We start from the raw sequence: 57,671 nt of genomic DNA, 5'->3' as shown, positions 1-57,671 counted from the left end.
TTGCGCTCGGTTACCGATATGGCTGCGCGTTATGGCGGTGAGGAGTTTTGCTGCGTGCTTGAGAATGCCGATCAGGAGCTGGCCTTGCAAATCGCCGAGCGGATTCGCGCGAGTCTTGAAGCGCTACAAATTCCGCATCTGCACAGCATGGTGGTGCCGTACGTAACGGTGAGTATTGGGGTCGCCACTTCCAGCCCAGATCATCGCAGCGCTCAGATGAATTTACTGATTGCTGCGGATAAAGCGCTCTATTTGGCGAAAGACCAGGGGCGTAATCGGGTGGTTTGCTAGGCAGTTGACGTTGGCTTGGCTGCTGCAAGCCAAACGCCGATAGCTAATGGGTATTGCCACCTAGGCTTTTTACTTGTTATCTTGCGTTAATATACCCTTGCTACTGAGTTTTTCTAGCGTGAGGTACAGCACAGGCGTGATGTATAAAGTGATTAGCTGTGAAAAGAGTAAACCGCCAACGATACTCACGCCGAGTGGTTGGCGCAATTCAGCACCCGCGCCCAAACCCAGCGCTAACGGTAGTGCGCCCATTAAGGCTGCGAGTGTGGTCATCATAATCGGCCGAAAACGCTTGGCACTGGATTCTCGAATCGCATCGAGTGGCGATAATTGCTGATTGCGCTGCGCCTCCAGTGCGAAGTCGATCATCATAATCGCGTTTTTCTTTACGATACCGACCAGCAGCAAAATCCCGATCATCGCAATAAACGTTAGCTCCAGCCCCGTAATTTGCAGCGCGATGAGCGCGCCAATTGCCGCAGATGGAATCCCCGCCAGAATCGTGATCGGATGAATCCAGCTTTCATATAACACGCCCAGCACCACATAAATTACTGCAACAGCGATCAAAATCAGCCACAGTTGGCTGGTTTGCGTTTGTTGATACAGCGCCGCATCGCCAGCAAACGCGCCAAAAATCGAGCCTGGCAAATTGATCGAATTTTCTGCCGCTTTGATTTCACGCGCCGCATCCGATAGTGATGCACCCTCGGCCAAGTTGAACGAGATCGTAATCGCTGGCAATTGGCCTTGGTGGTTGATCGCCGTCGTGACAGCGGTGCGCTCGATGCTGGCAAAACTGATCAGCGGCACGAGGATGCCGGACTTGCTACGCACCTTGAGTAAAGTCAGCGCATTTTCATCGCTGCGCGCACTGTCATTGAGCTGCATCAGCACCGAATAGCTGTCTTGCGGCGCGTAAATCGTCGCCACTTCGCGCTCGCCATACGCGGCATACAGCGTATCGCGCAGATTTTGCATATCAATACCTAATTCGCTGGCGCGGTCGCGATTGATATTGATTTTGGCTTGCAGCGTTTTCTGCTCAGAATCGGACGTCACATCGCGGAAAATCGGCTGCGCGGCCAGCGCGGCTTTGAGCTTGTCGGCCCACGCTTCCAAATCGTTGGAATTGACCGCTTGCAGCGTGTATTGGTAGCTACTTTTACCGCTACGCCCGCCAATTTGCAGATTTTGTGTTGGGCGATAAAACACACTCACGCCAGTAATTTTGCCGGTGGCTTTACGCAGGCTATCTAGCGTTTTCGCCATATTGGCGCGATCTCTGCGGGGTTTGAGCGTAATAAATAGTCGTCCGGCACTGCCGCTACTGCCTAAGCTCGATGCCACGGTCGCCACATTGGGGTCGTCTTGAACGGCTTGAGCGACTTTTTGCTGCAAGAGTAAAAGCGCGGGATAACTAATATCGGGTGCCGCCTCCACTGTGGCCTGAATTTGGCCAATATCCTCTTGCGGGAAAAAGCCTTTTGGCGCGTTGATATACAGCAGGGCCGTTGCGATAAAAGTCGCTAAAGTGAGCCCTAGCATCCAGCGTTGATGCCTCAGTGCCACGGCCAAACTGCGTTGATAGGCGCTGAGCAGGCGGTTAAAGCTACGTTCAAACCAGCGACTCCATGCTGGCTGATGTTCGTGTTCATTTTCCGATTCGGCCTTTAAAAAGCGCGATGCAAACAGCGGAATTAAGGTCAGTGACACGGCCATCGATACTAAAACGGCCAAAGACACGACGACGGCAAATTCGTGGAATAACAAGCCGATGGTGCCAGGCATAAAGAAAATCGGGATAAACACGGCGATCAGCGAAATTGAAATTGAAACGACAGTAAACGCCACTTCGCCCGAGCCTTTAATAGCGGCTTCCATCGGCGACATGCCTTCTTCGATATGCCGAACGATGTTTTCTAGCACCACAATCGCATCGTCAACGACCAAACCTAGCGCCACGGTTAGGCCCATCAATGAGATATTGTCGAGGCTATACCCCAGCCAGTACATCAATGCAAACGTTGCCAGCATTGAGATAGGGAGCGATACCGAGGGGATGAGCGTCGCGGCGGCGCGGCGTAAGAACAGCAGCACTGATAGAACGACCAAACCCATCGTCAAGATCAGTGTGAGCGTGACGTCGTGAATTGATTCGCGGATTGACGTTGACCGGTCGTTCAGTTTTTTAACTTCAACCGAGTCGGGCATTTGTGCAATCAAGCGTGGCAGCATTGCATTCACTGCATCCACAGTGGCAACGGTATTCGCACCCGGCTGGCGCAAAATCGCCAAAATAATCGAGCGCTGGCCATCAATCCAACTGCCTGATTTGATGTTCTCAACGCTGTCTTCTACGGTCGCCACATCAGACAGGCGCACGGGCAGGCCATTGCGAGTGGCGACAATTAGTTGGCTAAATTCAGCGGCGTTTCTAAGCTGCTCATTGGCTTGTAGCATTAATGTTTGGCGTTCGCCTTCGAGCTGGCCAACCGGCGAATTGGCATTCGCTGTTTTGAGCGCGGCGGCCAATTCAGGCAGTGATAAATCTCGTGCAGCGAGTAAATTAGGATCGACTGCAACACGGACAGCAAATCGTTTTTGTCCGTAAATGGTTACTTGTGCCACACCATCAATTGTCGAAAGCGCAGGGCCGATGAGATTGTCGGAATAATCATTCAGCTCGGACAGTGACAGCGAGGGCGAATTGATGCTGAGCATCAAAATTGGTGCGTCCGATGGGTTCACTTTGCGATAGCTGGGCGGGCTTTTCATGTCTGATGGCAGGCTACGATTGGCTCGGTATAGCGCCGCTTGCACATCCACTGCGGCCGATTCAATATCGCGGCTGGGCGAAAATTCCAGTGTGATATTGGTGCTGCCCAATTTGCTGGTCGACGTCATCGTCGCCAAGCCTGGGATCGTCGAAAATTGCTTTTCGAGTGGCGTCGCGACGGCATTGGCCATCGTTTCTGGCGACGCGCCGCTCAAATTAGCTGAAACGCTAATCGTGGGGGTATCGTAAGTGGGCAGTGCGGCAATGGGTAAATTAAACCAAGCCACGGTACCGGCGACCATGACGGCGATCCATAGCAATAGGGTTGCCACGGGGCGATGAATCGCCCACCAAGAAATTCCGTGGCCCATTATTTTGATCCTTGCGCGGCGCTAGCGTTCTCGCTGGCTTTCATATTGCTACGGCTTGCTTCGCTCACTTTATCGCCGGGACGCAGATTTTGCCCGCCTTCTTTAACGATTTTGCTGCCGATTGCAACGCCTTCAATCAATGCCAAATCATTTTGGCTACGAATCACGGTAACGGGGTGGACTTTGGCTTGTTTATTTTCATCGATGACATACACAAAGCGCTGTTCAGGCCCCGTTTGAATCGCTTGCAGCGGCACGACTAAGCCTTTTTGTTCGGCTAATTGAATGTGCACGGTGCTGCTCAGACCTGGCCAAAGTTGTTGATCTTGATTCGAAAATTGGGCTTTAGCAAGCAGAGTACCGCTGGCTTTATCGACGGCATTGTCCAGAAAAACCAATTCCCCAGTGCGAGTTTCGCCATTCGGCAATTGTGTTTTGACTGGAACCTTGTTTTGGTTTTTTGCCGCGAGCAGGGCGGGTAAATCGGCTTGATTCACATTGAACGTAATGTGAATTGGATCGGTTTGGGTGATGGTTACCAGCGGAGTGGTGGCATTGGCTTGGGCTAAACTGCCTTGTTTTAAGCTGACTGTGCCAGTGCGACCGCTAATTGGAGCGGTGATGCGGGTGTAGGCCAACTCCACTGCATTGGCACTTTCATCGGCTTGGGCTGCGGCCACTTGTGCCTGCAAGCTACCCATTTTGGCGCGAGCCGTGTCGACAGCGGAAGGGGAAAGAAAACCAGCTTGTGCGAGTTCTTCGCTGCGTTTCAGATTGCGAACGGCCTCGGCTAATTCTGCTTTGCTTTTTTCGGTGAGTGCTTTGCTACGGCTGGCTTGGGTTTTGGCTTTATCAGCATCTAGCGTAAACAGTAATTGTCCTGCCTTGACTTGATCGCCTTCCTTGAAATGAATTTGCGAAATCTGTGCATTGACTTGTGGACGCACTTCAACAGTCTGGATGGCTTCAGCATGCCCGACAGCACTGATTTCATGTGGCAAAGCACCAGCTTTGACTTGGGTGCTAATCACATTGATTGGGCGTTTTTCTGCGCTGGGCTTTTTGCTCTCTGCGGTTTTTTCACAGCCTGAGAAAGCGACTAGACAGGCGACCGTGAGGCTGGCAAGGGCTAATTTATTCATTCATTCACTCAGTAGAGGTGCTAATTGAGAGTGTCGTCAGGCGGCACTTTAAATTTTAAATTGCAATGGTAGCGCAACATAATGCTAGCCATGCTCAGAAGGACCAAGAGGCCAAATCCGATAATAATCGCGTGCATCGGCGGTATGCCATACGCAGCATATTGTGCTTGTAATAAGGCGCTACTGTTGGCTGGTAACGGTGTACTAAGGTATCTCACCATTAAAGCATGAATCCCGACCATGACGAGAATACCCAGATTTTCATTGAAGTTCTGCACTGCAATCGAATGGCCTGCGCCCATCAACTGATGGCCGCGATGCTGCAAAATGGCATTCAGTGGCACCACAAAAAATCCAGATAACACACCAATCATTAGCATGAGTAACGCAGCGAGCGAGATTTGGTTGACCCACAGCATACAAATGACTAAAACGCCCATGCCGATTCCGGCGGGCATCACGATGAAGGCACGCTTGAGTGGAATCCAGCGCCCGGCCATGATTGCGCCAATCGCAATCCCTAAGGCGACAATCGCAATGAGGCGGGTGGCGGTTTCTAAATCAATCGCCAGCCATAAAATGGCCCAGTTCAGCACGACCAAGCGCATCGTTGCGCCAGCGCCCCAAAATAAAGTCGTGATGGCCAGCGAAGTCTGTCCTTGCGGATCACGCCACAAGCGTTTGAGGCACCAAGCAAATTCTTTGGCTTGATGTGCGGGGCTTAGATGTAAAGGTTTCAGACGGATATTTAATTGTGGAATTTGGTGATTGATCCACGCAGCTACCAGATACAGCAGTGTAATCGCAGCAATCGCAAACTGGGCTGGGCTTAATTGATTGAGCCACGTATTTGATTGTAGCCATTGATTAATGGTGCTTCCAGACAAATACCCGCCAATAATTGTGCCAAATATAATGGCAAAAACAGTCGCGCCTTCGAGCCAGCCATTGGCTTCAACCAGCTTACTGTGGGGTAGATACTCGGTAATAATGCCGTATTTGGCAGGGGAATAAGCGGCAGCGCCAAAACCCACAATCGCGTATGCCAAAATGGGCGGTAGTCCAAATAACATGCCCAGACAGCCGATGAGTTTGATGCCATTACACAGCATCATCGCGCGGCCTTTGTGCATGGAGTCGGCAAACGAGCCAGCATAAGGCGCAATCACGACATACGAGACGGTAAAGCACCACAGCAGCATCGACAAATGCCATTCGGGGGCTTGATGCTCTTTGAGTAGGGCTAAAGCGGCGAAGAATAAGGCGTTGTCGGCTAGCGCTGAAAAAAACTGCGCCCCCAAGATTTTAAAGAAACCACGATCCATTGCGCCTGCCTTCGAGTCTGTATTACCGTTATTTTGAATATATATCACCAAAATATGACAAAACTACAGGCTTGAGCGTGATTGCTGCGCTTAAGCAAAATGTTTTGCGTGGTATTATTCTCGCGTCAAAATTTAAAAGCCCGAGTGCTGCAATGGATATTCTGCAGTTTCTGATTCCGATTTTTACCGATTATGGTTATGTTGCCGTTTTCTTGGTGCTATTGATCTGTGGTTTTGGCGTCCCGATTCCTGAGGATGTTTCTTTGGTCGCCGGTGGCGTGATTTCCGGTTTGGGCTATGCAAATGTCCATAATATGGTCGCTGTCGGCATGCTTGGGGTGCTGGTTGGCGATAGCTGTATGTTTCTGGCGGGGCGCTATTACGGCCAGCGCTTATTAGAACATCGCTACTTTGCCCGAATGATGACCCCGGAACGCTATGCTGCCGTGCAGGATAAATTCGAGCGTTATGGCAATCGAGTGCTTTTTGTCGCGCGATTTTTACCCGGTTTGCGCGCCCCGATTTATTTGAGCGCCGGCATGTCCCGCCGCGTAACGTATATGCGCTTCTTATTGCTGGATGGCACAGCGGCGTTGATTAGTGTGCCAGTGTGGGTTTATTTGGGTTATTACGGCGCGTCGAACCACGAATGGATGCTCAAGTGGTTGGGTCGCGGTCAATCGCTGATTTTGCTATTCAGCGCCATCGTGATTGTCTGCGTCGGGATTTGGTATTTCCGCCATTGCCGTAAACCGAAGAAACAAGACTGATTCCCTTCAGTGCTCATGCAAAGAATTTTTGCCTAACTTAAGTACTTGCGCAAAAGTTTTATGACAAGGCGTCGAAGCCGCAGGCAGTACATCTACTGCTAGTACGACAAGGCGAGACAACGATGCAAGACTGGGTGGCCTTAGGCCAAAACTTTTGCTTTACTACTTACTAATCAGAAGCTGCAATGTCTCGTCCGATTGAAGCCTTATTTAATGCCGCTGCCTTAGCGCATAATTATCAATTGATTCAGCAACGCGCCCCAAGAGCGCGTGCTTTGGCGGTGATTAAAGCCAATGGCTACGGCCATGGCGTTGAGCGCGTCGTGGCGGCTTTGCCCGATGCTGACGGCTTTGCGATTCTGGAAATTGAAACTGCCATTCAATTACGCCGTAATGGCATCACTCAGCCAATTTTATTACTCGAAGGCGTATTTAGCGCTGCTGAGTTAAGCGATTGCGCAACTTATAATTTATCGATTGCAGTGCATTCTGTGCTGCATATTGAATGGCTAGAGCAGGCGCAGCTGGTTCGGCCGATTTCTATTTTCCTAAAACTCAATACCGGTATGAATCGCTTGGGCTTTCCGGCGGAAAGCGCCGCGCAATCGGTCACCCGTTTGCAGCAATGTCAGAATGTCGCCGATATCACATTAATGATGCATTTTGCGACTGCGGATGAGCCTGAGTTGGGTATCTCCGCGCAGTGGCAACGGTTTCAAGCTGCGACAGCGGGTTTGAATCTCCCTATTAGTACCGCCAATTCAGCCGCTATTTTTGCTTTCCCAGAAGTGCAGGGCGATTGGGTTCGCCCCGGCGTTGCCTTGTACGGCTCATCGCCTTTTGCCGCTAAAACGGCTCAGAGTTTGGGTTTACAAGCGGTAATGAGCTTGCGCTCGCAAGTGATTGGTGTTCAAACGCTGAGCGCTGGTGATACGGTCGGCTACGGTGCGACGTTTACTGCTGATCAAGATATGCGGATCGGCATTGTGGCTTGCGGCTATGCCGATGGTTATCCGCGCCACGCACCAACCGGAACGCCAGTTTGGATTGCAGGGCAGCGCACGCGTTTGCTGGGGCGAGTATCGATGGATATGCTGTGCATTGATTTAACGCCGTGGCCTCATTTGGACATCGGTAGCCGTGTTGAACTGTGGGGCGAGCATTTGCCAATTGATGAAGTTGCGGCTGCAGCGGGTACGATTAGCTATGAACTCATGTGCGCGCTGACCGCCCGAGTGCCGGTGCATAACGTTTAAGTATCTCTTCGTGAGGTTTTTCACACTAATTCGCGGTGATTCGAATTAATTGTTAGCAAACTGTTGTAATTCATGTGTTTTTACGCCCATTGTGCGGCCTTCTTCCTGCTACTAAATAAAATCTTCATAAATCAATTCAATTGGCACTCCCCAAGCGGGGGGGCTTCCTTTACAATTACTCCGTTTATTTTAATCCCGCCCGCAGGTTGAATCATGGCATTGATCGTCCAGAAATACGGTGGCACATCGGTGGGTAGTACCGACCGAATTAAAAATGTAGCTCGCCGCGTCGCCAAGCATAAAGCGCAAGGACATGACCTCGTGGTTGTGTTGTCGGCTATGTCGGGTGAAACCAATCGTTTGATTGGCCTCGCTAAAGAAATCCAAGCTAATCCAGATCCGCGTGAACTCGACGTGATCGTCTCTACCGGCGAACAAGTTACGATTGGTTTGTTGGTGATGGCGCTGAAAGAAATCGGCATTGAAGCCGTTTCTTATACGGGTGCCCAAGTCAAAATCCTTACCGATAGTGCGCACACCAAAGCACGTATTCAGCATATCGATGACGCAAGTATGCGTGCCGATTTGAGTGCTGGCAAAGTCGTTGTCGTCGCGGGTTTCCAAGGTGTGGATGCCAACGGCAATATCACGACCTTGGGCCGTGGTGGCTCGGATACGTCTGGCGTGGCATTGGCTGCCGCTTTAAAAGCGGATGAGTGCCAAATTTATACCGACGTGGATGGTGTTTATACGACCGATCCGCGTGTGGTGCCTGAAGCGCGCAAGCTGAAAACGATTACGTTTGAAGAAATGCTAGAAATGGCCAGCTTGGGCTCGAAAATTTTGCAAATTCGCTCCGTCGAGTTTGCAGGTAAATACAATGTGAAATTACGCGTGCTGTCTTCCTTCCAAGAAGAAGGCGAGGGCACGTTGATTACTTTTGAGGAAGACTCTACCGTGGAAAAACCTGTCATCTCCGGCATCGCATTTAATCGCGACGAAGCCCGTGTTAATGTGATTGGTGTACCTGATAAGCCAGGTATTGCTTACCAAATCCTCGGCCCAATTGCAGACGCTAATATCGACGTGGATATGATTATCCAAAACGTCGGTCAAGACGGTACCACTGATTTCTCGTTCACCGTACCAAAAGGCGAGTTGGCTCGCACTGTGAAGGTGCTAGAAGGCGTTCAAGCGCAAATCGGCGGTAAATCGGTCTCTGGCGACGACAAGATCTGTAAAGTGTCTATCGTTGGCGTGGGCATGCGCTCGCACGTGGGCGTGGCATCGACGATGTTCCGCACTTTGGCCGAAGAAGGTATCAATATCCAAATGATCTCAACTTCTGAAATCAAGATTTCGGTGGTATTGGATGAGAAGTATCTAGAGCTTGCTGTTCGTGTGTTGCATAAAGCATTTGGCCTTGACCGCGTAGCCTAAGTAAATCAACACTTTGTCTGAAATATTTCAGTCAAAGTGTTGACGGAGCTGAATAGTGTGTATATTATTCGGTCTCCCTGAACGGAGATGTGGATGAGTGGCTGAAATCACCGCCCTGCTAAGGCGACATACGGAGTAATCTGTATCGAGGGTTCGAATCCCTCCGTCTCCGCCAGGAACTTTTTTGTAAGATGCGCCCGTAGCTCAGTTGGATAGAGTATCTGGCTACGAACCAGAGGGTCGGGCGTTCGAATCGCTCCGGGCGCACCATACAAATAAAGCGTTTTACAGAGTCTCCATCGTCTAGAGGCCTAGGACACTGCCCTTTCACGGCGGCGACCGGGGTTCGAATCCCCGTGGAGACGCCAACTGTCGAGTTGGTAAGTTTTAAAGTTTGCAAGTACAGTGCGCCCGTAGCTCAGTTGGATAGAGTATCTGGCTACGAACCAGAGGGTCGGGCGTTCGAATCGCTCCGGGCGCACCACTTCTTACTTAAGTAGTACATCTCTTTAGATTTTTGATTTTATCAGTCATCTTCAGTAGACCAAAGTTCCCATAGTTTAGCGGTTAGAACACTGCCCTTTCACGGCGGCGGCCGGGGTTCGATTCCCCGTGGGAACGCCAAATTCGAATAAATAACGACTTAAGCGCGAGCTAAGTCGTTTTTTATTGTCTGCAATAAATCCATCTCCTACGCTATCTACTTCATTCAGTCTTTGATGCTAGTCGTTGCCAGCTTTTGAATTGATTCAAATCAAGTCCAAATTCAGGTACATTAACGCTTCAAATTAAATATAAAAAAAGGATGAGGCGATGAATATGGCATTCCGAGGTTTGGTCTTGGCTTTGAGTTTGGTTTTAGTGGCCTGTGGCGAGAAAACCCCATCTCAAGCGAATTCGCCACAGATTGAATCTGCATCAAGCGATCCAAAATATCAAAATCCACTTTTGAATATTCCGCCCGCGCAGTTTGCTGAGCTGCTGGCTGACTGTGGCAAGGTTCTATACGGGGTAGCGGCGCCAAGCGATGCCAAGTGCCGCGATGAAGTTAAAGCGCGCGCCAGCAAGCAAGGCCTCACGCTCACCGATGCCAATCTGGATGAGCCATTGGTGCACGACCGCTATCAATTTAGTACCAGCGCTAATAAATAAGCTAGCGTATTACAGAAAGCCACCGTGCTAGCCTGAACTAGATATAACGATCAGGGCCTAAATCAGGCCCTGATCGTTATCCACCAAGATATTGAGTGAGTTTTTCAGCGAGCTACGTACTTTCTTGCGCGAAAGTAGTTTTTCTTGTGCTGGCAGCGGTAAATCGGTCAGACGCAAAACATTTTTATCGATGAGTACATCGACCAAATCTTCGATCACGCGAATCAAACTCGTATCTAAATCATTAAATACTTCATCCGATTGCGATAAAAATTTTAGCACTTCGGGGTGATTGGCATCGAGTTGCTCGGAATATCCGCTGGTCATTTCTTTAGACAGCGCCATAATTTCACCACTGGCATTGCGACGAACGAAGAACATAATTTTGGCTCAAATAGACGATGAGATTTGATGTTAGCAGTTTCGGCGTAGGCTGTAGACGAATCTAGGAGATGCAAATGGATAAAGTGATTAAAACCGATGAAGAGTGGCGCGCGATGCTCACGCCAGAGTCTTACTATGTCGCGCGGCAGCACGGCACTGAGCGGCCGTTTAGTGGCCAATATTATCGAAACCACGCCGCAGGGCAGTATCACTGCATCTGCTGTGGCGCTTTGTTATTTGAAACAGCCACGCAATTTGACGCTGGCTGCGGCTGGCCGAGCTTTTTCCTCGCAGCGGATGAATCAGGAATCACCCGCATCGTCGACCGTAGCCACGGCATGGAGCGCATCGAAGTGCGCTGCACGCAATGCGACGCGCACTTAGGCCACGTCTTCCCTGACGGCCCAGAACCAACCGGCGAGCGCTATTGCATTAATTCGGTGGCGTTGGATTTTGAGGCGAAGTAGGGTGTGTGTGTAAATCCCGCTGGGATTTACGCACCAGAATGCGGTTCAGATCACCTGCCTGATGAATTAACGTACAGTTCTCATACGAAAATCAAGTTTTGCATACCCTACAGGACTCATCGAAAACCGTTCCAGCGTGGGATAAATAAGAATTCTAAACCTGGTCTTTTCTCTAACGCTCGCACAGCGTCGCGAATCTTGGTTTTAATAATATCTGGATTCGATTGGTAGCTTTCATTCGGCTTAAGAACAACTACATAATCAGGCTTCGGTTCATCTTGGAGTAGAAAATCTTCTATATGCCTTTGTCCACAATATCGGATGCTCAGCATTTCAAAGCTCCAGTGCTCTTTCTGATTTCTGGTTAGTAGCGCAAAGTAACTGGGAACACTCGGATCGAGATAATCACGACCGATGAAAATTAAGCAATCGGATGACTCGGGATCAATTGCCCAGGTTTGTCTATACGAAGAAATATGTAAGCTTGAGATTTCTTTTACCATCGGTAGATAGTCATCACTGATGGGTAATAGTTTGAATGCCATAAATCTGTTAATCCCAAAAATTATTTTCTTTGCTTTTTGGCTAATCCGCTCTACGGATTGATGTATTTGGTCACGGGCTTTTAAGATCAATGCTTGTAGGGCAATACCTTAATGTACTCATCAAAAAAAGCCGCACCAATAGTGCGGCTTTTGCATTTCTGATTTAGGCGTTTAAACCGCAATCCGTGACAATTCTTCAAAGTAAGTTGGAAAAGTTTTGGCGGTGCATTTTGGATCGTTGATGCGTACTGGCACGCCTTTGATCGCGACGAGTGAGAAGCACATCGCCATGCGGTGATCGTCGTAGGTGTCGATTTCGGCGTTGGCGGTGAGTGTTGCTGGCGGCGTGACTGAAATCCAATCTTGCCCTTCTTCAACCGTTGCGCCGACTTTGCGTAGCTCGGTCGCCATCGCGCTGAGGCGGTCGGTTTCTTTGACGCGCCAGCTTTCGATATTGCGAATCGTCGTAGTGCCTTTGGCATACAGCGCGGCAATCGCAATCGTCATCGCGGCATCAGGGATGTGGTTCAGATCGACGTCAATCGCGGTGAGTTGGCCGCTGGCGGGTGGTGCTGCTTCAATCCAGTTGTCGCCCCACGTGATTTGCGCGCCCATTTCTGCCAGTGTATCGGCAAAGCGTTTGTCGCCCTGAATACTGGCTGAGCCGACGCCTTCTACGCGCACTACGCCACCACCGATTGCGCCCGCAGCGAGGAAGTACGATGCGCTCGATGCGTCGCCTTCAACGTGGATTTCGGCTGGGCTGGTGTAGCTTTGGCCGCCGGGAATGAAAAATTCGTTCCAGCTTTTACGCTCCACTTTCAGGCCAAATTTCGCCATTAAATTCAGCGTGATTTCGATGTAGGGTTTCGAAATTAATTCGCCAACGACATCAATCGTCATATCGCGTTTAGTCAGGGGTATTGCCATCAATAGCCCAGTGAGAAACTGGCTGGAGACATTACCCTTTACAGAAATGCGGTCGCTCTTGATGCTGCCCGGGCGAATGCGTAGCGGCGGAAAGCCATCATTGCCCAAATATTCAATTTCGCAACCCGCTTGTTGCAAGCCGGTCACCAAGTCGCCAATCGGGCGCTCGTGCATGCGCGCAACGCCTGTCAACGTGTAATCGCCGCCTGCGAAGGCCAGTGCGGCGGTCAATGGGCGGAAGGCTGTGCCTGCATTGCCCAAAAAGAGTTCAGCTTGTTTCACTGGAAATTCGCCGCCACAACCGTGCACGATAAAATCGCGACTGTCGCCGATTTGTTCAACTTTAACGCCGAGTGAAGCGAGGGCTTCGAGCATGCGCTGTGTGTCGTCCGATGCGAGTAGACCAAGGACTTTGGTGCTGCCGCTGCACAAGGCCGCGAGCAATAGCGTGCGATTTGAAATGCTTTTTGAGCCGGGCAACGCAACGCGGCCATTAACGCCAGCAATCGGGGCAAGATCAAGAAATTCCATGGTGCTTTCCTTATTTAGTATTTGGCAGACGCCTCAAAGTTCAAAGTCATCGGTCCACGAAAGTCACGAAAAACACGAACATAACAGTTTATATTTTCGAGTTATTAGTGAAAGCCACTTATTGGTTTTTTTCGTGGCTTTCGTGCTTTTCGTGGACTCGGTTTTGAATTGAGTGGATCACTATTTCAATTTATTCAGTGCGGTATACACGCGCTCTGGGTCGAGTTTATTCAGGCAGTCCATATGCCCCAGCGGGCACACGCGCTCAAAACAGGGGCTGCATTCTAAATCCAGCGTAACAATTTTGGCCTTGATCGCCAGCGGCGGTGTAAACGTTGGCGAGCTAGAGCCAAATACGGCCACCAGCGGACGTTGCAGCGCCGCTGCGACGTGCATCAAGCCCGAATCATTACAGACCACGCTGCTGGCGAGCGACATTAAATCAATCGCTTCGGCGAGGCTGGTTTTGCTCGCCAAATTGAGCACCTGCGGCGCGAGGACTTGGATTTCAGCACAAATTTCAACGTCTTTGATCGAGCCAAATAGCCAAACTTGCTTGCCTTCGTCGATCAATTCATTCGCCAGCGCAGCAACGTGTTTGGCCGGCCAGCGCTTGGCGGGGCCGTATTCTGCGCCGGGGCAAATGGCGACAATCGGCGTGTCGATTGATAAACCGAGTTTATGAACCGTCGTAGCGCGCTCGTTTGGATTGATCGTCAAAACTGGAAACGGCATCGCTTCTGTTAGCGGTACGCCAGCATCCGCGCCCAGCGCATAAAAGCGTTGCGCCATTTGCGGCAGTGCAATTGGGTCGAGAATGCGCGCGTCGTTCAGCAGACCGTAGCGCATTTCGCCGAGCCAACCGGTGCGTTTGGGAATGCCGGCAAACAGCGGCACCAACGCGGATTTGAGCGAATTGGGTAGTACGATCACTTGATCGTAGCCGCGTGCTTTGATCTCGCGCGCCAGCTTCCAGCGTTCGCGTAGTTTCAATTCACCGTGCGTAAACGGCGCGTCGATCAGCTCGTTGATTTCGGCCATGCGCGCATGCAGCGGACGCGTCCACGCAGGCGCGAGCACATCAATCATCGCATCGGGGCGTCTGGCTTTGATGCGCGCGTACAAAGGCTGCGCCATGATGGCATCACCCACCCAAGCGGGCGCGACGATCAGAATTCGTTTCACTGGATCAACCTTTTACTTAAAAAGCTTTGAGTCCACGAAATACACGAAAGGCACGAAATTTGCGCTGCTTTTAATTGCGGTGATGTAAAAGACAGTTTGAATTTACTTTCGTGTTTTTCGCACCCCAAGGGTATTTCCTGCGGGGCATGTTTTTCGTGGATAAATCGTCTTTCGCTTTAAACGACAAAAGCGGCACTCAGTGCCGCTTTATACTACAGGGGTATATATCAATGACCCTTAACGACTTCGCCGGCTTTGAGCGTATACGTCGTACCACAGTATGGACAGAGCACTGAACCGGTTTTTGCCACATCCAAGAAAACGCGCGGATGTGAATTCCAGCTTGTCATATCTGGCATTGGACAGTGCAGTGGTAGGTCTTTAGCGACTACTTCAATGGCTTTTTGTGCTTCTTTGGTGCTCATGATTCAACTCCGAATAATGATGTTGGCGCTGATGCTACGCAGAAAGTTCGAATTTGAGTCCACGAAACACACGAAAGCCACGAAAAATACTAACACTTCAACTTATTTCGCATCGAGTTAACGATAAACAAGCTTGTTCGTGTTTTTTCGTGTCTTTCGTGGACTCCGTTTTTGACTTTTAAATAATTGCGCAGCAGCCGTGACTTAGCAGGCGGTTAACCAAGCTGCGTGGTTAGCGTCGCGGCCTTGAACGATATCGAAATAACGTTTTTGGATTTCAGTGGTAATCGGGCCACGGCTACCGCAACCGATGGTGCGGTTGTCGAGTTCGCGGATCGGTGTCACTTCAGCGGCGGTGCCGGTAAAGAAGGCTTCATCACAGATATACACTTCGTCGCGCGTGATGCGTTTTTCGATGACTTGGATGCCCATTTCAGTGGCGATTTGGAAAATCGTGTTGCGGGTAATCCCGTCCAAGCACGACGTCAAATCCGGTGTGTAGAGTTTGCCAGCGCGAATGACGAAAATGTTTTCGCCCGAACCTTCAGCGACAAAACCATCCACATCCAAGAGCAGCGCTTCGTCGTAACCATCGGCCGCCGCTTCGTCGTGCGCCATGATCGAATTCATGTAATTGCCGTTGGCTTTGGCTTTGCACATCGTCACATTGACGTGATGACGCGAGAAGCTCGAAGTTTTAACGCGAATGCCTTTGGCCAAACCGTCTTCACCCAAGTACGCGCCCCAAGGCCAAGCTGCGACGATGATGTGCACGTCTTTTTTCGGTGGCGCGATGCCGAGTTTTTCTGAGCCGTAAAACGCCATTGGGCGCATATAACCTGATTTAAGACCGTTTTCTTTGATCACTGCGATGTGCGCAGCGTTAATTTCTTCGCGCGTAAACGGCAGCGTCATATTCAGAATTTTCGCTGAATTAAACAGGCGGTTGGTGTGGTCTTGCAGGCGGAAAATAGCTGGACCGGTGCTGGTTTCATAAGCGCGAACGCCTTCAAAAACGCCCATACCGTAATGCAAGGTGTGGGTGAGCACGTGGGTCGTGGCTTCGCGCCAAGGTACCATTTTGCCGTCATACCAAATAACGCCGTCGCGATCTGCCATTGACATCGATGTTCTCCTGCCTGAATTCTGGGGTTCAATAAAGACGGTGATTGTAACCGAAAACGTGCACTTTCAGCGCTGCCGCGTGCAGTGTTTGCACACGGCAACGACAGTCATCCATGCAGGGGCAGGCGGCGCTGCGTTCAGGTGGCGGAGCAGATGACGCGTTTATTTCAGCGTGAGGCGCGCTTGTTCAAGTTTTTCGCCTTTCATCGTGTATTTCACAATCACGATCGCGCCAGAGAGTTGCGAAAAATCGCCCTTGGCAGTCAGCGCATTGCCTTTGCTCGGCTTGAGTTGGACGGGTGTGTTGGTATTATTTTGCTGTACGATGATTTCGGCGCTGGCGCCTTCACTACTAAGTTTTTTGCCGTCGTGATCTTTGATATATAGCGATAACGCCGTGGCGCTGTAAGTGACTTCAAGCTGATGGCCAGCGGCAGCTTCTTTGATCGTGCCGCCGTATTCAGCTTTGAGCGGTACATCACTGTGCGCGTGAGCGAGCGAAGTGAGCCATAGAGAAGACAGCAGGAGCGCGGCGATGCCGATGATTTTTTTCATATGCAAAAACTCAAAGTGAGGGGTTAAGTGATGCTAATTATTCTTTGTGTTGAGTTTGACAAAATTCGTGAAAATTTTCAGCTGTTAACTCTAAATTATTTTCAATTAAGATTTTGCTTGGTCGCACACATTGTTTGAGTTTAACGCACCAAGAATAGCCCTGCTCGCCCACGCAGCCGTAAGCATCTTTAGCCGATACGGTCGTGGCATCATGGGGGTCGGCCACGCTGGCGTTGGCAATCTGAGCGAATAGCGTTAGGCCGCAGAGAAGGGTAAGCGCGATTTTCATGGGTATATCTCTCTATGCTTTGTTTGTCGGTTTCTAGGCTGATATACCTAGTGCTTAATTTTGATGTTTTGTGGGTTGTACTGCTTGTTATTTTTGTACCTTTATACAAAGGGTAGTCGATCAATCTTTGGCTTGGCAAATACGATTGCGAGATTGGATGTAAATATTGGCTTGCTCACATTCATGCATTTGGCAAGTGAATTAGTTACGAGGAATTCACTGCTGGATTTGCGAGAATCAGTGAACTGGGTACGATGTGCCGAGTTTTTGTCATTTACTTAATAAGGGAGGTCAGCCGTGGCACATTTACCGTCTATTACTGTATCTAGTCTGGATTTAGTACGATTAGAGCAAATGATCGCCGAACCAAAACATCAGAAATTACCCGGCTTGGCTGATTTGAAACGTGAACTGGATCGTGCCACCGTGCTGGAGCCAACGCAAATTCCACCGGGTTTGGTGACGATGAATTCGACAGTGCGCTTTGTGGAGGACTCCACGCTAAGTGAATATGAGCTGACTCTGGTGTATCCAGAAGATGGCGGTGCTGCGGGTGCGATTTCAATTTTGGTGCCGGTTGGCAGTGCTTTGCTGGGCCTATCGGTAGGCCAGACGATAGACTGGCAAGTGCCAGGCGGGCGTGAGATTTCGCTACGGATTCTGGATGTGCTCAAGCAGCCTGAAGCAATGGGTAAATACCATCGCTAGGCTTGAATGGGTTCAGGTGGGGATTCAGATTTAAAAAAAGGACGGATTAAAATCCGTCCTTTTTTATTGGGCTTATTTTTTTGTGCACGGTTTGGGCTGTGCCCACCAATCGGCGCGGGTTTCGCTTTCATTGGCGATGCCTTCCTGATCGGCTTGCGCGGGGCGCAGATCACGAACTAAAACACACCAGCCTTGAATCGTACGAGCTTGACCTGGTTTGAGTTTGATCCGTTTTTGCTGATGGACTAAAGACAAATCTTGATCCCAGCGCCAGCCGGGAATCACTTCGCCCACTATCGCCATATTCTGCCCCAGTATTAAATACGGGGTACTTTCTGCACCGGTAGACCAAGTTAATTTACGCATCATCCCAGCAGGATGATGGCGTATTTCCAGATTAAGCCAATCCCCTGTTTTAACGGTACGAAACGGTGCTGGTGCAGCCGTCACGCTGAGTATTTCTTCGCCATGACGGATGCTCCAGTCGCCGGAAACGTCGGTATTGATCGCCTCAATCACTTGCTGCTGTTGCCATGTACCACTGATTTTTACTGGCGTTGCAGCAAATGCGCTGCCGATAGAGAGGCCGATTGCGGCGATCAATGTGTATTTCATTGTGTTTTCCTGGTTGGGAATTCTTGAGCTACAGTTTGGCGATCATTGAGCAAATGAATATCCGACTGCACTGTGCTGTGATTAACGCGCAGACTACGTGCACCGTTGACTTGGCGTGAGAAGGCCAAGTTTATATTTTGCCAGTCATTGTAATCTTTGAGCACGGTTTTGCTAAAATTATCCGGTGCATCAATATTGACTGAAACTGACATGCCAGTTAAAAGCCTATCGCCATTCCAGTCGATATATGCGCCCGTACTACTGCCTCGGCCGAGCAAGTTGCTTTCTAATAGGCTCGTTTCATCCAAGTCACTCGAGCTGCCATCAGAGAAATCAATGATGAAGCTATCGCTACACATATTGGCTTCTACGGCCGCTGAGCAGGTGTATAAATTTTTCATTCCATTGTTTATATACCAGCGCTGTCCGGCATTCATCCCAGTCACATTCGGTGGAATTCCCGTGTTATAGAGATAATTCATAATGCTAATGTAATTTGGTTTGTAGTTATTCGCTTCAAATCCGCCATGGTGCAGACCAAGGTTGTGGCCTAGCTCATGCATGAGAGTGGAGGCTTGCTGGTTAATTAGGAAATTTTTGTCGGCTGTGTTGGCCGCAGTGAGTTTCGAATTACCTAAGGTGATATTAAAGTCATTACCGGCAATTTCACCACGCCCTGCAATCCCTGCACCGCCCGAACCTGCTTCATAACCGGCAACAGCATAATGAAAAATAGGCTGACGGCGTAGATCAAAGTATTTCGCTTTGAGCACATAAACGTCAGCACAACCGGCCTTAGGAGTCCCTAAATCAAGGCAAGCATTGAAAGGTAGAACGGATTGGGTATTGCCTAGATTGTAACCAGCGATATTGCTACCAGTGTCAAAATGGACGGCAATGTTTTTGCGGGCAAATGCATCCACCACTTTTTTCAATGCCTCGGGGCGGGGTTTAACCCCTTCATCGACGCTACTCATGTAATCAAGCTCGATAAAAATATCTTTTATCCCTGCTCTAGCACCCATCGCGTATAAATCCAGCCCAGCAAATCGGCCGCCGAGAACTTCTGCAGAGTCTGGAATGCCATCATTGTCTGCATCAACTGCGTTTGCGGCGATGTCGTTAGGGCCTGCGGGCGTGATAAAGCTGACCACTTGAAAATCAATCGCCGAGTTGCTGTCATTGCTGATGTTGGCTACAGGGCGGACCAAGCTGCTGCCATAAGTCGCTGGTAGTGCAGGAGCGTTGCTGCCTGACCATGCGGCTAGGGTTTTGGGTTGGGTGCTATCACTACCAAAACGTACGAAGTCGACGGTGACATTGCCGACTGGGTTAAATAGCTCAACAAAACCACTGGTGCCCCAGTAAGGTAGTTGAGTGCCATTTTCCACAAAGGCGATTTGTTGGGTAGAAATTAAGTTAGTCGCTGATTTGGCGGCAACTACGACATAGCCATTGGCGGCGATGACGGTACTGGGTAGGGTGAATTCGCTTGTGCCAGAATTGCTAGATGAGCGCAATTTAACGCCACTTATATCTACTGCAACGGAGTTTGGATTATAGATTTCTATCCAGTGGTCACCCGCATAGGTGCCACTTGAGATTTCGCTAATGATGAGGGAGCCAGCGACCATCGGGATGGCGACGGCAGTTAAGAGTGGCGCATCGGCAGAAACGGCATCTGCCGCTGGTGGAATATACGGGGCTGGCGTAGGTGTAGCTGCTGCTGTGGTACCCGTACCTGTTGGTGCGGAATCTCCACCGCCTCCGCCACCCCCTCCGCAGGCACTTAATACAATCGAAGTAGCAAGAACAAGTAGAGGGCGTGCTGCATGCATGATAGATTTAAGCCAGAAATAAGATAGGCGCACATCATAATACAGTTCAACTTAACTTGTCTTTGCTTTCGATTAGATTACTTAAGCCTTCTCAAACCACGCAATACTTTCCACATGGGCGGTATGTGGAAACATATTAATCACGCCGGCACTTTTGAGCGTATACCCCTTGGTATTAACTAAGATGTCCGCATCGCGTGCCAAGGTGGCGGGGCTACAGGACACGTAAACGATGCGTTTTGGGCCGTGTTCAATACTGATTGAATTGCACAGCGCCATCGCGCCATCGCGGGGTGGATCGATCAGCATTTTGTCGAATCGCCCGAGTTTATCCAGCCATGCTTCGGTCATTTCAAATAGATTAGCGATTTCATAGCTGGTGAGATGGTCCAGATGATTGTGCTTTGCACCTTCGAGCGCGCGCTCAACCAGTTGTTGGCTGCCTTCCATACCCAGCACCTTCGCGCCGCTGCGCGCAATCGGCAGCGTGAAATTACCCAGACCACAGAACATATCGGCGATGAGTTCACCTTCTTGTGGATCAAGCAATTTCATCGCCCGCTCTACCATCACGCGATTAATGGCGTAATTGACCTGGGTGAATTCGGTCGGTTTGAATGGCATTTCAATGCCGAATTCAGGCATTGAATACGTGAGTGCAGGTGCATCCAGCGGGTAGAGCGGATAGGCGCTATCGGGGCCTTGCGGTTGTAGCCAAATTTGTACTTTCCACTGGTCGGCATAGGCTTTAAATAGTGCGAAATCGGCGTCGTTAATTGCCACCATAATGCGGAACACCAGTACGGTGACATTCTCGCCGACAGCCAATTCGATTTGTGGCATGTCATTCACAATCGACAGCGCGCTAATCAGCTCACGCAGCGGCAGCAATTGATCCGACATTGATTTGGGTAGTACATGGCATTCGCTCATATCGGCAATAAAGCCAGAGCGGCGTTCGTGAAAGCCGACTAATACTTGCTCTTTTTTAGCGACATAGCGCGCTGACAAACGACCGCGTGAGCGATAGCCCCAGGCTTGGCCATAAATCGCTGGCATCATCGTGTCGGGCGTAACCTTGCCGATACGCTTGAGATTGTCTTCTAAAATGCGTTGTTTAGACGCGACCTGAGCACCAAATTCCATGTGTTGCATCGAGCACCCACCACAGACGCCAAAGTGCGGACATTTAGGTTTAACCCGCATAAAGCTTTCATTATGGATTATGATAGCTTGCGCGTTTTCAAAGGTCGGCTTTTTGCGGTAGCTGCTAAATGAAATCGTTTCATAAGGCAAAGCACCGTCGATAAAAATGGTTTTGCCTTCATGGCGCGCTACGCCGTGACCTTCGTGGTCAAGTGATTCAACGGTGGCAATCGGATTGCTTCGGGGTGCAGGTAGAGTCATGGCGCACTTACGTCAGAAAAATAGTGCTGCATTATAACGCAGCCGATGCTTGTGTTTATGGCTGAGTGAATACTCCGCGTGATGATGAAAAAGGTTTGCTATGCAATTAGAGTCCGTATTGTGTTTACCCGCCTTGCTTGAGGCCGATACTTGGGATGAATTTGCCGCGACATTGGTGGCTGCGGTACGCGATGCGCTGGGCGCAAAACGTGCCTATTTGGTGCTGCCTAGCGAGAGTGCGGCATCGGTGGCGATTTATGCCGAAGCCGTGGTTGGACAACGCGCACTGGCATTTGCTGAAGCGCAGCATCCCTCGGGTTTCTTTGGCGTGCCAGTGGAAGAGCTGGCTTGGCAAATGCGCGAACCTGCGGTTTCAGTGCGGCCAGTTAGCTATCAAATGCAAGAAATCTGGGACGTACCTGATGAAGAGGTCGTCCCTCTATTTCGATTAATTCTGCCCTTGCTCGATCAGGACTGTACGCAAGCTTTGCTGTATGTGGAGCTAAGCGATGTGGCGCGCTTACAAGCGTATCTCGATACGGCTTCATTTCGGATTGAGTGCGAAGCCCTAGCCGGCATGCTGCAAGAGCGGATTGCGGCTTTATTGTATGGGCATGATTTAGAGCGCGATGAAATGACGCGGCGTTTGCAGCAAAGCCTGCAACGCGCTGAAGAATACCGCGAGCTGCTACAAAAATTACATCAAGTCACGCTGCGCTTAACCCAGACGACTTCTTTAGATGCGCTGTATCACGATGCGGTACAGGCCGCGATTACTGATTTAGGCATTGATCGGATGGGTTTATTTACTGCCGATTTAAGCAGCAATGAAATGTGCGGTACTTACGGTACCGACAATAACGGCGATTTAACCAATGAATCGTGGTACCGCACTGTCACGCCACCGCATCAGATTTTTCGCGATGCGCTGGCCAAGCCCGGCGAGGTGATGGTCAAAGAAGACGCCGCGATTTATTACAATAAAGTCGTCGTCGGACGCGGTTGGAATTCTTTGGTCGCGCTGTACGCGGATAACACTTTGCTAGGTTGGATGGCGGCGGATAATTTCTTGCACCGTCGCAGCTTAATGCCGTATCAACGCGAAGTAATGAAGTTATTTGCCGCAATTGTGTCGCAGCTGATTCGTGCTAAGCAAGTGCAAGAAGAGTTGCGCCAAGCGAATGAAAGACTTTTATTGCAAAGCGATTCTCTGTCGATTGCGCGCGATGCCGCTGAAGCTGCGAGCTACGCCAAGTCGAGTTTTTTGGCGACGATGAGCCACGAAATCCGTACGCCATTGAATGGTATTTTGGGGTTTGTGCAATTGCTCGGCAATACGCCGCTCAATCTTGAACAAAGCGAATACGTCAGCAACGTACGTAAATCAGGTGATTCGCTGGTGCTGCTGGTGAATGATTTACTCGACTTTTCGAAAATTGAAGCGGGTAAGTTGGAGCTAACGAAGGCGCCGTTTGAATTAACGCATGTGATCGAAGAGGCCGCATCGGCATTGGCATCGCGTGCTGTGGAAGCGCGTTTAGATTTGGTCTTGGACATTGCTGCTGACTTGCCCGCTTGGTATATCGGAGATGCACTGCGTTTGAAGCAAGTGCTGATTAATTTAATTTCCAATGCGATTAAATTTACCGAAGTGGGCGGGGTGCGGGTGATTGCGCTTTGCGATGCCCAACAGATTCGGATTTCAGTCGAAGATACCGGGATTGGGATTGATCAGGGCAGCTCGGCGCAATTATTCCAGCGCTTTTACCAAGCTGAATCGGGCTCAACGCGGCGTTATAGCGGTACGGGTCTTGGCTTGGCGATTTCCAAATCCTTGCTTGAATTGATGCAAGGCGATATCCAAGTCCGCTCTGAGCTAGGGAAGGGCTCGAAATTTGTTGTGACTTTACCGCGTCAGCATTTTACTAAACCGCGCGTTTTGCCCTTGTATGGATTAAGTGGCAAAAAAGTTTTGTGGTTGGGGCAAAGCGACGGGGTGGCCAGAATGGTCTTACCGTGTTTGATTGCCGCTGGCGTGACCGTATTGGCTGAATGGCCAGAAGATCGCGCCAGTATCGATGCATTGATTTGCGAAGATCGATGCTCTAGCGAGGCGGAGGATAGCCGTATTCCGATTTTATTGCTGGGCTGGCAAATGCCGGACGAGCTGCAATTAGATTCAGAGCATACCTTTGTGTGTAAAGTAGCACTGGCCGAGCGGGTTTTGCTGCACACTTTGGCTGAGCTATTGGGCTGCGCCGAAGTGCGATCTGCATTTGTGCAACAAGAAGCGGGAACACGCTACGCAGGCAAGGTTTTGGTCGCCGAAGATAATCTGATTAATCAGCGCGTGGTATCGGCTTTTCTTGCCAAATTGGGCTGCGAAGTAGTGCTCACTGCGAATGGTCATGAGGCGATTGCGGCGGCCAACGCGCAACGTTTTGATTTGGTGCTGATGGATTGGCAAATGCCGCAAATGGATGGTTTGGCCGCAACGCGGATTTTGCGTAGCCAAGAGCATACACGGGCTTTACCGATTATTGCGCTGACTGCGAACGCGTTTGAGCACAGTGAGAATGAATGCTTGGCTGCTGGCATGGATGGCTTTTTGGCCAAGCCTTTGGATTTAATCAAACTGAAAAGCATAGTCGCGCAGTATTTGCCAGAGCAGACTGTTGATCTAGTGGGTATGTGAATATAGCCATTTATAAATAAGGACTAGATGGCTATACCTATTTACATTTAATTTTTTAGCTACAAAAAACGCCGTTCCTTTTTTAGAAGGGACGGCGTTTTTTTATAGCTTGGGATTACTTGGCGTTGTCGATTACGACCTGACCATTGAATTTCACTTGGCCACGGAAGAAATAATCCACGCAGGCTTTGTAATCGCCCGGGTTGGCAAGGCTAAATGGCGTTTGATACGTCGCCAATTGGCAAGACCACGATACGCCGCCTGGATTGTTGGCGTTGTAAGTCCAGCCTTTATCCAAGTAGGTTTTCGTTGCCGCTGCCGAGCCATCGGTAAAGCCTTTTGAGCTGCCGCACGTGAGTTGCTCGCCCGTGATATCGATGCCGAGCTCTTTGGTGAACTCTTTGTAGGCCGCGATACGGTTCAGCGATTGCGAAGCTTCTGAACCTTTACCGCATTCGATACCGCCGTTAATGATGTAAGTTGTCGCGCCAAAGCCTGGTTTCATGCCATTAGCAGTATCCACTTGATTCGGAATCCAAGTGCCATCTACTACCCAAGTCATCGGTGGTTTTGGCGATTGTGGATACACGGCAAACCAAATCGCTGAAGCAAAATTAAGCGATGTATCCGCCACCAATTCAGGCTTGTCGAGCAAGACATTCACGTCACCATACAGCGATTTGCTAAATGGGCCGTAATTGTAGTTCCACGACAATTGTTTTGAGCCGCGACCAAAATAGCTGAGGTACTGGCCTTGGGCATTTTTGCCGCAAGGATAGAAGATCGAGAAAATCGAGCTGCCAGCACCGCTAAAGCAATCTTGGTAGCCACCGACACCATTACCTTCTTGCATGCCTTGCTCACGCAAGAACCACAGACCTTGACGGAAAGTTGGGATCGCTGTGGATTGATCGAGTGTGGCCAACACGGCATTGTTTTGCTCGGCATAGCCACGCGCTACGGCGGGTGTCAGTGACGGCCAGTTCGCGCCAGTTTCTTGTGCAAAGTGCGCAAACGAGGTGGCGAGCAATTTTTTACAAATCAAATCTGAATCACGGCCATCAGTGTAGGTCGCGCAATACGCTGGGAATTTCGCCACGCCTTTGAGTAAATTGTCGTAGGTGTATTTCACATTGCGCACAGGGAAGAAGTAATCAAACTTCGTTTGGCTGAGTACACGTTCAACGCGTTTCACGTTGTCTGGATTGCCTGCTGCGCCTGGCGCAACGGCATTAACGATTGAATCGGCACGCACTTGCAAAGCATCACGAATTCGGTCGATGGTTTTGGCGTCAGATCCGGCTTGGCTATACAGCGCTTGCTCGGCAGCCGTGAATTGCGCATCGCTTGGGTAACCAGCAGGCGCGGCGACATAAGTGATTTGCGGTTTGTAGGCCGCTGTGATTGGCGTTGCCGTAGCAGCTGGTGTGGCCGTTGGGATTGCGCTTGGGGTGGCTGTTGGCGCTGTAGTCGGTGCAACTGTTGGTGTTGCTGTCGGTTTTGCCGTTGCTGTTGGTGCGACGGTAACGACTGGACTGGCTGTTGGTTTTGGTGTTGCAGTTGGCGCGGTGCTTGGTACTGCGGTGGGCTGAGCACCGCCGCTGCTGCAAACGCCAACATCTTTCCACGGACCCCAAAGATCACTGGCTGAAGGTGCAGTGCCTTGCACCCACCATTTGGCTTCATAAGTATTGTTGTTGTAAACCACACGTTGGCCGCCTTGATATGCGGTAGCGCTATTCCATGTGCTTACGCAACTACCTGCGGCGGGTGGTGTTGTGGTCGCTGGCGTTGCCATTGGTGTCGCTGTTACGACAGGTTTAGCCGTTGGCGCTGTAGTCGGCGCCGCTGTCGGTGCAACTGTTGGTATTACTGTTGGGGCTGGCGTTGCAACGCCGCTGCTTTGTAGCTCCCACGGGCCCCATTGCTCTGCACCCGGAATATTGTTTTGCGTCCACCATTTGGCTTTGTAATTTTTGCCAGCATAGGTGACGATTTCGCCGCCATTGTAAACAGTTACGCTATTCCAAGCAGTTGCAGCCATGACCTGTATTGAGCAGATCGCAGCAGGAATAGCCGCCAGCATCCAACGATTCATCTGTGACATCAAAGTCTCCATCCTATTTATTGCACCTAGATCGGTTTGGCCGGCTGGTGCTGTTATGAGTTTGCTCTACGACGAATTCCGCATGTAAGCAAAGAGCATACTAATAGTGAGGGGGAGAATTGACTAGCAGCTAGATCACATTTTTAATAATTAATTGACTAAAAACATTATTCTTTCAATGCTGAAAAGTTAGGTGTTTGTTCTGCAAAAGTTAGTTGCTGATTTCGCTGCTAAATACTTGGTTTATATCGGTTTATTCTAATACGTTGATGCGTTTTTATTAGGGTTTACCCGTAGTCCAGTCGTTGCCAAAGTTCACTAAGAGCACACCGATAATCACCAAAGCAGCACCCAATAATCGCGGCCAGCTGATGTCTTTCAGTGGCATCGCAAACCAGCCAAATCGATCAAACAGCATCGACGCAATAATTTGCCCTGTAATAATCAAGGACAGCATCGTCGCCGCGCCGAGTTTAGGGGCGACTAAGGTCGTGCCGAAGACAAACACCGCGCCGAGCAAGCCGCCTATCAGCATCCACGCTTCGGCCTTGGGCAGGTTGCCGAGCGCGCTGAGCTTTTGCCCCGTTGCAATACTGATGCACAGCAGCGCAATCGTGCCGACAGAGAATGACACCAGCGCCGCCAGCAAAGTGCTTTGCCCGATCACGGTTTTGAGTTGATTATTAATCGCCGCTTGCAGTGGCACGATCAGGCCGATAAATAAGGCTAAAGCGCTATAAAAGTAAGTCATGAGACATTGCCTTGGGTGTTAAGTATGAGCAATCTTACTTGAATTCAGTCATTTTTGCGGCCTTGGGATTGTGCCTTGCTGAGCAACAGTGTGTTGCGGTGAATAGGGATTGCGTTGGCATGCAAACTGCATTAAGTTGAACGCCCGCGAGGCATAGTCGGGCTATGTATTTCGCAGGTCAATTATTTTAAAAGGGAAGCGCATGCAGCACATTAGTCCAAGCGATTTGAATACTTGGCTGCAAGACAGCAGCCGCGCCGCGCCGCTTTTACTCGACGTGCGTGAGCCGTGGGAAGTCGCGTTGTGCCAGATTGCGGGTAGCCAAAACATTCCGATGAATCATATTCCGAGCGAACAAACGCGTTTAGACCCAGATGCGACCTACGTGGTGATTTGCCATCACGGCGTGCGCAGCTATCAAGTGGCGGGATTTTTGGAACGGCAAGGCTTTGAACATCTGATTAACCTAGACGGCGGCGTTGCGGCGTGGGCGGATCAGGTTGAGCCCAGTATGGCGAGATATTAGGCAGGTATTTTAATGTACGCCTTTAAGTTTAAAGGCTATATCTCTATACCTAATGGAATAAATAATGGATTTGACGCGAGTAAAACAGTTTTTAGATTTGCTGGAGCGCGAACTTGCCAGCCAACCTGATTTGCTGGCTGATTTAATGGCGGTGGTGCAATTTGAGCCGCAAGTGTTGTTGCCGTGGCTGAGCGTATTGGATATGGCCGAGCAAAAGTTGGGTGATTTGCCCACGGTCGTTCAATGGTTGACGTGCCCGCACATCGCACTAAATGGTGTTTCGCCAGCTTCTTTGGTTGGTGAGTCGGACGCGATTGAAATCGTACGCTGCTTGCTGCAGGAATATCCGCTACCACCATGGCGCGAAACGCAGCTATCGATGAATTAATTAAGCCGGGTCAAAACCGTCGTCCACGAAAGGCACGAAAAACACGAACAAAAGCAAAAAATTGAATTGTCGTTTAGTTTTTCTTTCGTGCCTTTCGTGTTTTTCGTGGACTATTTTCTTTTAGTTTTTAATGGCTATAGCCTTCCGGCTCAGGTTTGGCTTTGTGGAAGGTAATCGTTTGCAGCGGAATGATCGATGGCGGGGCGGATTTTAAAATGTGCGGTTTCATTTTGCCCATCACGTGCATTTCGCACGGTTTGCAATCGAATTTGAGCGTGTAGCTTTCTTTATCGTTCGATAAAGTCATCGGTTCGGCCTTGATTTGGCCTTTCACGCCGATCACACCTTTGGCCTGTTTCGGGCAGAGTTCAAACGAAAAACGCAGGCAATGCTTGGTAATCATCAGCGGCACTTCGCCCGCTTCTTCATGTGCTTCGTACGCCGCAGCAATCAATTTCACGCCGTGCTGCGTATAAAATTCACGGGCTTTTTTGTTGTAGACGTTACCTAAGAAAGACAGCGTTTCATCGGGATAGATTGCTGGCGGTTCAACCGGCGTTTTGCGTTCTTGTTTTGGCCATGCGGCAACGCGCGCGATTTCGAGCTGCTCAATCGCTTCGCGGCGCAGTGCGTTAATCGTAGAGGCGGCAACATGCCATGGCTGGCTGAGATTGAGCGAAACGTCTTCGGCGTAAAACATCGTATTGCCGAGTTTGCCCAAACCACCAATCAGGCCGCTCCATGCTTTGTCCGCATTCTGAGAGATTTCTAGCGCCATAGTCGCGTCCACCGTCACCGTACAGCCGTCGGCATCGGTGATGGTCAAAGCTAAACCATTGCTCGTTTCTGCCAGATTCAACCAAACGCCAATTTTGCGTTCAGCTGATTTTTTATTAAGTATCTGCTCCCAAGCATGATCCCGATTACGGTTCATGCCAATACCGGCCTTAAGTCCAGCCAGCTCGCTCATCGCCTCATTCGGGAAAACGCGGAATACGCCAGCCGCTTTATCTATGGTTTCGACCGTATTGGCTTGTACGCCGACGACTTCGCGTTTTTTCATGTAGTTCAGACCATCACCGTTTGAGAGCGGTTCGGCTGGATCGATGATTTGAATTTCAAAGAATTTGTCTGTGACGCGGGTAATCGTACCCACTGGCAGGCCGACGTATTTCGGCGAATCAAACGCGCCGATGTCGGTTTTGCGTTCCGTCGCGAAATAATCGGTGTGGCCGCGATGGAAGGTTTTATCGACATTCGGCGTAAAGAAAATCTCGCTACGGCCACTCGATGCGGGTGCGAGGTCGGGGCGTTGTTCGAGAATTTCATCCAGATGGCGGCGGTAATGCGCGGTGATATTTTTGACGTATTGCGCGTCTTTATAGCGACCTTCAATTTTGAAGGAGCGCACGCCGGCATCGACCAGCAGCGCCAGATTATCGGTTTGATCGTTGTCTTTCATCGATAGCAAATGCTTGTCGAACGCAACGACTTGGCCTTTATGATCGGTCAGCGTGTACGGCAAACGGCAAGCTTGCGAGCAATCGCCGCGATTGGCGCTGCGATTGGTTGCCGCGTGGCTGATATTGCATTGGCCTGAAAACGCCACGCACAGCGCGCCGTGGATAAAATATTCAATCGTCGCCGTGTCATCGACTGCGGCGCTGATTTCACGAATTTGCTTCAAGCCCAATTCACGTGCCAGCACGATTTGCGAGAAACCGGCGTCGGATAAAAATTTGGCTTTTTCGGGGTTGCGAATATCGCATTGCGTGCTGGCATGCAGCTGAATCGGCGGAATATCGAGTTTCAATACGCCCATGTCTTGCACGATGAGCGCATCGACGCCTGCTTCGTAGAGCTGAATAATCTGCTGGCGCGCGGGTTCAAGCTCGTTGTCATGCAAAATGGTATTGAGCGTCACGAAGACGCGCGAATGATAGCGATGCGCGAACTGCACCAAGCTCGCGATGTCTTCGATTGGATTGCTGGCATTATGCCGCGCGCCAAAGCTCGGCCCGCCGATATACACCGCATCAGCACCGTGCAGGATCGCTTCGCGGGCGATTTCGGCGGTTTTAGCGGGAGCGAGTAATTCGAGTTGATGCGGCAAAAGCATGGGGCGATCCAAAAACAGGTGTTCGAAGGGGCGGAAGTATAAAGTATTCAATGGCTTAGCGGTGGAAATGGCGCGTTTATTTTTCACTTGAAGTGGGTCTAAACCCGCGTAATGTGGTTTGCAGATGCGGCGATTTTATTTAATGCCGTGATGCGGCCGACTTGCGTCGCGACGCTCTATGCTGCGGTGCGGTGTTGTTGTCCTTGCTCAATCAAGCGTTTGAATCTGTGTTTCTGGCTTGTTTTGTCATGTAAATAAGGTAAAGTCCTGATCCTGATGGATTTTGGCTGGTTTAATTGGATTTTGCATGCGGATGAATGGATTAAAAATGGTGCGAACTGGCTTGGGTTTGCTGCTGAGTTTGGTGGTTTTAATTGCGCCCGCTGGTGCGAGTGATCCTCGCCAGTTTGGTGTGGTTGCTGACGATACCAGCCGCACGTCGCTGCGCTTTCGCCAGCAGCATATCGAGTCGCCGCGCGGCCCGCGCGAAGTCGAAATTATCGATAAACAAAGCTATAGCATTCGCCATGCGCAATATTTTGCGCTGGATGGCCGTTTGGCCTACGCCGCAGTGCAGCTGCCGTATGTGAATGTGGAGCAGTCGTTTGAAAATAGCCGCCGTCCATCGGCACAAGATGATGGGGTTGGCGATGTGATGATCGGCTTGGGAATTGGCGTCTACCGTGTGCCGGCGCTCAGTCGGGATGCGCTCAAAGAATATGACCGGAATGGTTTGAGTAGTGCTTGCACTGTGCAAGTCGCCGTGCCTACGGCGTCGTATGTGAAAAATCAATCGGTGAATTTGACGAGTAATCGCTGGATGGTGATTCCGTCGTGCCAGCTCGGGTGGACGCAGCAGCAGTGGGTGCTTGAAGGTGTCGCCAGTATGAATTGGTTTTCGGATAATACCGATTATCGAACCGGGACGTTTCAACAAGACAATAGTTACAGCATGAAGGCGATGGCGAGCTATAGCTTTATCCCTGAAGCATGGCTGGCGGCGACTTTGGAATATCAATACGGCGGCGCGGTGACGCGTGGCGTGCGTTCGGATAACGATGGCATGAATAATTGGACTGCGGGTGCGGCAGTTAATTTCCGTTTACCAGGGCGCAATAGCCTGCGCGTGGTGGGCGAGTGGCCGATCAGCACGGCTGAAGGTTCGAGTGAAACAAAAGAAATTTCGTTAGTGCTGTCACACGTTTGGTGAGGTTTCGATTTCTGTTTTCTTATGAGTAATAAAAAAACGCAGCACCCAATCACTTGGGGCTGCGTTTTTTCTATGGGTATATCTGTCTAGCCATTAGCCAGTATTACTGCTTGTGATATACCTCTGCACCTGTTTTGATGAATTCGATGGATTTGGTTTCCATGCCTTTCTTCAGTGCGTCGATTTCGCTAATGCCTTGCTTGGCGGCGAATTCACGGACGTCTTGGGTGATTTTCATTGAGCAGAAATGCGGGCCGCACATTGAGCAGAAATGCGCAACTTTGGCGCTGTCTTTCGGTAGCGTTTCGTCATGGAAATCACGCGCGCGATCTGGATCGAGACCTAGATTGAACTGATCTTCCCAGCGGAATTCAAAGCGTGCTTTCGACAAGGCGTTATCACGAATTTGCGCGCCTGGATGACCTTTGGCCAAGTCGGCGGCGTGCGCAGCGAGTTTGTAGGTGATGATGCCTTCTTTCACGTCGGCTTTGTTCGGCAAGCCCAAATGCTCTTTTGGCGTCACATAGCACAGCATTGCCGTGCCGTACCAGCCGATTTGCGCCGCGCCAATTGCCGAAGTGATGTGGTCGTAACCCGGTGCGATATCGGTCGTCAATGGGCCAAGCGTGTAGAACGGCGCTTCATGGCACCATTCCAATTCTTTATCCATATTTTCTTTGATGAGCTGCATCGGCACATGGCCTGGGCCTTCGATCATCACTTGCACATCGTGTTTCCACGCGATTTGCGTCAGTTCACCGAGGGTTTTGAGTTCGCCCAATTGCGCTTCATCGTTGGCATCCCAGATTGAACCCGGGCGCAGACCGTCGCCCAAGCTGAAGGCGACGTCGTATTCCTTCATGATTTGACAGATGTCTTCAAAGTGCGTGTACAAGAAGTTTTCTTGGTGATGCGCCAAACACCATTTGGCCATAATCGAGCCGCCGCGCGACACGATTCCGGTCATGCGGCCCGCAGTCATCGGCACATATTGCAATAAGACGCCAGCGTGAATAGTGAAGTAATCGACGCCTTGCTCAGCTTGCTCGATCAGTGTGTCGCGGAATAATTCCCAAGTTAGGTCTTCGGCCTTGCCGTTGACTTTTTCGAGCGCTTGGTAGATTGGCACGGTGCCAATTGGAACTGGTGAGTTGCGTAAAATCCATTCGCGGGTTTCGTGGATGTTTTTGCCAGTCGACAAATCCATAATCGTGTCGGCACCCCAACGGATGCCCCAAGTCATTTTGTCGACCTCTTCGGTAATCGACGACGTTACCGCTGAATTACCGATGTTGCCGTTGATTTTGACCAAGAAATTACGACCAATAATCATCGGCTCAGATTCTGGATGATTAATATTGTTCGGAATAATGGCACGGCCGCAGGCGATTTCGCTGCGTACGAATTCAGGCGTAATCACGTCAGGCATGATCGCGCCGTAGTTTTCGCCTTTATGTTGACGATTCATCATCGCCAGCATTTTTTCGCCCGTTGGGCTGCTAACGCGCAGGCTTTCTAGATACGCCGCGCGATTCATATTTTCGCGAATCGCCACGTATTCCATTTCTGGCGTGATGATGCCTTTGCGAGCGTAATGCATTTGCGATACGTTTTGGCCGGCTTTGGCTTTGCGCGGCTGGCGTTTTAGCTCAAAACGCAATACATCAAGGCTTTTATCGGCTTCGCGCATACGGCCAAATTCACTGGTCAGGCCTTGGAGCACTTCGGTGTCGTCACGCTCAGCAATCCACGCGGCGCGGATGGCATCAAGACCTTTGCGTACATCGATTTTGGCTTTCGGATCGGTGTACGCGCCTGAACAGTCGTAGACGAAAATCGGTGGGTTTTTTTCAACCGCGCCGCTAATGCTCATTTGCAATGGCGTATCGGCTTGGCTGATTTCACGCATCGGCACTTGAATGTCGGCGCGTGAACCTTGCACATAGATTTTGCGTGAATTAGGTAGCGGTTTGATGGCGGCTTCGTCGACGACGGCCGAATCGGCAGAAAATTCTACTTTGGCGTTCATGAGTTTCTCCAGTGCACTGGCCATCGTCCGAGCGTGGTGATGGCCAGTTGCGCTCGCTGGCGCATTTATTAAAAAAAGCGGGCAGCGTAGGAGAGGGGCGGGCGCAAAGGCGCGTCTCGCTTTCCTACGCCGGTATTAACCGTGTCAGGTTCAAGGGTATATCTCATCCGATTGCACTTCATTTTGGCTGCGCGGCACTGTGAAAAACTGCGGTTTGCGCAAGAAAATGAAGATTAATCAGAACCCCTAGCGATTCATGAATGTGAAACTAAAAGAGTTGTGGGATAATTGCAAGATAAATTCGAATAACCAATAGCCGTAGTCGGCTTGTCTTGAGGTAAAGCAAACATGGATTGGGAAAACGCACGCTATCTTTTAGTTGAACAACAGATTCGCCCGTGGAATGTGTTAAATCCAGTGATCCTTGATCGAGTCCTAAAAACCCGCCGCGAAGACTTCGTGCCACAGGACAAAAAAGAGTTGGCCTTTGTCGATGTGGAGTTGCCACTCGGTAACGGGAACTTGATGCTCGCACCTAAAGTCGAAGCACGGTTCTTGCAAGAAGTTGATTTGAAACCGACGGATAAACTCTTGGTCGTTGGCGCAGGTGCTGCGTATTTGGTGGCATTGGCGGCAGGTCTCTGTGCGCAAGTGGTGTCGATTGAAAGCGATGCGGCACAAGCCGAGTTCACTAATGCGCAATTGAAAGCCGCCGGCATCAAAAACGCGCGCGTTGAGGTGGGTGATGCTTTGGCCGCTCACGCAAACGGGCCATTTGATGCGATTATCGCAACAGCGTCGTTCGCCGAAGTACCTGCGCAATTGCAAACGCAATTGGCGATTGGCGGGCGTTTTATTGTGATTGTGGGTGAAGAGCCGATCATGAGCGCCACGTTGCTAAAACGTAATGCTCAAGACAATTTTAGTAGCACCAAAGTATTTGAGTACAATCTGCCACGCTTGCAGCAATCGGTTGCGGTGTTTGAATTTTAAAGCATTTTGTTGGGGAACATCGCCAGAGCCAGCTTGAGTGCTGGCTTTTTTCTTACATAGTTAGCTAAATCGATGCTAGTTTCGCTACAATATGCGACGTTTTGATGAATACTTTAAAAATTTAATGTAAAGACACTGAATCCATGACTGCTGAAAACCAATCTGTCTTGCCAAGTAATCAATCAGTTGAAGAGGATGAAATATCGCTGCTGGATTTGCTCTTGGTGTTCGCCAAGCATAAAAAAATTATTATTGGTTTGCCTATTCTTGCTGCTTTAATTGCAGCCGCTGTTGCAGTGAACCTGCCTAACGACTATACCGCTACGCTCAAAATTGCGCCGTCAAAAAATGCGCCAGTGTACAACTGGGTATTAACGAACGATCAGGTGATCGAGCAAGTGGCGAAAGAAATGAAGCTGGCTGAGCACTTTGGTACTCAAGGCCGCCAAGCGACTCGCAAAGAAATGGCCAAAGCAGTCAAAGTCACACTAAATACAAAAGATGGATTTTTGGATGTGAGCGCAACCGATAATAATCCTGAGTTTGCGGCACAGCTTGCTAATCGAATGGGCTTGGCGCTGCAAGAAAATCTGTATGGTTTGCGCTTGTTGGAAATTTCTAAGCAGCGTTATGATTTAGAAACACGGCGTGAATTAGCATTGAAGAATAAAGCGAAGTTTGATGCAGAAATTAAGCAGCCAGATCTGGCGGCTACGATTGCAACACTATCGGCTGCTGATCGTTACGGCATCATTAGCCTAGCGGCGATTCAGGCGGAGTCCACTTTGCAAGGTGGGCTTTCCGATTTGATGCAAAACGAATTAGTACGAATGCAAGATCAATTGGCTAGTTTGCAGCGCCTAGTCGTTGACAGTATGAAAAAACAAGCCTCTGTCAATAATACGGGCCTATGGATTGCATCGGTTGACGCCTTGCAACAGCAAGCCTATTGGGATGCTTTAGTAGAGCGGCTTGATCGGCGGATTGAGCTCTTGAGAAAACAAGAACGTGATGAGCTGAAAATGACGGCTGCAGAAGTACCTGATGAAAAGTCAGGCCCTAAACGAGCACTAATCGTGTTGTTGTCGGCATTTGCAGCCTTATTTTTTGCTGTGCTGTGGGCGTTTATTGCTGAAGCGATTGTTAAGTCTCGTGAAAATAGTCAATCTTTGGTTTTGTTCAATAAAATTTCGGCAGCTTGGCGTGGGAGTTAAGTTGTAAATAACTTGATTCCCATTAAAAGCGTAGTCACTACAAGCGTTAGGTATAGCGTTCACTAGGTTGGCAAAGCAGATGAGAGCGTATGTCTGAAAGTGAATTTTTGTTTCTTGACTTCAATAGTGTATAAAATAAAGTCTCAACTATATTAGTGAGTTGTTTCATCGTAAGTGTTTCAAAATATTGTGATTGATTTTCATCTGCTTTTCCTTATAATCAGTTTCTTGAATTAGAACCTGCGTATTACTTACAAAACATCATGTTTTTGTGGTGGACAGGTGATGAAAACCAGTGTTCTGGTGTATCTATTTGAAGTTTTAATATCAAAAAGGACTTGAAAAATGAAAAATTTGACTGCTGTATTACTAGGTGCCGCTTTATTGTCAGGCAATGTATTTGCTGCTGGTGAAGAAGCTGCTGTAGCTGCGCCAACGACATCTGGTGGCGTTGTTGGTGGTGTGTCATCTGCATTGGGTGTAAGTACAGCTGCCGCAACGGGCATTCTGGCTGTTGTGGGTATCGCTGCTGTTGCCGGCATTGTTTCGGTTACTAACAATGATGATAATGCAACGACGAGTACAAGTACGACTACTTCAACTGGCGGTTAATTACAGTTAGAAGTCGTACATGAGCCACCGTATGGTGGCCTTTTTTTTATTGTTTTGACATTGTGATTATGCCCCCTTATCTGAAAATTTTGCCTTTTGTTCTTGTTTTTCAGGGCTGTAGTAACGTTGGCAAGGGGTATATTGACACGATGGGACACTTGTTGGACCGTCCTAGCGACGTCATTTTGAGTGAGCAACAAATTCGGCAGCAACCTTTTACTAGTGTGTATTTACGTTTGGGTGGTAATCCGCAGGTAGTCGCAGTGCTAGCTTTGATTGAGAATGGTCAGTATAAGTGGGTAACGGCTGATCGGAATATGGTCACGACTCAACAGGGACGTTTGGTTAGTATCGAAGGCGTACCATTTGGACCCCGTTATATTAGTAATTTAGATAATGATCCGTTGACGAAGGGGTTGGGTAATATCAACAGTAAAACTAGTTGGAATCGCCAAATGGATTGGCAGTTAGGTAAGCAGGTGCTTAGTAATTATCAAGTCAAATCCAGCTATAGGCTTGAAGTCGGTCAAAAAATAAAAATAGCTAATACCGAACGTATATTAAATCGTTTGATTGAAAGTAATAAAATTTCTGCTTTAGGTGTGGTGTTTGATAATGAATTTTGGTTTGATCCAAAAACAGAAAAAATCCTACATAGCAAGCAATATGCTAATCCTGCTGAGTACCCTGTAGAAATAACGGTATTAAATTGAGTGCTTGGTGTGGATTTAAATTTTTGTGCGTGATGATGGCTATCTGATTAAATAAAAAAATCTATATACGAGTCGGTGATTGTGAATTTAAAATTTCTAAGTTTGAGTGTTTACAAATCAAAATATATATTTGTCATTTTTTCTAGCTTGCTCATATTAGGCGCGCATGCGGGCATATTGCAAGTTAATGAAAAATCAATCTCTTATGCTGATGGCGCCAAGCTTGAAGTTGTTGTAGATCAGCTATTAATCCCTCCCTTGTCATATTGGCCTGCGACTTATATTCGAAATGCAAATAGCCAGAACGATGCTTTGCTGCTAAAAAATAAAATTTTAGAACAGTTGAGCCAATTAGATCAAAAAAATAAGGGTGTCCTTAAGTTACGGCGTGATATAGAAAGATTTAAACCGTTTGGTCGGATAAATATTAATTTAGATCCAGACTGGATTCGTCTGCGCCCTACTGCCAATCCTCGGTTGATTGGGGACTATCAGATTCAACTTCGATCCCGTCCAAAGACTATTGAAATAATTGGTTTGACTGCACAAAGCCAAACTTTAAGATTTAATGCAAAAGTATTGCATAGTGGGCTTGTTGATCGAGATCGTTATCAGGATTGGGCTGAGCTTAATTTTATCTATGTTATTTCTCCTGATGGTCAGATTTCAAGAATTGACAATGCATACTGGAATTATCGCGAAGTGGATATTTTACCGGGTAGTTTTATTTATATACCGATCAGTTCAAATCAACTGCCTGATTCTATGGAAAATATTAATGATGACATTGCCCAATTGCTAGCTGCAGGCGAAGAGGGTAAAGATGATTAAAGCAAATCGGCATACAAATTTTGTATTAAATAATATACGTAATACTGTACCGCAGTTAAGTCCTTTAATGGGATTGCTAATTTCATTCGGTGCTTGCGCGGGTAATACGGCTGACCCTATTGGTCCATCTCAATCTGATTTTGGCGGTGTAGGATTGATGCAAATGCCTACGGCCAGAATGGCAAAAGAAGGAGAGCTCAGTCTAAATTTGATGGATAACGATCCATACCGTCGTTACTCTATTTCGCTACAAGTGTTGCCTTGGTTGGAAACCACTGTGCGTTATACCGATACTACAACTCGTTTGTATGGTGCGGCTGATTTTAGCGGAGATCAAACGCATAAAGATAAAGGTGTTGATGTTAAATTCCGCCTACTCAAAGAAAACTATTATCAGCCAGAGCTTAGTTTGGGGTTTCGCGATGTGGCGGGGACAGGGTTGTTTGATGGTGAGTTTGTAGTTGCCAATAAGCAGTTTGGTCCGCTTGATTTTTCATTGGGCTTGGGTTGGGGCTATTTAGCGAAAGGCAGCAATATTACAAATCCTTTCTGTAGAGTGAAGGATTCATTTTGCTCTCGTGTCGGGGGATACGGCGGTAGTACGGGTGGGCAGACTAATTTTAAGCGCTTTTTTCATGGGGAAAGCTCTATTTTTGGCGGTCTGGAATATCAAACTCCTTGGCCCTCACTTCGGTTGAAATTTGAATATGATGGTAATGATTATCGAAATGAATTTGCGGGCACAATTGCTCAGCGTAGCCCGATTAATGTAGGGGCTGTATATAGAGTCGCTGATTTTATCGATGCCCAATTGAGTTATCAGCGTGGCAATACGCTGATGTTTGGCCTTATTTTCCGAAACAATTTGAATTCACTACGGCCTATGTCAAACCCTGCTAGTGAGATTTATCAACCTTCGCCTGCGACAAATCTGGTTGATGCGCCATGGGAAAAAATGGCTGAGCAGCTTAATCACAGTGCAGGCTGGGAAAATGCAGAAATTCATGCCGATGAACAAAGTTTAACTGTTGTTGCAGAGCAAACTAAATATCGCAATCCAAATGAGGCTATTGATCGAGCGGCTATCATTCTTGCTAATTCGGCGCCTGCGAGTATCCAGCAATTTAATTTAATAGAAACTAAGCAAGGTATGCCGCTTGAAAAAACCGTAATTGATCGAAATCAATTGGCTTTACAACATCAAGAGCCTGTATTGGGTGTGGCTAATGTTGTGGCTGAGCCTATTACAATAGAGCCCGTTATGCCGCTGGAAAACATTGTTCGGCCAGCAAAAGATAATTGGATTAACTATTACGTCAATCCCTTATTGGTTCAGTCAATTGGTGGGCCAGAAGCATTCTATATGTATCAAGTTGGTTTAAACGGTGTGGTAGAAGCTAAGTTTGCTCAGCATTATTTATTATCAGGCATGCTTTATCTGAATTTAGCTGATAATTATGATCAATTTAATTATACCGAGCAGCCGCCAGATGGCAATTACTTGCCACCTGTTCGTACCTTGATTCGAAAATATGTGAATGAAAGACCTGTACGCATAAACAATTTGCAATTGACTCGGTTTGACCAGCTTGCTGATGGGTGGTACTCGCAATTGTATGGTGGTTATCTGGAAATGATGTTTGCTGGTGTTGGTGGTGAAGTGATGTACCGTCCACTAAATACTAATTGGGCGCTTGGTTTTGATCTTAATTGGGTGCGGCAGCGAGATTGGGAAAACCAATTTGGCTTGCTGGATTACAGTGTTACGACTGGAAATCTGTCTGCATACACCAAATTACCTTATGTGGATAATGTCTGGGCCAAGCTGAGCGTGGGGCGCTACCTTGCTAAAGACATTGGTGGAACAATTGATGTTTCTAAAGAGTTTGATAGTGGGATACGGGCGGGTTTTTTTGCCACTAAAACCAATGTTAGTGCGGAACAATATGGCGAAGGTGGCTTTACTAAGGGGTTTTATTTATCGATTCCATTTGATTTGTTTTCGGTCCGTTCCTCGCGTCAAAAAGCGAGTATTTCTTGGGTCGCACTTACACGAGACGGTGGTCAGCCACTGGGGCGGAAATTCAATCTTCACAGCTTAACGGAGTCACGTGGTGAGGTTGATAGTATCTTCAAGTAAGTGGACGGTGGGCTTGTTGGCAATAATGCTGTAATTTTGCTATCATCTGGCAAATTTTATTTTGATGCGCTGGATGATTCATTTCGCATCAATTCATACATTTTTAAGGTTACGCTGATTTATTTTCCACCTTCTAATTTTTCTATTGGTAATCCTGTGGATTAGTGTGCAAAGCGTAGCGCAGGAATAGCGACCTGAGAAAAAATCAGTCTTCTCTTAAATACCTAAAAGTAGTTTATATAATTATGAATTTAAAAAAGTTGAGCTGCACCTTTGCTGTTTTTCAGCTACTGGTTCTATCTTGTTTTGCGGGAGAATTGCGCTATCCGGCAGGAGCAAGTAAGGGTTATAATACAGTTCCTTCGAGCGACTTTAGTGACTCTAGCAATTCTATGCAAGGGAAAAATGCGGTCACTGCACCGGTGTACAACCCCTTATCTGAAGCGAATAAACTACGGCAACGGCGTGATGTACCTGCAGACACCGTTCATCCTTGTAATCCTGCAGATGCTTTTTTTTCCCCATTCCAACGCCTAGTTTGTGATTCACTTGGTTTATCAGTGCCGGTATATGGTCAAAGTCTATTGAGTAATGATGCCGCCAACTTTGCTCCAGGTAGTGATGTGCAAGCCAGTGCGGACTATCCGGTTGGTCCCGGCGATGAACTACTGCTTAAAGTATGGGGCAGTGTGGATTTGTCGAGTCGTTTGGTTGTTGATCGAAATGGTGCGGTCTTTATCCCTAGCGTTGGAAATATCCCAGTGGCAGGGACACCCTTTGCCCAGTTAGACCATGTTATCGGTAAAGCCATTGCTGTTTACTACAAAGATTTGAAAATTTCGATTTCGATGGGGCAATTACGCACAATTCCGGTGTATTTAACAGGAATGGCTAAAACGCCTGGTCGGCTGATGGTTAACTCAAACAGTACCTTGCTCAATGCAATTATGGAGGCGGGGGGCGTTGGGGCGCAAGGCTCTTTGCGTAGGCTGGAATTGCGCCGTATGGGGCAAACAGTGGGTACTTTTGATTTATATGATTTATTGCTTAAGGGCGATAAGTCAAAAGATCTGCGCCTGCAATCTGGTGATGTAATTTTTATCCCGCCAGTGGGTGCACAGGTCGCTTTGCTGGGACCAGTAAAACAGCCTGCTATTTATGAATTGAAAGGTGGTGAAACTGCACAAGATTTACTGCTCTTAGTCGGTGGTGAATCGGTCTTGAGTAAAGAAGGGCAGGTGCAATTAGAGCAAATTAAACATCGCAAAGCGCGCAGTGCAAAAGTACTCGCTCAAAGCGAGTTGGCGACGTTTAAATTAACTAATGGCGATATTTTACAATGGCAGCCGTTGGCGATGAAATACGAGGGTGTGGTAAATCTGCGTAGTAGTTTAGGTTTGGCTTTGCGTGCAGAGTGGAAGCCTGGAATGCGTATTTCTGATTTGATTCCTGATGTTGACTTTCTTTTGACCCCCAAATATTGGGAAGATCGGAGTAAAGGTTTATTTAATACTGCAATTAAAACCGCAGCTCAAGAGACGCAAGCAAATACGATTCGTAGCCAAAGCGGACAAGAAATTAACTGGGACTATGCTGCAATTCAGCGGCGGGATCCAAAAACCTTTGAAAACAAGTTAATTAGTTTTAATTTGGCTAAGGCGTTGAAAAAAGATCCAGCCAATGACATTCAATTGCAAGCTGATGATATCGTTACCATTTTTACTCGTAATGACATGCGCTCTCCAATTGGTTCTCTACCTAAATATGTCACTGTTGAAGGTGAGGTTGCTGTTCCGGGGGTATACCAAATTAAGTCAAATGAAACACTGCAAGATGTAGTACAGCGCGCAGGTGGCTTGACCGAAGATGGTTGGCTCTTTGCTGCTGAGTTGACTCGTTTGTCAGTGCGTGAGCAGCAAAGAAAATCGTTGGATGAAATGGCCGATGAGTTAGAGGCGAATACGACGTCTATGAGTGCTTCCAAACTACAAAATGCGACGGGACAAACTGCCGCACTTGAGGCAAAAGGTCAGACCGAGCTGGGTAAGGGCTTGGTAGATCGGATTCGTAAAACACAGCCTTCAGGTCGAATTGTGCTTGGCTTGCTGCCTGATGCTTTAGAGGAGGATCTGCCTGATGCCACTCTAGAAGATGGTGACCGCTTCTATGTGCCACGTAAGGCAACGACTGTAGCGGTTAGCGGGCAGGTTTATAACCGAAACGCTGCTTTTTTATATAGCAGTAAAAAAACCTTGGCGGATTATTTGAATATGGCAGGTGGTTATAAAGAAGATGCCAATGAAGATCAAGTGTATGTAATGCGTGCAGATGGCAGCATTATCGGTTCGAATAATCGCGGATGGTTAAGTAAGACGGCATTAAGTCAAAATGCTTTACCTGGCGACTTGCTAATTGTGCCACAAAAGATAGATAAAACTACTTGGGTGAAAGATGCAATGGATTGGACTCAAATCCTAAGCAATTTCGCGACAGGTGTTGCTGCGATCAATGTATTGGGATACTAAGCATGACGACTGCTAACCTAACAACCGAGTCGGCTCCAATACCTGATGATGAAATTAGCTTGATTGATTTATTGATTGTGTTGGTTAAAAACAAAGCCTTGATTATTAAGACTACTGCGATTTTCGGCGTGGCAGCGGTAACTTATGCTTTATTAGCAACGCCAATTTTTGAGGCTGAAACGACAATTTTGCCACCACAGCAGCAATCGGGCGCATCGGCGATGTTAGCTTCACTCGGTGGCCTAGGTGCTTTGGCTGGCGGTGCTGGTGGGATTAAAAATCCAAATGATATCTATATCGGCATGATGGGGAGTCGTGCCGTACAAGAGCCTCTAGTAAAACAGTTTGATTTAAAAAAATATTACGCTTCGGAAACGCTTAGTGGAGCATTAAAAACACTAGAGGCACGTACAGCTATTACATCCGGTAAAGATGGCTTGATTAGCATTAAAGTGAACGATAAAGACCCAAAGCGGGCGGCTGATTTAGCCAATGCTTATGTTGTGGAATTGCGCTCGTTATCTGGACATTTAGCAGTAGGCGAAGCAGCACAACGTCGTCAGTTGTTTGAAATTCAACTTGCTAAAGTCAAAAAAAATCTGGCTGATGCTGAAGTTGCTTTAAAAAAAGAGCAGGAAAAAACTGGATTCTTTACATTAGAGGCGTCAGGTAAAGCAACCATGGAGGCTTTGGTAGCCCTCCGAGCGCAAATGGCGGCAAGACAAGTCCAGCTCAGTTCGATGAGTACCGTTGTTACTGAAGACAATCCTGAATACAAACGGGTTAAAGCCGAAATTGCCGGTTTGCAAGCGCAGTTATTTGTAATTAACAAAGGCTCTACTGATGAAGATGTGTTGGTCAGTAAAGCAAAAGTACCTGAAGCAGGGTTAGAATTTATCCGCAAACTTCGTGATGTAAAATATCAGGAAATGTTGTTTGAGCTAATGGCTAAGCAATTAGAAATGGCGCGTTTGGACGAGGCAAAAGAAGGTGCAAATATTCAGGTGCTCGATGCCGCTACCCCTCCAGAGAATAAACTTAAACCAAAGCGCGGATTAATTGTGTTGTTAGGGCTATTTGCTGGTGGTTTTTTTGGTATCTTGCTGGCGTTTATCCGCGAAGCTCTCCAGAAGGCCTCGCAAAATGCTGAAAATGCCGTGCGTATGAATGAATTAAAACAATATTGGAAAGGTCAAAAATAATGACAATTTTAGTCACAGGCGGAGCCGGATTTATTGGTGGTAATTTTGTTTTAGACTGGCTAGCTGGTTGTGATGAGCTGTTGATTAACGTAGATAAGTTAACCTACGCAGGTAATCTTGATACATTAAAAAGCTTGGATGGCGATCATCGTCATATATTTGTGCGTGCTGATATTGGTAATCGGGATGCGCTGAGTCGACTATTGGCTGAGCATCAGCCACGTGCAGTGATTAATTTTGCCGCTGAATCGCACGTTGATCGCTCAATTACTGGCCCGGGTGAGTTTATTCAAACTAATGTGGTCGGTACGTTTAATTTACTTGAATCAGTTCGCAGCTATTGGACTGATTTAGCAGCGATGAAAAAATCTGCATTTCGTTTTCTGCATGTTTCTACCGATGAAGTGTACGGCACGTTGGCAGCGAATGACCCGGCGTTTGCGGAAGAAAAAGCGTTTGAACCGAATAGCCCATATTCCGCCAGCAAAGCCGCATCGGATCATTTAGTGCGCGCTTGGCATCACACCTATGGCTTGCCAGTATTGACGACTAATTGTTCAAACAACTATGGCCCCTACCATTTTCCAGAAAAACTGATTCCGCTGGTGATTTTGAATGCGCTAGCTGGTAAGGCTTTACCAATTTATGGCGATGGCCAGCAAATCCGTGATTGGTTGTACGTCAAAGATCATTGCTCGGCGATTCGTCGTGTGCTGGAAGCAGGCAAAGTGGGCGAAACGTATAACGTCGGTGGCTGGAATGAAAAAGCCAATTTGGATGTCGTACATACAATTTGCAGCTTGTTGGATGAATTGCAGCCAAAGGCCGACGGTAAAGCTTATGTTGAGCAAATCACTTATGTCACCGATAGACCCGGTCACGACCGTCGCTACGCGATTGATGCGCGCAAATTAGAGTGTGAATTGGGTTGGAAACCAGCAGAAACATTTGAATCAGGCATCCGCAAAACAGTGGAATGGTATTTGGTGAATCAAGATTGGGTGAGCAATGTGACTAGTGGCGCATATCTTGAGTGGGTATCAGCCCAGTATGGAGCTTAAACGTGGCTTTGACGAAGATATTGCTTACCGGTAAAAATGGCCAAGTCGGTTTTGAATTGCAGCGTAGCCTTGCCGTGCTCGGCGAAGTGATTGCCATTGGGCGTGATGAGTGTGATTTAAGCAGTCCCGAGGCGATTCGTGAATTGGTACAGCGTATTCGCCCCGATATCATTGTTAATCCGGCCGCGCATACCGCAGTGGATCGCGCCGAATCTGAAGTTGAACTCGCTACTTTGCTCAATGCAACCGCACCTCAGGTTTTTGCTGAGGAAGCTGCGAAGCTCGGTGTATTGCTAGTGCATTATTCGACTGATTATGTGTTTGATGGCTGTAAATCGGGTTGCTACGTTGAAAGTGACGCGACCAACCCACAATCTGTATATGGCAAAACGAAGCTAGCGGGTGAAGAAGCTATTCGCGCTAGCGGCTGCCAGCATTTGATTTTCCGCACTAGTTGGGTGTTCGGCGCGCATGGCGCTAATTTCTTAAAAACGATGTTGCGTCTGATGCAGCAGCGCGATGCTTTGGGCGTGGTCGCCGATCAAATCGGCGCACCGACTTCGGCGAGTTTAATTGCCGATGTAACGGCGCAAATTATTGCGCAATATCTCCATGCTGCAGATCAGGCCCAGTTTGATTTTGGCACTTATCACTTAGTCGCTAGTGGTGAAACCAGTTGGCACGGGTATGCGTCGCTAGTTAATGATCTTGCTATCCTGCAAGGCTATACCCTAAAGCTTAGCCGCAAAGAGATCAAAGCCATCCCTGCAACTGACTATCCAGTACCTGCACCACGCCCTGCTAATTCACGGCTCAATACTCAAAAGCTGCAAGATACTTTTGGCCTAGTTTTGCCGGATTGGACTATGGGTGTACAGCAAGTGATGACGCTATTAAAACCGTCGTGAATCGACTAAAAGACACAAGGAATTAGCATGGCAAATCGTAAAGGTATTATTTTGGCAGGCGGTTCCGGTACGCGTTTGTATCCAGCAACGATCGCCGTATCTAAACAACTGCTGCCTATCTATGACAAACCAATGATCTACTACCCGCTCAGTGCATTGCTGTTAGCAGGTATACGCGATATTTTGATTATTTCCACCCCACAAGACACGCCCCGCTTTGAGCAATTGCTCGGCGACGGTAGTCTGTGGGGTATCAAATTGCAATATGCAGTGCAACCTAGTCCAGATGGTCTTGCGCAAGCGTTTATCATTGGGGAAGGCTTTATTGGTCAAGATGACGTGGCTTTGGTGCTGGGCGATAATATTTTCTACGGCCATGAGTTTGCCGAGCTATTGCAAGCGGCGTCTGCCAAAGATAGTGGTGCGAGTGTATTTGCTTACCACGTGAATGACCCTGAGCGTTACGGCGTGGTTGATTTTGATGCCAACGGAAAAGCGCTTTCCATCGAAGAGAAACCAGCTAAACCGAAATCGAATTACGCGGTCACGGGGCTGTATTTTTACGATAATAGCGTGATCGAAATCGCGAAAAATATTAAGCCATCACCACGTGGGGAGCTAGAAATTACCGATGTGAACGGAGCGTACCTTGCAAAAGGTCAGCTGGATGTACAAACCATGGGTCGTGGTTATGCATGGCTAGATACAGGAACCCATGAATCCATGCTGGAAGCCAGCCAATTCATCCAAACTATCGAAGCCCGTCAAGGCTTGAAAGTGTGTTGCCCAGAAGAAATTGCTTATCGCCAAGGCTGGATTGATGCGGCGCAGGTTGAGAAGTTGGCTCAGCCATTGAAGAAAAATGCTTATGGTCAATATCTATTGCGCTTGATTAAAGAGATCATTTATTAAAATGAATATTATTGATACCGAAATTCCGGATGTAAAAATTATTGAACCTGCCGTGTTTGGTGATGAGCGTGGTTTTTTTTACGAAAGTTTTAATCAAGCCAAATTCGAAGCAGCAATTGGTAGAAAAGTAGAGTTTGCACAAGATAATCACTCGAAATCAGTAAAGGGTGTTTTGCGTGGTTTGCATTACCAAATTCAACATCCACAAGGTAAATTGGTGCGTTGCACACGGGGTGAAGTATTTGACGTGGCGGTAGATATTCGTAAATCTTCGCCCACGTTTGGGAAATGGGTGGGGGTTACCTTAAGTGAAGAAAATAAGCGACTGTTGTGGATTCCAGAAGGATTTGCACATGGGTTTGTCGTCGTAAGTGAAGTCGCTGAATTTTTGTACAAAACGACTGATTATTGGCATCCGGAGTTTGAACGTAGCTTGCTGTGGAATGATAAAAATTTAGATATTCAATGGCCTTTAGATGTTGAACCTCAGTTATCTAAAAAAGATCAAGCGGGTATTACCTTTGATCAGCAGGATTTTCTTAAAAGATTTTATTAATGAATGATGATATTGAATTTTTTATTGAAGCACAGCCAAATGTCGGGTTTTCTGAACTGGTTTGGGATGTTTTCTTTAAATCTAGAGAGCGTGGGATTTCATTGAAAAAACACGTTCCTTTTCTTTTGAATAGTTCAGATAATATTTATTATATTCTATGCAAAAAAGCTGGTCGTGTCATTGGTGGCTTAGTTCTGCAGCGATGTGTACATTCTGAGATTGGTGTTTATGGGGTTATTGGACTTGTGTGTGTAGCAAGTGAATGTCGAGGCAGCGGTATAGCAAAATTATTGCTAGACCGAGCGATTAAATTAGCAAAAGAGATTGATTTTTCAGCTTGCACATTATGGACACGATTTCCCGCTGTATATGTTGGGCATGGTTTTGAAATGGTAGGAAAAGCGTTTTCAGGCACAATAGATTTTTCTGATAAAGAATTAAGTTTTAATCAGAAATTTGAGCAGTTTGATCTACCTGTTATTCCTTCATTTTCAATTTCAGGCAGTAAAGTAGTTGTTGATGCTTCTTCATTTAGCTATGTAGATAATGGTTCTATTAGAACACTCGTCGATTGGACTGGTGATGTCGGTGTGGTGCTTTCTGCCGTTAGAAATTTGATGCCGCGTAGAATTAAATTTTTATTATCGAGCGATGATTGTTTAATCAAGAAAATTGATGGAGAGTATGGGATTGTTACTCTTGATGGAGAAGCAAATCAGATGTGGTTGGTTTTCGATTCTAGTTTGAATGCGAATACCATAAATGAAAAAATTTGGATTGGTTTACTAGATAGAATCTAAGGGAAAACATGCTGCCACTAATTAAAGTAGGTTTGCCAGAAAGTAATAAACTAATGCCAATGCTAGAGCAGGTGCTTTATAGTGGTATGTTGGCAGAAGGTGAGCCAGTCTATGAATTTGAGCGCCAATTCGCTCGGCATTTTGGACTTGATCGTGCAGTTGCGATGTCAAGTGGTACAGCGGCATTGCATGCTGCATTGGTGTTAGCTGGCGTCGCTGCTGGTGATGAAGTGATTACGACAAGTATGACCGCTGAGCCCACAAATGTGGTCATTCTGCAGATAGGTGCAATTCCTGTATTTGCCGATGTGGATATTAGCTCAGGTAATTTGGATCCGGCAGATATTGCACAAAAAATCACGAAAAAAACTCGTGCGATTGTTGTTGTTCATTACGCAGGTATTCCAGTTCGTTTAGCGGAAATTGCTGAGATTGCTCAGCGTCATGGGATACCTTTAATTGAGGATTGTGCTCATGCACTAGGTGCTCGTTATAATGATAAAGGCATTGGTTGTGTGGGAGATTTTGCAATTTTCTCATTCCAAGCTATTAAGCATATGACGACAATCGATGGTGGTGTGCTCACTTTTAAAGATGAGTCTTTACTAAGGGCTGCGAAGAAATTTAGATGGTTTGGGCTCGAAAAAGGTATCCCACGTACAGAAGTTGATATAACGAGTGTCGGTTATAAATACAATATGCATAATGTTGCAGCGACGATTGGTCTCGCTCAACTTGACGTTATTGATAATGTAATTAGCCGACATCAAGCTAACGGTCATTTTTTTGATGAACATATCTCTAGCATCTCTGGGCTTAGCGTTCCTACATTTGATGCCACAGCGCTACCGAGCTATTGGCTCTATACGGTATTTTCTGATGATTTTGCTGATATTGAAAAGCGGCTTGCAGAGGTTGGGGTTGCCGCCAACAAATTACATCGCCCCAATCATTATCACAGTATTTTCAAACCTTATGCAGGTGAACTTCCTCAGCTTGAAAAATACTATCAGCGTATGATTCACGTGCCATGCGGTTGGTGGGTAACAGACGACGATCGAGAAAAAATAGTTGATGCCTTAAAACGAGGTTAAGTGTGAAATCAATCTCATTATTTAGTGTATTCAATTCGCCTCAAATGGAAGATATTGCTATCGAGGTATTACGGAGTGGGCGTATCGCTGGAGGTGGGTATGTTTCTCAATTTGAAGCAGGCTTAGGTCGCTTACTTGATGCGGAGCATGTTGTAACCACGGTAGATATGACGAGCGGGATTCATCTGGCATTGTACCTTTCTGGTGTAAGGGCTGGCGATGAAGTAATTACTACTCCGTTTGCCTGCCTTGCGACGAATTCGCCCATTGCTGCTATGGGGGCGACTGCTGTATGGGCTGATGTATCTCCAGATAGCGTATGTATTGATCCAAAGGCATTTTTAGCTTTAATTACTCCTAAAACTAAAGCTGCAATTTTATATCATGTTGCTGGTTATCCTGGGCCAGTAGCGGAAATTGCGAATATTTGTCGTGAGCATGGTATTGCATTAATTGAAGATTGTGATAACGCGCTTTTGGCTACTTATGCGGGAAAGAATGTTGGCTCATGGGGGGACTTTGCAGTTTATTCATTTTATCCAAATCGGCAAATCAACACGACTGAAGGTGGTGCATTAGTTTGCCGCTCAGCTGAAAGTGCAGCAGATGCTCGTCGATTACGCCGATTAGGAATTAACTTAAGTCAATTTAGGCGATCTGATGGTGAAATAAATCCGGCAGAAGATGTCGCTGAAGCAGGTTGGGCTTATACAATGAATAATTTATGTGCCGCTCTAGGGTTTATACAATTATCAGATGTTGAGACGCGAGTTGCTATGGCACGTCGCCATGCGGCCTATTTAGAGAAACGATTTCAAGGGCACGCCAGCATAAAATCGATAAAACCGCTGGATCAAAGTGTGCCTGCATATTGGGTCTATCTCATTAGTACTCCACAACGTAATCAGTTACTTGCACGATTGAAAAGTGAAGGTATTGCGGCATCGATTTTGCACAATTTAAATAACACTTATAGTTGTTTTGATCCGCATATATCAAGTAGCAACTTACCGAATTCAACTGCATTACAAGAAACTATTATTGCATTGCCTTGCGGTTGGTGGCTTGATGATACAGATTTAAAATATATTGCGGATATAGTCTTGGCTGCTGCGTAAATTTAATTGGAATAAAAATGCAGTCAGTACTTAGAAGGAAAGGATTGGTTGACTTAGCAATGCTATTTTTTAGCAAAGCAGGCGGCGTACTCGTGGGGATTATTTTTCTCCCCCTATATAGCCACTTATTAGGTGTAGATCAGTTTAGTATATTGGTTGTTATTCTGTCGATTCAAGCATTACTATTAATGTTGGATTTTGGAATGGCAACTATTGTTGGGCGTGAGTTAGCTATAGAGTCTGAGCCCATAGAAAAAATAAAGACCTATTTTAGTTCTATTGCTTTTTTGTCGCTAATTTATATTGTTGTTACAATTTTATATTTTATTGTGCATGGTTTTTTTGGTTATTTAAATGAAATTGCTGTCGAAAGTGTTTTGCTTGCGTTTACGCTATTTCTCACTAGTGTTTTACAAAATGTTATTACAACGGCGCTCATTGCAGTACAGAAATATAAATCAGTAAGTGCTATTCAAGCCATCTCTGTTTTAATTAAAGCTATTTGCACTTTGTTGGTGTTGAAATATATCACGCCATCAGTTGATGGATTTTTAATTGTGCACTGTAGTTTGGGTATTCTGCATGTTTTAATATTACATCGTGTTTTTATTGGAATTAATACTTTTAAAGACTGTCGGAGGCGTAAAAAAATTACTCTCGCAGAAGTAAAAAAGGTGGCTGTGTCTGGTCGACCGCTTTTTATGTTTGGCGTTGCTGGAGCGTTAGCATTACAAGCGGATAAACTAATTATTTCACGCTATATGTCTGCCGCTGAGGTATCCGCTTATTTTTTTGCAATGACGTTTTGTATGACGCCGCTTGCAATTTTAGGTGGGCCTATTGCACAATATTTCCAACCAAAAATAGTTTCGGCGGTGACACAAGTAAAAAATGAAGAAATACGTCATTTAGTTAAATATTTTGTATTCGCTATGCTTGGAGTTATTTTATCTATTTCTTTATTTTTGCTATTTTTTCGTGATGAAATATTACATTTTTGGCTTAGGTCTTTTCCTTTTGTTCCTCTAGTGTCCAAGTATGTAGCAATTTTAATGCCTGGACTAGCTATTGGCGCGCTAGGGTTTATTCCATTTGTATTTCTAACATCAATTCAAGATTTCAATTTTCAAGCGAGACTTTCTGTATTGCTTACAGTTACGTTGATCTTTTGCATTTTTATAGGTTCATGGTTTAATAGATTAGATTTTGTTTGTGCGAGTTATGCGATTTACCATTCTTGCTCGACAATTTTATCTTGGGGGCGCTCTGTAATGCTTCGCCAAGTTAAAATATACGCTGTCTATGCAGCATCTCTAGCAACTGGCCCTGTATCATTGTTTCTTATTATTTGTTTCTTTTTATTGAAATAGCTTATTCGGAGTCGTAAATGTTTGATGATAAAGTATTAATGATTACTGGTGGTACGGGTTCATTTGGTAATACTGTATTGAATCGATTTTTAAACACGAATGTACGTGAGATCATCGTATTTAGTCGGGATGAAAAAAAGCAAGAAGATATGAGGATTGCAATTGCTAACCCTAAAGTAAAATTTCATATCGGTGATACGCGGGATTATACAAGCGTTAGACAGTCCATGCGGGGTGTTGATTATGTATTTCATGCTGCGGCATTAAAGCAAGTCCCATCATGTGAATTTTACCCGATGGAGGCTGTGAGAACGAATGTAATTGGTACAGAAAATGTATTAAATGCAGCTATCGATGCTGGCGTAAAACGCGTTATTTTATTGAGTACAGATAAGGCCGTATATCCAATTAATGCCATGGGCATTTCAAAAGCAATGGCAGAAAAAGTATTGGTCGCTAAATCACGTACCGTAGCTGCTGGTGGTACGGTAATGTGTGCAACACGTTATGGCAATGTAATGGCATCTCGTGGCTCCGTAATTCCACTATTTATTGAGAAAATAAAGGCTGGGTTACCATTGACGGTTACAGATCCGAATATGACTCGTTTTTTAATGTCTCTTGAAGATTCTGTAGATTTAGTATTGCACGCATTTGAGCACGGCGAACAAGGTGATATTTTTGTTCAAAAAGCTCCAGCAAGTACAATTGGAGATTTGACAATTGCTATTAAGGAGTTACTAAATAGCGATGCTTTAATTAATATTATTGGTACTCGGCACGGCGAGAAACTTTATGAATCTTTAGTTTCTCGTGAAGAAATGGCGAAAGCAAGTGATATGGGTCGCTATTATAGAATTCCAGCAGATAATAGAGATTTAAATTATGATAAATTTATTGTAGAAGGTCAGCCTGAGGCTAATGATATTGACGATTATACCTCTCATAATACAAATAGACTGCGTATCGAAGAAATCAAAGAGCTGTTACTTACTTTGAGTTATGTTCGTGCAGAATTAGGGCTTAAATATAATTGAGTGATTTTACAATGCCTATTGTTTCTGTAATTATTCCTACACACAATCGAGCTCACTATGTGATTCCTACGATCAAAGCGCTTTTGGGCGCTTCTGATGAGCTTGAGGTAATTGTTTCGGACACATCTGACATTGATTTGATATCAAGTCAGTTGGTGGGGGTCGATGGTTTGAATCGGCTAAATTTGATTCGTCCAATGAAAAAGCTAAATGTTGTTGAAAACTTTAACTTAGCATGCCGTGCAGCTACTGGTGAATTTTTGGTTTTTATCGGCGATGATGATCTTGTTCATCCGTCGGTCATCGATATTGCGAAATATGCAAAGTTAGAAGAAATAGACTCAATTAAATTTTCTCATCCTGCATTGTATTACTGGCCAGATTTTATGCATGCAAGAAAAGGTGATGCATATTCTGGTGCTTTATATATTTCGGCTTTTACAGGTCAAGTGAAGCCACTTAATGCACGTGGGGCATTAGATGAAGCGCTGCATAATTTCGGAGCAGGTGTATTGAATATGCCTAGGGCATATGCTGGAATGATCTCTCATAGCTTAGCAAAGCGGATTCAAGCAAAGTATGGTGAACTATTTGGTGGTGTTAGCCCTGATATATTTAGTTCGGCACTTATTTCTCTTGAATCGAGCAAATGTGTAACGATTGATTATCCTGCAATTATTCCCGGCGCCTCTGGTGCTAGTACCGCTGGACAAAGTGCGAACGGTACTCATGTTGGGGCGCTAAGAGATAATGCTCACATTGGTGCATTTAAGGATTTAGTGTGGGATGAGCGTATACCTGAATTTTATAGTGTACCGACTGTTTGGTCTTTTTCTCTACTAAAGGCAATTGATTGTGCAAATTATAATGGCAGTTCTCCGGACTTTTACCGCTTGTATGCTAAATGCTTTATTTTTCATAGATATCACAATTCAATTACGTTAACATCTCTTCGCTCGATTTTTAAGGCAGATGATCATTATCTTAAATATATCAAATTGTTTTCTGGTTTTTTTTTAGAGCTGCTTGATATTACTAAGAGAGTAGGATTGAGGCTTTTTCGATTTACTCCAGTTAGTGCTAAAACATGCCGAGTTGAATTTAAAAATACACATGATGTATGCAAGGCGCTAAATAGTGAGGAGTTACGGATACTGCTCTCTCCTTGGCGGTGCCCATGATTGTCATAAAGTGGGTTGTTTGACGTGCTACCTTATTTAATTTCATTTGCTTTCTATTTTCTAATGATTGGTGCTGGCCTTCAGAAAAAAAGGATGCTTTCTTTTTTTATTGTTGCCAGTATTCCATTTGTTTTGCTGAGTATTTTTAGAGGATTGGTTGGTGTAGATTCTGCAGTTTACGAGCAGTCTATTGATTTTATAAAGGCAAATCAAGGTCTTTCACTAATTTTTGAGCCAGGATTCGAGCTACTTATTCTTTTTTTGACTGAAATATCTGCGGATACAAAGTTGTTGATGATGATGATCACAACTATCATTGTTGTTGTATTGTATATTGGAATTATAAAGATAGACCGTAAGCCTATTTTATTTTCTAGCATAATTATCCCTTATTTTTTTCTTGATATGTCAATGAATGGCTTGCGCTATGGCTTGGCATTTTCAATTGTAACTTTAGGGGCTGCTTACCTAATTTCTGGGCGGCGTAAATTATTTTTTATGTTGTTGGTTTTGGCTGGCACAATTCAAATCTCAAGTCTATTGCTGGGATTGATATTATTGATGCTGATTGAACGGCGATATATTTATATAGTGTATTCTGTTTGCTTTTTGTTGGTTTCTTCCATAGTATTTAGTGAGTATCTTTCTGTGAAAGTAGGTACTGTTTCGGAGCTCGAAGGTGTTGGTTTATTTTCTGGCGTGGTTCCATTGCTAATTTCCTTTTTTTCGTTGTTAATTTTTTTTAGTGATCGAAGATTAAGGTCTCAAATATTGGCTCCATTATGTTTTCTACTTGTACTTGTTTTTGTTTCTTTTGTGTATGCAAAGTTTAATTATGCTGGAGTTCGAATTCAGCTTTTGGTTTTGTACTTAATTCATTTGTATGTGACCTGCTATATGCGAATTCTTGGGATTCGATTTAATTATCGAAATTTTTTCCTGCTGATGTTGCTTGGTATTGTAGCTGCAACGTTCAGATTGAAGAATTTTAGTGATGAAAGTGGGGTTGGACTAGCTCCATTTGCGCCATATCATTTTTATTGGGAGAGGAATTGATGCCGATAAAATTACTGGGGAATACAGTATTTAGCATTATAGTGCCGATATATAATGTTGAACAATATTTAGATAAGTGTATTCTAAGTATTCGTAATCAATCATTTGATAATTTTGAGTTGTTGTTGATTGATGATGGTTCTACTGACAATTCGCTTATGATTGCTCAAGAGCATGCGAAGTCTGACTCTCGAATACAGGTTGTTTCTAAGATAAATGAAGGTCAGGGGCTGGCGAGGAATGCGGGCTTAAGGATGGCTAGCGGTGACTACATCATGTTTGTTGATAGTGATGATTGGATCGATTTAGCTTTGTGCGCGGATGTGTTTCGTGCATTTCAAGAAAATGATGCTGATTTTCTTAATTTTGGATTAGATTTCATTTCTGAGAGTGGTCATTTAGTTAAGACGATGTCTGTTTTTTCTTGTGAAAATTTATTTTCCCCTGATATATTTTGCAATGCGATGCTTGATGTGGATATTTTCTCATCACCTTGCAATAAGATTTATAAACGACAATTTATTGAGGATAATCAGATTAGATTTCCTGAATTAAGAAAATATGAAGACCCTGTTTTTTCTAAGTTAGTGGCGAAGTTTGCCAAAAAAACTTTGTTCTTGTCCAAAGTTTATTATCATGTGTTAGTTCGTGAAAATAGCACGACGCGTAAGATTTCATCTCAAAGCTTGTTTGATTTGGGTCTGCTTTTGGAAGTTCTTCGCAGTGATGTGATTGATGTGAATAATATCGTTGAACTTAATTTATATAAGGCCTATACACTGAAGCTTCTTGCCGGATTTTTAATTCAATCTGCATATAGAATACGATCATCTAGTGATTATATTTTGTGTTTCTCTATTGTTAGGCAGTATGGTTTTTATAACTACATGGCTGAGGATAATGTTTTAAGTGTTCTTCCATTAAAGAATAGAATCATGATTGTTTTTTGTAAATACCCTAAAGTGCTAAGAATGGTTTCGCAGGTTTTAAATCTACTTAAAATAAGACCGCATTAATTTTAAATGTACCTGGATTAAATGAATTGAGTGTAAAGATATATAAAACTGCGGTGCTGCTTGCTGCATATAATGGTCTTGAGTGGCTTAATGCTCAAATTGAATCTATTTTATCTCAGTCTGTCGTTGAAGTAACTCTGTATATTAGTACAGATAAATCAAGTGATGGAACAGAGGATTATCTTGTTAGAACTTATTCCAGCAACGAGAGCATTAAACTGTTGCACACAGGGGGCGTGTATGGCAGTGCTGGTGCAAATTTCTTTAGATTATTAAGGGATGTATCATTTGAAGAATTTGATTATGTTGCATTTGCTGACCAAGATGATATCTGGGCTGAAGACAAGCTGATTCGTGCAATTAATACTCTTGATAAAGAGGGCGCTAATATTTATTCAAGCAATGTGACTGCATTTTGGGTTGATGGGCGTGAAATGGTTATTGATAAAGCTCAGCCGCAGCAGGAATGGGATCACTATTTTGAGGCGGCGGGGCCAGGCTGTACGTATGTAATACAGGCTGCGGTTGCAGAGAAATTAAAAGGCGTTATTATCCAGCAGATAGATGCTATGAATGGTATTGCACTGCATGATTGGTTTATTTATGCTTGGGCTAGGCATAATGGGCTAAGTTGGTTTATTGACCCTGTGCCTAGTATGCGCTATCGGCAGCATGCTACTAATGTTGTTGGGGTGAATAATGGCCTTACTGCTGCAAAATCTAGGTTTAATAAATTGAGTGATGGTTGGTATTTAAAGCAAATTATGTTGATTGCAAACGTAATTAATGCGAATGAGGTATCAGTTATTAAATGGGTTAAAAATCCATCATTTTTAAATAAATTCAAACTGCTACTTTCCGTGCCTAGTTGTCGTCGACGGATTCGTGATCGTTTGGGTTTTATTGTTTTTATTCTTATGCTGCGTAAACATGAAAAATAAGCTTTTAATCACAGGTGCAAACGGTTTTGTCGGTAATGCTTTATGTTCTCTTTTAAGCCAAAATGATATTCCATTTCGTGCGGTTGCAAGGCAGGGCGATGGTGAAACTATTTTTGTAGGCAATATTGATAGTAGTACGGTTTGGGCTGAGGCATTAGCTGATATTGATGTGATTATTCATGCTGCTGCTCGTGTGCATGTAATGAATGATGCTTCTCTTGACCCTCTGGCTGAATTTCGCAAAGTTAATGTTGAAGGTACGTTAAATCTAGCTCGGCAAGCTGTTGCTGCTGGTGTTCATCGCTTTGTTTTTATTAGCTCGATTAAAGTCAACGGTGAAGCCACGAAATTAGGCCTACCGTTTAATGCTTATGATATGGCTGCGCCGCTTGATCATTATGGCGTTTCTAAGTACGAGGCGGAGCAGGGTTTGCTTCAACTGGCTAAGGAAACGGGAATAGAGGTGGTCATTATTCGTCCACCTTTGGTTTATGGGCCTGGAGTTAAAGCTAATTTCGCGGCAATGATGAAATGGTTGCAAAAAGGTGTTCCTTTGCCTTTAGGTACGATTCAGAATAAGCGCAGTCTCGTTGCGTTGGATAATTTGGTCGATTTGATTTGGACTTGTACTCATCATCCTGCGGCTGCGAATCAGATTTTTCTGGCGGGCGATGGTGAGGATTTGTCGACGACTGAATTATTGCAGCGCATGGCTAAGGCATTGAATGTAACTAGTCGTTTGATTCCTGTGCCGATGTGGGCTTTGAATTTTGGTGCTAAGTTGTTGGGTAAAGCCGATATGGCGCAGCGTTTGTGTGGCTCTTTGCAGGTGAATATTTCCAAGGCGCGTGATGTATTGGGGTGGGAGCCGCCAGTCAGTGTGGATGAGGCTTTGTTAAAAACGGCGCAGCATTATTTGCGGCACACAAAGTAAACCGGCGTTCTCGTTATTTTATATTTATTGGGTTTAGTTTATGTTGAAGCGTTGTTTTGATTTCTTATTGTCTCTTATTTTAGTTATCGTTTTTTTACCACT

52 protein-coding genes, 5 tRNA genes and 1 riboswitch (2 of these 58 running past the window's edge) are annotated in these 57,671 nt (G+C 46.5%); of the genes, 39 read left to right on the top strand and 18 right to left on the bottom strand.

What is annotated here, in order from left to right; translation table 11 throughout:
• Window positions 1-291 carry the final stretch of a diguanylate cyclase domain-containing protein gene (locus Q320_RS0111025; RefSeq protein ID WP_035853476.1) on the top strand. The gene continues 603 nt to the left of window position 1, outside the view, so 291 of the gene's 894 nt are visible here — the last part of the coding sequence; the start codon falls outside the window, past its left edge; it ends in the stop codon at window positions 289-291.
• Between the two features lie 69 nt (window positions 292-360).
• On the opposite strand, the gene Q320_RS0111020 is transcribed toward Q320_RS0111025, so the two are convergent.
• The 3 genes from Q320_RS0111020 to lplT are packed head-to-tail and all read right to left on the bottom strand — an operon-like array spanning window position 361 to window position 5,908.
• Entirely contained in the window at window positions 361-3,441 is a 3,081-nt protein-coding gene (locus tag Q320_RS0111020; RefSeq protein WP_035853475.1) for an efflux RND transporter permease subunit, read from the bottom strand.
• On the bottom strand, window positions 3,441-4,583 hold the full coding sequence (locus Q320_RS19525; RefSeq protein ID WP_051534668.1) for an efflux RND transporter periplasmic adaptor subunit: 1,143 nt from the start codon (window positions 4,581-4,583) through the stop codon (window positions 3,441-3,443). The genes Q320_RS0111020 and Q320_RS19525 overlap by 1 nt, the downstream gene beginning before the upstream one ends.
• Before the next feature lie 20 nt (window positions 4,584-4,603).
• Window positions 4,604-5,908 carry a lysophospholipid transporter LplT gene (lplT, locus tag Q320_RS0111010; protein WP_027469049.1) on the bottom strand — a complete coding sequence of 435 codons (1,305 nt, stop codon included), beginning with the start codon at window positions 5,906-5,908 and terminating at the stop codon, window positions 4,604-4,606.
• Between the two features lie 152 nt (window positions 5,909-6,060).
• On the opposite strand from lplT, the gene Q320_RS0111005 reads away from it, so the two are divergent.
• The 9 genes from Q320_RS0111005 to Q320_RS0110965 all read left to right on the top strand — a co-directional run bounded on the left by Q320_RS0111005 (window position 6,061) and on the right by Q320_RS0110965 (window position 10,526).
• Window positions 6,061-6,678 (top strand): DedA family protein, encoded by a 618-nt coding sequence (locus tag Q320_RS0111005; RefSeq protein WP_027469048.1) that lies wholly within the window; start codon window positions 6,061-6,063, stop codon window positions 6,676-6,678.
• A 185-nt stretch (window positions 6,679-6,863) separates the two neighbouring features.
• Complete coding sequence (alr, locus tag Q320_RS0111000; protein WP_027469047.1) at window positions 6,864-7,934, top strand: alanine racemase; 1,071 nt, start codon at window positions 6,864-6,866, stop codon at window positions 7,932-7,934.
• Window positions 7,935-8,147: 213 nt separating this feature from the next.
• The gene (locus tag Q320_RS0110995; protein WP_027469046.1) at window positions 8,148-9,374 is read left to right on the top strand and encodes an aspartate kinase; all 1,227 of its coding nucleotides are present in this window, start codon (window positions 8,148-8,150) and stop codon (window positions 9,372-9,374) included.
• 83 nt (window positions 9,375-9,457) lie between these two features.
• Window positions 9,458-9,549 (top strand) — tRNA-Ser (locus Q320_RS0110990).
• 18 nt (window positions 9,550-9,567) lie between these two features.
• Window positions 9,568-9,644 (top strand) — tRNA-Arg (locus Q320_RS0110985).
• A 22-nt stretch (window positions 9,645-9,666) separates the two neighbouring features.
• Window positions 9,667-9,742: transfer RNA gene (locus Q320_RS0110980), tRNA-Glu, on the top strand.
• Between the two features lie 39 nt (window positions 9,743-9,781).
• Window positions 9,782-9,858, top strand: a tRNA-Arg gene (locus Q320_RS0110975).
• Window positions 9,859-9,923: 65 nt separating this feature from the next.
• A tRNA-Glu gene (locus tag Q320_RS0110970) sits at window positions 9,924-9,998 on the top strand.
• 189 nt (window positions 9,999-10,187) lie between these two features.
• Window positions 10,188-10,526, top strand: coding sequence for a hypothetical protein (locus Q320_RS0110965; RefSeq protein WP_027469045.1), 339 nt, complete (start codon window positions 10,188-10,190; stop codon window positions 10,524-10,526).
• A gap of 57 nt (window positions 10,527-10,583) precedes the next feature.
• On the opposite strand, the gene Q320_RS0110960 is transcribed toward Q320_RS0110965, so the two are convergent.
• Window positions 10,584-10,907, bottom strand: coding sequence for a hypothetical protein (locus Q320_RS0110960; protein WP_027469044.1), 324 nt, complete (start codon window positions 10,905-10,907; stop codon window positions 10,584-10,586).
• 77 nt (window positions 10,908-10,984) lie between these two features.
• Between Q320_RS0110960 and msrB the strand changes: the two genes are divergently transcribed.
• Window positions 10,985-11,377, top strand: coding sequence for a peptide-methionine (R)-S-oxide reductase MsrB (gene msrB / locus Q320_RS0110955; RefSeq protein ID WP_027469043.1), 393 nt, complete (start codon window positions 10,985-10,987; stop codon window positions 11,375-11,377).
• Between the two features lie 116 nt (window positions 11,378-11,493).
• Here the strand turns inward: msrB and Q320_RS0110950 are convergent, their stop codons facing one another.
• The 7 genes from Q320_RS0110950 to Q320_RS19520 all read right to left on the bottom strand — a co-directional run bounded on the left by Q320_RS0110950 (window position 11,494) and on the right by Q320_RS19520 (window position 16,962).
• On the bottom strand, window positions 11,494-11,922 hold the full coding sequence (locus Q320_RS0110950) for a hypothetical protein (RefSeq protein ID WP_156939047.1): 429 nt from the start codon (window positions 11,920-11,922) through the stop codon (window positions 11,494-11,496).
• Between the two features lie 171 nt (window positions 11,923-12,093).
• Complete coding sequence (gene aroA / locus Q320_RS0110945; protein ID WP_027469041.1) at window positions 12,094-13,383, bottom strand: 3-phosphoshikimate 1-carboxyvinyltransferase; 1,290 nt, start codon at window positions 13,381-13,383, stop codon at window positions 12,094-12,096.
• Window positions 13,384-13,563: 180 nt separating this feature from the next.
• The gene (gene waaF / locus Q320_RS0110940) at window positions 13,564-14,568 is read right to left on the bottom strand and encodes a lipopolysaccharide heptosyltransferase II (protein ID WP_027469040.1); all 1,005 of its coding nucleotides are present in this window, start codon (window positions 14,566-14,568) and stop codon (window positions 13,564-13,566) included.
• Between the two features lie 227 nt (window positions 14,569-14,795).
• Window positions 14,796-14,993, bottom strand: a complete 198-nt coding sequence (locus Q320_RS0110935; protein ID WP_027469039.1) for a zinc-finger domain-containing protein — start codon at window positions 14,991-14,993, stop codon at window positions 14,796-14,798.
• A 204-nt stretch (window positions 14,994-15,197) separates the two neighbouring features.
• The gene (locus Q320_RS0110930; protein ID WP_027469038.1) at window positions 15,198-16,118 is read right to left on the bottom strand and encodes a branched-chain amino acid transaminase; all 921 of its coding nucleotides are present in this window, start codon (window positions 16,116-16,118) and stop codon (window positions 15,198-15,200) included.
• Between the two features lie 162 nt (window positions 16,119-16,280).
• A complete protein-coding gene (locus Q320_RS0110925) occupies window positions 16,281-16,673 on the bottom strand; it encodes a hypothetical protein (protein WP_027469037.1) in 393 nt (130 codons plus the stop codon).
• 37 nt (window positions 16,674-16,710) lie between these two features.
• Window positions 16,711-16,962, bottom strand: a complete 252-nt coding sequence (locus Q320_RS19520) for a hypothetical protein (RefSeq protein ID WP_035853471.1) — start codon at window positions 16,960-16,962, stop codon at window positions 16,711-16,713.
• Between the two features lie 297 nt (window positions 16,963-17,259).
• Here Q320_RS19520 and rnk point away from each other — a divergent pair, with 297 nt between their 5' ends.
• The gene (gene rnk / locus Q320_RS0110915) at window positions 17,260-17,670 is read left to right on the top strand and encodes a nucleoside diphosphate kinase regulator (protein ID WP_027469036.1); all 411 of its coding nucleotides are present in this window, start codon (window positions 17,260-17,262) and stop codon (window positions 17,668-17,670) included.
• 72 nt (window positions 17,671-17,742) lie between these two features.
• On the opposite strand, the gene Q320_RS0110910 is transcribed toward rnk, so the two are convergent.
• The 3 genes from Q320_RS0110910 to rlmD form a co-directional block, all read right to left on the bottom strand.
• Window positions 17,743-18,285 (bottom strand): hypothetical protein, encoded by a 543-nt coding sequence (locus tag Q320_RS0110910; protein WP_027469035.1) that lies wholly within the window; start codon window positions 18,283-18,285, stop codon window positions 17,743-17,745.
• Window positions 18,282-20,123 (bottom strand): lamin tail domain-containing protein, encoded by a 1,842-nt coding sequence (locus Q320_RS20850; protein ID WP_051534665.1) that lies wholly within the window; start codon window positions 20,121-20,123, stop codon window positions 18,282-18,284. The genes Q320_RS0110910 and Q320_RS20850 overlap by 4 nt, the downstream gene beginning before the upstream one ends.
• A gap of 81 nt (window positions 20,124-20,204) precedes the next feature.
• The gene (gene rlmD, locus Q320_RS0110900) at window positions 20,205-21,530 is read right to left on the bottom strand and encodes a 23S rRNA (uracil(1939)-C(5))-methyltransferase RlmD (RefSeq protein ID WP_027469034.1); all 1,326 of its coding nucleotides are present in this window, start codon (window positions 21,528-21,530) and stop codon (window positions 20,205-20,207) included.
• A gap of 100 nt (window positions 21,531-21,630) precedes the next feature.
• On the opposite strand from rlmD, the gene Q320_RS20845 reads away from it, so the two are divergent.
• On the top strand, window positions 21,631-24,225 hold the full coding sequence (locus Q320_RS20845) for a hybrid sensor histidine kinase/response regulator (RefSeq protein WP_051534664.1): 2,595 nt from the start codon (window positions 21,631-21,633) through the stop codon (window positions 24,223-24,225).
• Between the two features lie 115 nt (window positions 24,226-24,340).
• Here the strand turns inward: Q320_RS20845 and Q320_RS22130 are convergent, their stop codons facing one another.
• Complete coding sequence (locus Q320_RS22130; RefSeq protein ID WP_169734453.1) at window positions 24,341-26,332, bottom strand: glycoside hydrolase family 19 protein; 1,992 nt, start codon at window positions 26,330-26,332, stop codon at window positions 24,341-24,343.
• A gap of 280 nt (window positions 26,333-26,612) precedes the next feature.
• Window positions 26,613-27,083: a DMT family transporter gene (locus tag Q320_RS0110885; RefSeq protein ID WP_027469032.1), complete on the bottom strand. Its 471-nt coding sequence runs from the start codon at window positions 27,081-27,083 to the stop codon at window positions 26,613-26,615.
• A gap of 202 nt (window positions 27,084-27,285) precedes the next feature.
• On the opposite strand from Q320_RS0110885, the gene Q320_RS0110880 reads away from it, so the two are divergent.
• Together Q320_RS0110880 and Q320_RS0110875 are read left to right on the top strand one after the other, a co-directional pair.
• A complete protein-coding gene (locus Q320_RS0110880) occupies window positions 27,286-27,609 on the top strand; it encodes a rhodanese-like domain-containing protein (protein WP_027469031.1) in 324 nt (107 codons plus the stop codon).
• Window positions 27,610-27,673: 64 nt separating this feature from the next.
• Window positions 27,674-27,997 (top strand): antitoxin Xre/MbcA/ParS toxin-binding domain-containing protein, encoded by a 324-nt coding sequence (locus tag Q320_RS0110875; protein WP_027469030.1) that lies wholly within the window; start codon window positions 27,674-27,676, stop codon window positions 27,995-27,997.
• Between the two features lie 127 nt (window positions 27,998-28,124).
• On the opposite strand, the gene Q320_RS0110870 is transcribed toward Q320_RS0110875, so the two are convergent.
• Window positions 28,125-30,116, bottom strand: a complete 1,992-nt coding sequence (locus tag Q320_RS0110870; protein ID WP_027469029.1) for a peptidase U32 family protein — start codon at window positions 30,114-30,116, stop codon at window positions 28,125-28,127.
• Between the two features lie 307 nt (window positions 30,117-30,423).
• Between Q320_RS0110870 and Q320_RS0110865 the strand changes: the two genes are divergently transcribed.
• The gene (locus Q320_RS0110865) at window positions 30,424-31,326 is read left to right on the top strand and encodes a transporter (RefSeq protein WP_084282590.1); all 903 of its coding nucleotides are present in this window, start codon (window positions 30,424-30,426) and stop codon (window positions 31,324-31,326) included.
• 103 nt (window positions 31,327-31,429) lie between these two features.
• Here Q320_RS0110865 and thiC read toward each other — a convergent pair whose 3' ends face one another.
• Window positions 31,430-33,355: a phosphomethylpyrimidine synthase ThiC gene (gene thiC / locus Q320_RS0110860; RefSeq protein ID WP_027469027.1), complete on the bottom strand. Its 1,926-nt coding sequence runs from the start codon at window positions 33,353-33,355 to the stop codon at window positions 31,430-31,432.
• Window positions 33,356-33,459: 104 nt separating this feature from the next.
• Window positions 33,460-33,613: riboswitch (TPP riboswitch) on the bottom strand.
• 90 nt (window positions 33,614-33,703) lie between these two features.
• Between thiC and Q320_RS0110855 the strand changes: the two genes are divergently transcribed.
• The 23 genes from Q320_RS0110855 to Q320_RS0110740 form a co-directional block, all read left to right on the top strand.
• Window positions 33,704-34,348, top strand: a complete 645-nt coding sequence (locus Q320_RS0110855) for a protein-L-isoaspartate O-methyltransferase family protein (protein ID WP_027469026.1) — start codon at window positions 33,704-33,706, stop codon at window positions 34,346-34,348.
• Window positions 34,349-34,491: 143 nt separating this feature from the next.
• Window positions 34,492-35,562, top strand: coding sequence for a Wzz/FepE/Etk N-terminal domain-containing protein (locus tag Q320_RS0110850; RefSeq protein WP_027469025.1), 1,071 nt, complete (start codon window positions 34,492-34,494; stop codon window positions 35,560-35,562).
• A gap of 345 nt (window positions 35,563-35,907) precedes the next feature.
• Window positions 35,908-36,174, top strand: coding sequence for a hypothetical protein (locus Q320_RS0110845; protein ID WP_027469024.1), 267 nt, complete (start codon window positions 35,908-35,910; stop codon window positions 36,172-36,174).
• A 68-nt stretch (window positions 36,175-36,242) separates the two neighbouring features.
• Window positions 36,243-36,887 (top strand): YjbF family lipoprotein, encoded by a 645-nt coding sequence (locus tag Q320_RS0110840; RefSeq protein WP_084282588.1) that lies wholly within the window; start codon window positions 36,243-36,245, stop codon window positions 36,885-36,887.
• 81 nt (window positions 36,888-36,968) lie between these two features.
• Entirely contained in the window at window positions 36,969-37,718 is a 750-nt protein-coding gene (locus Q320_RS0110835) for a capsule biosynthesis GfcC D2 domain-containing protein (protein WP_169734452.1), read from the top strand.
• On the top strand, window positions 37,711-39,858 hold the full coding sequence (locus Q320_RS0110830; protein ID WP_211251220.1) for a YjbH domain-containing protein: 2,148 nt from the start codon (window positions 37,711-37,713) through the stop codon (window positions 39,856-39,858). Before Q320_RS0110835 ends, Q320_RS0110830 begins: the two co-directional genes overlap by 8 nt.
• A gap of 392 nt (window positions 39,859-40,250) precedes the next feature.
• Complete coding sequence (locus Q320_RS0110820) at window positions 40,251-42,383, top strand: SLBB domain-containing protein (RefSeq protein ID WP_027469020.1); 2,133 nt, start codon at window positions 40,251-40,253, stop codon at window positions 42,381-42,383.
• Window positions 42,384-42,385: 2 nt separating this feature from the next.
• Complete coding sequence (locus tag Q320_RS0110815) at window positions 42,386-43,585, top strand: GumC family protein (protein WP_035853468.1); 1,200 nt, start codon at window positions 42,386-42,388, stop codon at window positions 43,583-43,585.
• Window positions 43,585-44,646: a dTDP-glucose 4,6-dehydratase gene (gene rfbB / locus Q320_RS0110810; RefSeq protein WP_027469018.1), complete on the top strand. Its 1,062-nt coding sequence runs from the start codon at window positions 43,585-43,587 to the stop codon at window positions 44,644-44,646. Before Q320_RS0110815 ends, rfbB begins: the two co-directional genes overlap by 1 nt.
• Window positions 44,647-44,648: 2 nt before the next feature.
• Entirely contained in the window at window positions 44,649-45,554 is a 906-nt protein-coding gene (gene rfbD, locus Q320_RS0110805; RefSeq protein ID WP_027469017.1) for a dTDP-4-dehydrorhamnose reductase, read from the top strand.
• 27 nt (window positions 45,555-45,581) lie between these two features.
• On the top strand, window positions 45,582-46,466 hold the full coding sequence (gene rfbA, locus Q320_RS0110800) for a glucose-1-phosphate thymidylyltransferase RfbA (RefSeq protein ID WP_027469016.1): 885 nt from the start codon (window positions 45,582-45,584) through the stop codon (window positions 46,464-46,466).
• A 1-nt stretch (window position 46,467) separates the two neighbouring features.
• Window positions 46,468-47,022 carry a dTDP-4-dehydrorhamnose 3,5-epimerase gene (gene rfbC / locus Q320_RS0110795; protein WP_035853466.1) on the top strand — a complete coding sequence of 185 codons (555 nt, stop codon included), beginning with the start codon at window positions 46,468-46,470 and terminating at the stop codon, window positions 47,020-47,022.
• Window positions 47,022-47,822 (top strand): GNAT family N-acetyltransferase, encoded by an 801-nt coding sequence (locus Q320_RS20840; RefSeq protein ID WP_027469014.1) that lies wholly within the window; start codon window positions 47,022-47,024, stop codon window positions 47,820-47,822. Before rfbC ends, Q320_RS20840 begins: the two co-directional genes overlap by 1 nt.
• Window positions 47,823-47,830: 8 nt before the next feature.
• A complete protein-coding gene (locus Q320_RS0110785) occupies window positions 47,831-48,916 on the top strand; it encodes a DegT/DnrJ/EryC1/StrS family aminotransferase (protein ID WP_027469013.1) in 1,086 nt (361 codons plus the stop codon).
• A gap of 2 nt (window positions 48,917-48,918) precedes the next feature.
• A complete protein-coding gene (locus tag Q320_RS0110780) occupies window positions 48,919-50,034 on the top strand; it encodes a DegT/DnrJ/EryC1/StrS family aminotransferase (RefSeq protein ID WP_027469012.1) in 1,116 nt (371 codons plus the stop codon).
• Between the two features lie 17 nt (window positions 50,035-50,051).
• A complete protein-coding gene (locus tag Q320_RS0110775; protein ID WP_027469011.1) occupies window positions 50,052-51,404 on the top strand; it encodes a lipopolysaccharide biosynthesis protein in 1,353 nt (450 codons plus the stop codon).
• Window positions 51,405-51,421: 17 nt separating this feature from the next.
• A complete protein-coding gene (locus Q320_RS0110770) occupies window positions 51,422-52,441 on the top strand; it encodes a polysaccharide biosynthesis protein (RefSeq protein ID WP_027469010.1) in 1,020 nt (339 codons plus the stop codon).
• Between the two features lie 11 nt (window positions 52,442-52,452).
• Window positions 52,453-53,622 (top strand): glycosyltransferase family 2 protein, encoded by a 1,170-nt coding sequence (locus tag Q320_RS0110765; protein WP_027469009.1) that lies wholly within the window; start codon window positions 52,453-52,455, stop codon window positions 53,620-53,622.
• 24 nt (window positions 53,623-53,646) lie between these two features.
• Window positions 53,647-54,678 (top strand): EpsG family protein, encoded by a 1,032-nt coding sequence (locus Q320_RS0110760; RefSeq protein WP_156939046.1) that lies wholly within the window; start codon window positions 53,647-53,649, stop codon window positions 54,676-54,678.
• Window positions 54,678-55,694, top strand: coding sequence for a glycosyltransferase family 2 protein (locus Q320_RS20835; protein ID WP_051534663.1), 1,017 nt, complete (start codon window positions 54,678-54,680; stop codon window positions 55,692-55,694). Before Q320_RS0110760 ends, Q320_RS20835 begins: the two co-directional genes overlap by 1 nt.
• Before the next feature lie 26 nt (window positions 55,695-55,720).
• Window positions 55,721-56,635 carry a glycosyltransferase gene (locus Q320_RS0110750; RefSeq protein ID WP_027469007.1) on the top strand — a complete coding sequence of 305 codons (915 nt, stop codon included), beginning with the start codon at window positions 55,721-55,723 and terminating at the stop codon, window positions 56,633-56,635.
• A complete protein-coding gene (locus Q320_RS0110745; RefSeq protein WP_027469006.1) occupies window positions 56,625-57,569 on the top strand; it encodes a UDP-glucose 4-epimerase family protein in 945 nt (314 codons plus the stop codon). Before Q320_RS0110750 ends, Q320_RS0110745 begins: the two co-directional genes overlap by 11 nt.
• 40 nt (window positions 57,570-57,609) lie before the next feature.
• A protein-coding gene (locus tag Q320_RS0110740; protein ID WP_245591002.1) for a sugar transferase crosses the window boundary here: on the top strand, window positions 57,610-57,671 show its 5' end (the start). It continues 502 nt past the right edge of the window; the window shows 62 of its 564 coding nt (coding positions 1-62); the start codon lies at window positions 57,610-57,612; the stop codon falls past the right edge of the window.

This window comes from Deefgea rivuli DSM 18356 (assembly GCF_000620145.1).
In the GTDB taxonomy this organism is placed as follows: domain Bacteria; phylum Pseudomonadota; class Gammaproteobacteria; order Burkholderiales; family Chitinibacteraceae; genus Deefgea; species Deefgea rivuli.
Note: the sequence above shows the minus strand (reverse complement) of the source record. Positions and strands in the feature narration are given on the sequence as shown.

What these genes read in the sequence shown, in the direction of transcription:
- Q320_RS0110785 (WP_027469013.1), top strand. Translation starts at nt 47,831, where the DNA reads ATGCTGCCACTAATTAAAGTAGGTTTGCCAGAAAGTAATAAACTAATG.
- lplT (WP_027469049.1), bottom strand. Translation starts at nt 5,908, where the DNA reads ATGGATCGTGGTTTCTTTAAAATCTTGGGGGCGCAGTTTTTTTCAGCG.
- Q320_RS0110950 (WP_156939047.1), bottom strand. Translation starts at nt 11,922, where the DNA reads ATGGCATTCAAACTATTACCCATCAGTGATGACTATCTACCGATGGTA.
- Q320_RS0110775 (WP_027469011.1), top strand. Translation starts at nt 50,052, where the DNA reads ATGCAGTCAGTACTTAGAAGGAAAGGATTGGTTGACTTAGCAATGCTA.
- Q320_RS0110865 (WP_084282590.1), top strand. Translation starts at nt 30,424, where the DNA reads ATGCGGATGAATGGATTAAAAATGGTGCGAACTGGCTTGGGTTTGCTG.
- Q320_RS0110935 (WP_027469039.1), bottom strand. Translation starts at nt 14,993, where the DNA reads ATGAGCACCAAAGAAGCACAAAAAGCCATTGAAGTAGTCGCTAAAGAC.
- Q320_RS0110910 (WP_027469035.1), bottom strand. Translation starts at nt 18,285, where the DNA reads ATGAAATACACATTGATCGCCGCAATCGGCCTCTCTATCGGCAGCGCA.
- Q320_RS0110850 (WP_027469025.1), top strand. Translation starts at nt 34,492, where the DNA reads ATGACTGCTGAAAACCAATCTGTCTTGCCAAGTAATCAATCAGTTGAA.
- Q320_RS20845 (WP_051534664.1), top strand. Translation starts at nt 21,631, where the DNA reads ATGCAATTAGAGTCCGTATTGTGTTTACCCGCCTTGCTTGAGGCCGAT.
- rfbB (WP_027469018.1), top strand. Translation starts at nt 43,585, where the DNA reads ATGACAATTTTAGTCACAGGCGGAGCCGGATTTATTGGTGGTAATTTT.
- msrB (WP_027469043.1), top strand. Translation starts at nt 10,985, where the DNA reads ATGGATAAAGTGATTAAAACCGATGAAGAGTGGCGCGCGATGCTCACG.
- Q320_RS0110855 (WP_027469026.1), top strand. Translation starts at nt 33,704, where the DNA reads ATGGATTGGGAAAACGCACGCTATCTTTTAGTTGAACAACAGATTCGC.
- Q320_RS22130 (WP_169734453.1), bottom strand. Translation starts at nt 26,332, where the DNA reads ATGTCACAGATGAATCGTTGGATGCTGGCGGCTATTCCTGCTGCGATC.
- Q320_RS0110930 (WP_027469038.1), bottom strand. Translation starts at nt 16,118, where the DNA reads ATGTCAATGGCAGATCGCGACGGCGTTATTTGGTATGACGGCAAAATG.
- Q320_RS0110770 (WP_027469010.1), top strand. Translation starts at nt 51,422, where the DNA reads ATGTTTGATGATAAAGTATTAATGATTACTGGTGGTACGGGTTCATTT.
- alr (WP_027469047.1), top strand. Translation starts at nt 6,864, where the DNA reads ATGTCTCGTCCGATTGAAGCCTTATTTAATGCCGCTGCCTTAGCGCAT.
- Q320_RS20840 (WP_027469014.1), top strand. Translation starts at nt 47,022, where the DNA reads ATGAATGATGATATTGAATTTTTTATTGAAGCACAGCCAAATGTCGGG.
- Q320_RS0111020 (WP_035853475.1), bottom strand. Translation starts at nt 3,441, where the DNA reads ATGGGCCACGGAATTTCTTGGTGGGCGATTCATCGCCCCGTGGCAACC.
- Q320_RS0110765 (WP_027469009.1), top strand. Translation starts at nt 52,453, where the DNA reads ATGCCTATTGTTTCTGTAATTATTCCTACACACAATCGAGCTCACTAT.
- thiC (WP_027469027.1), bottom strand. Translation starts at nt 33,355, where the DNA reads ATGAACGCCAAAGTAGAATTTTCTGCCGATTCGGCCGTCGTCGACGAA.
- Q320_RS0110870 (WP_027469029.1), bottom strand. Translation starts at nt 30,116, where the DNA reads ATGCTTTTGCCGCATCAACTCGAATTACTCGCTCCCGCTAAAACCGCC.
- rfbA (WP_027469016.1), top strand. Translation starts at nt 45,582, where the DNA reads ATGGCAAATCGTAAAGGTATTATTTTGGCAGGCGGTTCCGGTACGCGT.
- Q320_RS0110960 (WP_027469044.1), bottom strand. Translation starts at nt 10,907, where the DNA reads ATGTTCTTCGTTCGTCGCAATGCCAGTGGTGAAATTATGGCGCTGTCT.
- Q320_RS0110840 (WP_084282588.1), top strand. Translation starts at nt 36,243, where the DNA reads ATGCCCCCTTATCTGAAAATTTTGCCTTTTGTTCTTGTTTTTCAGGGC.
- Q320_RS0110875 (WP_027469030.1), top strand. Translation starts at nt 27,674, where the DNA reads ATGGATTTGACGCGAGTAAAACAGTTTTTAGATTTGCTGGAGCGCGAA.
- Q320_RS0110745 (WP_027469006.1), top strand. Translation starts at nt 56,625, where the DNA reads ATGAAAAATAAGCTTTTAATCACAGGTGCAAACGGTTTTGTCGGTAAT.
- Q320_RS0110880 (WP_027469031.1), top strand. Translation starts at nt 27,286, where the DNA reads ATGCAGCACATTAGTCCAAGCGATTTGAATACTTGGCTGCAAGACAGC.
- Q320_RS0110820 (WP_027469020.1), top strand. Translation starts at nt 40,251, where the DNA reads ATGCAAGGGAAAAATGCGGTCACTGCACCGGTGTACAACCCCTTATCT.
- Q320_RS0110995 (WP_027469046.1), top strand. Translation starts at nt 8,148, where the DNA reads ATGGCATTGATCGTCCAGAAATACGGTGGCACATCGGTGGGTAGTACC.
- Q320_RS19525 (WP_051534668.1), bottom strand. Translation starts at nt 4,583, where the DNA reads ATGAATAAATTAGCCCTTGCCAGCCTCACGGTCGCCTGTCTAGTCGCT.
- Q320_RS20835 (WP_051534663.1), top strand. Translation starts at nt 54,678, where the DNA reads ATGCCGATAAAATTACTGGGGAATACAGTATTTAGCATTATAGTGCCG.
- Q320_RS19520 (WP_035853471.1), bottom strand. Translation starts at nt 16,962, where the DNA reads ATGAAAATCGCGCTTACCCTTCTCTGCGGCCTAACGCTATTCGCTCAG.
- rfbC (WP_035853466.1), top strand. Translation starts at nt 46,468, where the DNA reads ATGAATATTATTGATACCGAAATTCCGGATGTAAAAATTATTGAACCT.
- Q320_RS0110925 (WP_027469037.1), bottom strand. Translation starts at nt 16,673, where the DNA reads ATGAAAAAAATCATCGGCATCGCCGCGCTCCTGCTGTCTTCTCTATGG.
- Q320_RS0110815 (WP_035853468.1), top strand. Translation starts at nt 42,386, where the DNA reads ATGACGACTGCTAACCTAACAACCGAGTCGGCTCCAATACCTGATGAT.
- rlmD (WP_027469034.1), bottom strand. Translation starts at nt 21,530, where the DNA reads ATGACTCTACCTGCACCCCGAAGCAATCCGATTGCCACCGTTGAATCA.
- Q320_RS0110845 (WP_027469024.1), top strand. Translation starts at nt 35,908, where the DNA reads ATGAAAAATTTGACTGCTGTATTACTAGGTGCCGCTTTATTGTCAGGC.
- Q320_RS0110830 (WP_211251220.1), top strand. Translation starts at nt 37,711, where the DNA reads ATGATTAAAGCAAATCGGCATACAAATTTTGTATTAAATAATATACGT.
- Q320_RS20850 (WP_051534665.1), bottom strand. Translation starts at nt 20,123, where the DNA reads ATGCATGCAGCACGCCCTCTACTTGTTCTTGCTACTTCGATTGTATTA.
- Q320_RS0110965 (WP_027469045.1), top strand. Translation starts at nt 10,188, where the DNA reads ATGAATATGGCATTCCGAGGTTTGGTCTTGGCTTTGAGTTTGGTTTTA.
- aroA (WP_027469041.1), bottom strand. Translation starts at nt 13,383, where the DNA reads ATGGAATTTCTTGATCTTGCCCCGATTGCTGGCGTTAATGGCCGCGTT.
- Q320_RS0110885 (WP_027469032.1), bottom strand. Translation starts at nt 27,083, where the DNA reads ATGACTTACTTTTATAGCGCTTTAGCCTTATTTATCGGCCTGATCGTG.
- Q320_RS0111005 (WP_027469048.1), top strand. Translation starts at nt 6,061, where the DNA reads ATGGATATTCTGCAGTTTCTGATTCCGATTTTTACCGATTATGGTTAT.